The 57,671-nt window shown below is 49.6% G+C and carries 37 protein-coding genes and 1 tRNA gene (1 of these 38 running past the window's edge); 19 read left to right on the top strand and 19 right to left on the bottom strand.

Annotated features, from left to right (window positions below; all coding sequences use genetic code 11):
• Nucleotides 1-460, bottom strand: a 460-nt coding sequence (locus IM638_01100; GenBank protein ID MCA6361610.1) for a hypothetical protein, incomplete at its 3' end; no start/stop codon positions are given.
• Between the two features lie 163 nt (nucleotides 461-623).
• On the bottom strand, nucleotides 624-2,183 hold the full coding sequence (locus IM638_01105) for a hypothetical protein (GenBank protein MCA6361611.1): 1,560 nt from the start codon (nucleotides 2,181-2,183) through the stop codon (nucleotides 624-626).
• A 107-nt stretch (nucleotides 2,184-2,290) separates the two neighbouring features.
• On the opposite strand from IM638_01105, the gene IM638_01110 reads away from it, so the two are divergent.
• Complete coding sequence (locus tag IM638_01110) at nucleotides 2,291-3,883, top strand: glycosyltransferase family 39 protein (protein ID MCA6361612.1); 1,593 nt, start codon at nucleotides 2,291-2,293, stop codon at nucleotides 3,881-3,883.
• Between the two features lie 46 nt (nucleotides 3,884-3,929).
• On the opposite strand, the gene IM638_01115 is transcribed toward IM638_01110, so the two are convergent.
• Nucleotides 3,930-5,144, bottom strand: coding sequence for a trypsin-like serine protease (locus tag IM638_01115; GenBank protein MCA6361613.1), 1,215 nt, complete (start codon nucleotides 5,142-5,144; stop codon nucleotides 3,930-3,932).
• A 168-nt stretch (nucleotides 5,145-5,312) separates the two neighbouring features.
• Here IM638_01115 and IM638_01120 point away from each other — a divergent pair, with 168 nt between their 5' ends.
• The gene (locus tag IM638_01120; protein ID MCA6361614.1) at nucleotides 5,313-6,011 is read left to right on the top strand and encodes a metallophosphoesterase; all 699 of its coding nucleotides are present in this window, start codon (nucleotides 5,313-5,315) and stop codon (nucleotides 6,009-6,011) included.
• A 30-nt stretch (nucleotides 6,012-6,041) separates the two neighbouring features.
• Here IM638_01120 and IM638_01125 read toward each other — a convergent pair whose 3' ends face one another.
• A complete protein-coding gene (locus tag IM638_01125; protein ID MCA6361615.1) occupies nucleotides 6,042-6,404 on the bottom strand; it encodes a YraN family protein in 363 nt (120 codons plus the stop codon).
• Nucleotides 6,405-6,547: 143 nt separating this feature from the next.
• On the opposite strand from IM638_01125, the gene IM638_01130 reads away from it, so the two are divergent.
• Nucleotides 6,548-7,147 (top strand): DUF4412 domain-containing protein, encoded by a 600-nt coding sequence (locus IM638_01130; protein ID MCA6361616.1) that lies wholly within the window; start codon nucleotides 6,548-6,550, stop codon nucleotides 7,145-7,147.
• Between the two features lie 7 nt (nucleotides 7,148-7,154).
• On the opposite strand, the gene IM638_01135 is transcribed toward IM638_01130, so the two are convergent.
• Complete coding sequence (locus IM638_01135) at nucleotides 7,155-8,018, bottom strand: hypothetical protein (protein ID MCA6361617.1); 864 nt, start codon at nucleotides 8,016-8,018, stop codon at nucleotides 7,155-7,157.
• Between the two features lie 226 nt (nucleotides 8,019-8,244).
• Between IM638_01135 and IM638_01140 the strand changes: the two genes are divergently transcribed.
• The gene (locus IM638_01140) at nucleotides 8,245-19,911 is read left to right on the top strand and encodes a T9SS type A sorting domain-containing protein (protein MCA6361618.1); all 11,667 of its coding nucleotides are present in this window, start codon (nucleotides 8,245-8,247) and stop codon (nucleotides 19,909-19,911) included.
• 71 nt (nucleotides 19,912-19,982) lie between these two features.
• Here the strand turns inward: IM638_01140 and IM638_01145 are convergent, their stop codons facing one another.
• Nucleotides 19,983-20,603, bottom strand: coding sequence for an HAD family phosphatase (locus IM638_01145; GenBank protein MCA6361619.1), 621 nt, complete (start codon nucleotides 20,601-20,603; stop codon nucleotides 19,983-19,985).
• Nucleotides 20,604-20,683: 80 nt separating this feature from the next.
• Here IM638_01145 and IM638_01150 point away from each other — a divergent pair, with 80 nt between their 5' ends.
• Nucleotides 20,684-21,664, top strand: coding sequence for a redoxin domain-containing protein (locus IM638_01150; GenBank protein ID MCA6361620.1), 981 nt, complete (start codon nucleotides 20,684-20,686; stop codon nucleotides 21,662-21,664).
• Between the two features lie 14 nt (nucleotides 21,665-21,678).
• Nucleotides 21,679-23,004: a SpoIIE family protein phosphatase gene (locus IM638_01155; protein MCA6361621.1), complete on the top strand. Its 1,326-nt coding sequence runs from the start codon at nucleotides 21,679-21,681 to the stop codon at nucleotides 23,002-23,004.
• Here the strand turns inward: IM638_01155 and IM638_01160 are convergent.
• A complete protein-coding gene (locus tag IM638_01160) occupies nucleotides 23,001-24,269 on the bottom strand; it encodes a metallophosphoesterase (protein MCA6361622.1) in 1,269 nt (422 codons plus the stop codon). The two genes, IM638_01155 and IM638_01160, sit on opposite strands and share 4 nt — an antisense overlap.
• Nucleotides 24,270-24,424: 155 nt before the next feature.
• Between IM638_01160 and IM638_01165 the strand changes: the two genes are divergently transcribed.
• Nucleotides 24,425-24,497, top strand: a tRNA-Ile gene (locus tag IM638_01165).
• 72 nt (nucleotides 24,498-24,569) lie between these two features.
• Here IM638_01165 and IM638_01170 read toward each other — a convergent pair.
• Nucleotides 24,570-25,691, bottom strand: a complete 1,122-nt coding sequence (locus tag IM638_01170; GenBank protein ID MCA6361623.1) for a peptidylprolyl isomerase — start codon at nucleotides 25,689-25,691, stop codon at nucleotides 24,570-24,572.
• Nucleotides 25,692-25,784: 93 nt separating this feature from the next.
• Nucleotides 25,785-26,354 carry a phosphoribosylglycinamide formyltransferase gene (gene purN / locus IM638_01175; protein MCA6361624.1) on the bottom strand — a complete coding sequence of 190 codons (570 nt, stop codon included), beginning with the start codon at nucleotides 26,352-26,354 and terminating at the stop codon, nucleotides 25,785-25,787.
• Between the two features lie 71 nt (nucleotides 26,355-26,425).
• On the opposite strand from purN, the gene IM638_01180 reads away from it, so the two are divergent.
• Nucleotides 26,426-28,396 (top strand): glycosyltransferase family 39 protein, encoded by a 1,971-nt coding sequence (locus IM638_01180; protein ID MCA6361625.1) that lies wholly within the window; start codon nucleotides 26,426-26,428, stop codon nucleotides 28,394-28,396.
• A 46-nt stretch (nucleotides 28,397-28,442) separates the two neighbouring features.
• On the opposite strand, the gene IM638_01185 is transcribed toward IM638_01180, so the two are convergent.
• The gene (locus tag IM638_01185) at nucleotides 28,443-30,026 is read right to left on the bottom strand and encodes a T9SS type A sorting domain-containing protein (protein ID MCA6361626.1); all 1,584 of its coding nucleotides are present in this window, start codon (nucleotides 30,024-30,026) and stop codon (nucleotides 28,443-28,445) included.
• Nucleotides 30,027-30,253: 227 nt separating this feature from the next.
• On the opposite strand from IM638_01185, the gene IM638_01190 reads away from it, so the two are divergent.
• The 4 genes from IM638_01190 to IM638_01205 all read left to right on the top strand — a co-directional run bounded on the left by IM638_01190 (nucleotide 30,254) and on the right by IM638_01205 (nucleotide 35,755).
• Entirely contained in the window at nucleotides 30,254-31,264 is a 1,011-nt protein-coding gene (locus IM638_01190; GenBank protein ID MCA6361627.1) for an NAD(P)H-dependent glycerol-3-phosphate dehydrogenase, read from the top strand.
• Between the two features lie 5 nt (nucleotides 31,265-31,269).
• Nucleotides 31,270-32,682, top strand: coding sequence for a hypothetical protein (locus IM638_01195; GenBank protein MCA6361628.1), 1,413 nt, complete (start codon nucleotides 31,270-31,272; stop codon nucleotides 32,680-32,682).
• A 116-nt stretch (nucleotides 32,683-32,798) separates the two neighbouring features.
• Nucleotides 32,799-34,352 carry an aldehyde dehydrogenase family protein gene (locus IM638_01200; protein ID MCA6361629.1) on the top strand — a complete coding sequence of 518 codons (1,554 nt, stop codon included), beginning with the start codon at nucleotides 32,799-32,801 and terminating at the stop codon, nucleotides 34,350-34,352.
• Nucleotides 34,353-34,498: 146 nt separating this feature from the next.
• Nucleotides 34,499-35,755 (top strand): TlpA family protein disulfide reductase, encoded by a 1,257-nt coding sequence (locus tag IM638_01205; GenBank protein MCA6361630.1) that lies wholly within the window; start codon nucleotides 34,499-34,501, stop codon nucleotides 35,753-35,755.
• A gap of 14 nt (nucleotides 35,756-35,769) precedes the next feature.
• Here the strand turns inward: IM638_01205 and IM638_01210 are convergent, their stop codons facing one another.
• A complete protein-coding gene (locus IM638_01210) occupies nucleotides 35,770-37,947 on the bottom strand; it encodes a hypothetical protein (protein ID MCA6361631.1) in 2,178 nt (725 codons plus the stop codon).
• Nucleotides 37,948-38,132: 185 nt separating this feature from the next.
• Here IM638_01210 and IM638_01215 point away from each other — a divergent pair, with 185 nt between their 5' ends.
• Complete coding sequence (locus IM638_01215) at nucleotides 38,133-38,627, top strand: hypothetical protein (GenBank protein MCA6361632.1); 495 nt, start codon at nucleotides 38,133-38,135, stop codon at nucleotides 38,625-38,627.
• A 73-nt stretch (nucleotides 38,628-38,700) separates the two neighbouring features.
• Here the strand turns inward: IM638_01215 and IM638_01220 are convergent, their stop codons facing one another.
• Nucleotides 38,701-41,937: a T9SS type A sorting domain-containing protein gene (locus IM638_01220; GenBank protein ID MCA6361633.1), complete on the bottom strand. Its 3,237-nt coding sequence runs from the start codon at nucleotides 41,935-41,937 to the stop codon at nucleotides 38,701-38,703.
• 241 nt (nucleotides 41,938-42,178) lie between these two features.
• Between IM638_01220 and IM638_01225 the strand changes: the two genes are divergently transcribed.
• From IM638_01225 to IM638_01240, 4 genes are all read left to right on the top strand, one after another.
• Entirely contained in the window at nucleotides 42,179-44,272 is a 2,094-nt protein-coding gene (locus IM638_01225; GenBank protein MCA6361634.1) for a T9SS type A sorting domain-containing protein, read from the top strand.
• A gap of 8 nt (nucleotides 44,273-44,280) precedes the next feature.
• Nucleotides 44,281-45,522, top strand: coding sequence for a T9SS type A sorting domain-containing protein (locus IM638_01230; GenBank protein MCA6361635.1), 1,242 nt, complete (start codon nucleotides 44,281-44,283; stop codon nucleotides 45,520-45,522).
• Nucleotides 45,523-45,554: 32 nt separating this feature from the next.
• Nucleotides 45,555-46,052, top strand: coding sequence for a response regulator transcription factor (locus IM638_01235; protein MCA6361636.1), 498 nt, complete (start codon nucleotides 45,555-45,557; stop codon nucleotides 46,050-46,052).
• A 113-nt stretch (nucleotides 46,053-46,165) separates the two neighbouring features.
• A complete protein-coding gene (locus IM638_01240) occupies nucleotides 46,166-46,684 on the top strand; it encodes a DUF4199 domain-containing protein (protein MCA6361637.1) in 519 nt (172 codons plus the stop codon).
• A gap of 77 nt (nucleotides 46,685-46,761) precedes the next feature.
• Here the strand turns inward: IM638_01240 and IM638_01245 are convergent, their stop codons facing one another.
• The 6 genes from IM638_01245 to IM638_01270 form a co-directional block, all read right to left on the bottom strand.
• Nucleotides 46,762-47,460, bottom strand: coding sequence for a response regulator transcription factor (locus tag IM638_01245; protein ID MCA6361638.1), 699 nt, complete (start codon nucleotides 47,458-47,460; stop codon nucleotides 46,762-46,764).
• Nucleotides 47,450-48,499, bottom strand: coding sequence for a histidine kinase (locus tag IM638_01250; protein ID MCA6361639.1), 1,050 nt, complete (start codon nucleotides 48,497-48,499; stop codon nucleotides 47,450-47,452). The genes IM638_01245 and IM638_01250 overlap by 11 nt, the downstream gene beginning before the upstream one ends.
• A gap of 26 nt (nucleotides 48,500-48,525) precedes the next feature.
• Complete coding sequence (locus IM638_01255; protein MCA6361640.1) at nucleotides 48,526-49,125, bottom strand: hypothetical protein; 600 nt, start codon at nucleotides 49,123-49,125, stop codon at nucleotides 48,526-48,528.
• Nucleotides 49,126-49,148: 23 nt separating this feature from the next.
• A complete protein-coding gene (locus IM638_01260; protein ID MCA6361641.1) occupies nucleotides 49,149-50,084 on the bottom strand; it encodes a hypothetical protein in 936 nt (311 codons plus the stop codon).
• A gap of 12 nt (nucleotides 50,085-50,096) precedes the next feature.
• A complete protein-coding gene (locus tag IM638_01265) occupies nucleotides 50,097-50,594 on the bottom strand; it encodes a hypothetical protein (protein ID MCA6361642.1) in 498 nt (165 codons plus the stop codon).
• Between the two features lie 164 nt (nucleotides 50,595-50,758).
• Nucleotides 50,759-54,289 carry a gliding motility-associated C-terminal domain-containing protein gene (locus tag IM638_01270; protein ID MCA6361643.1) on the bottom strand — a complete coding sequence of 1,177 codons (3,531 nt, stop codon included), beginning with the start codon at nucleotides 54,287-54,289 and terminating at the stop codon, nucleotides 50,759-50,761.
• Nucleotides 54,290-54,942: 653 nt separating this feature from the next.
• Between IM638_01270 and IM638_01275 the strand changes: the two genes are divergently transcribed.
• The gene (locus IM638_01275; protein MCA6361644.1) at nucleotides 54,943-55,476 is read left to right on the top strand and encodes an RNA polymerase sigma factor; all 534 of its coding nucleotides are present in this window, start codon (nucleotides 54,943-54,945) and stop codon (nucleotides 55,474-55,476) included.
• Nucleotides 55,477-55,512: 36 nt separating this feature from the next.
• Complete coding sequence (locus IM638_01280; GenBank protein ID MCA6361645.1) at nucleotides 55,513-56,346, top strand: hypothetical protein; 834 nt, start codon at nucleotides 55,513-55,515, stop codon at nucleotides 56,344-56,346.
• A gap of 47 nt (nucleotides 56,347-56,393) precedes the next feature.
• On the opposite strand, the gene IM638_01285 is transcribed toward IM638_01280, so the two are convergent.
• Nucleotides 56,394-57,671, bottom strand: the 3' portion of a protein-coding gene (locus IM638_01285; protein ID MCA6361646.1) for a M28 family peptidase. It continues 75 nt past the right edge of the window; 1,278 of the gene's 1,353 nt are visible here — the last part of the coding sequence; its start codon lies off the right edge, out of view; the stop codon is at nucleotides 56,394-56,396.

Here is a 57,671-nt window from a genome sequence, read left to right on the forward strand (position 1 = left end):
AGCTGCGTTTTGGTTTGTCGCTGCCGTATGAAGATTTTCCGTAAGGCTTATCGTCGTTGAATTTGCGGCGCGGCTTTTCATCATCGCTGCCGTAGCTGCGTTTTGGTTTGTCGCTGCCGTATGAAGATTTTCCGTAAGGCTTATCGTCGTTGAATTTGCGGCGCGGTTTTTCCTCGTCGCTGCTGTAGCTGCGTTTTGGTTTGTCGCTGCCGTATGAAGATTTTCCGTAAGGCTTATCGTCGTTGAATTTGCGGCGCGGTTTTTCCTCGTCGTTGCCGTAGCTGCGACGTGGTTTATCATCACCACCAAAGCCGGAAGATGACTTGCGGAAAGGCTTGTCGGACTTGCCGAAGCGATCGCCGCCGGTTGATTTTGAGGATTTCCCGTAGGGCTTTTTACCCCCGGCAAATGATTTTCCGGAACCACCGGATGACGGCTTTCTGCCGAACGATTTTTTCATGAGATGTGAAATCTGGCTGCAAAGATACGCATTTAGGCCGGGAAATGGCGTGTATCGGGGGCGTTTGAGAGAGTGGATGTCAATCTGTTAATGATCGCGTAAGCATCAATTTGTCCGTTTTGCCTGATTCTGGATGGATGTAACAGGAGGATCCGCTTACTCTTCAATGCCCGCTGCTGCCAGTATTTCGGTCAATTATCAGCACCTCTTCTCGCGAAATATTCGAATACGCAAGCCATTTATCAAGTCCCTGATTATTGCAGCGGGTGAAAAATTCGTCGAAACTATCGGGGCAGTAGCTGGAATAGCCGTTAATTGTTTTCATACCCAGCGACTGTGCCGCAAGCATGGCATCGAGGTGCGTAATGTACGCGGCTTGCGATGTGTCTGTAACGGCCAGTATTTTTTTGCTACTGCTGTTTTGTTTCACAATTGTGTTGCGGAGTATTTCACGCCGTGCTGTGAGGTCTTTTTTCTGTGTGCGTGGAATGGATGTGGCGATGAACAGATTATCGGCAAAAACAAGCAGGAAGAGTGGCAGCACAAGAGCCGGGCGCAGGTTGCGCAGAAAATAGCCAAGCGCAACAACAAGCAGAAACAGCTCAACATGCATAAAACGCACGGGTACACGAATGCTGTTCATGCCCGGGAGTTTAAAGATGGCGGCGTAAAGCGAAATACCGTTGCCCCAATGGATATGCAGCAGTGCAATAAGAAAAATACAAAGCAGCAGTGCTTTTATTTCCGGTTTCACCTGCACACGTTTATAGCGCGTATATGCAAGATGAATGGGGGCTGCAAGCAGTGTAACGAAAAGAATAATGCCCGGAAAAAGATAGTGCAGCCAGTATTCGCCAAGTCCGCGTTGCATGGGCGCCGAAAGGAAATTCCAGGGCACACTGCTTTCGTGTGGCAGCAGGTACGAGCACAATGCAGGAAGATTGGGCGCAACTTCGCGGTACAGACGCAGCCCTACAGTTTTGCTCATTTCGTGGTAAGGCAGCAGCAGCAAGCCAATCAGTACCAGAAATGCAAGCGATGCGATGCCGGTAAACAGCAGCTGCTCTTTGCGGAAATAGAATTTCAGATGGTCAAATTTCTTTGCCATAAAAGCATACACAGCAATAAAAAGCAGACTGAAATAAAGCAGGTAAATTCCAGTGTACATGACAAGATACAATTGTGCGGCAATGGCAAAAAGATACAGCAGCAGATACTTGCGTGAGGGCGTACTGACCATGCGGAATGCGGCGTAAAAAGCAACCGGAACCATAAAGCGCACAATCATTTGCATGTAATTCAATTGTCCGATATTGAATATGCTGAAGGCAAATAACCACGCCAGCACTGCCGCCAGCAATACCGGTTGATTCCATTTCCGCAGCACGAGGTAGCAAATCCAGAAATTGAGCGTACAAACGGTAAGCCACCATAGCTGGTAAGCGGTTTCAATATCGAAGCCTGCAAAACGCCAAACCGAGTAAAGAGGCAAGGAGCCAAGCATATTGTCGGAAAGGGCAATTGAATTTTGAAACGGGTACATAAAGCCGGCGTTCCAGAACGATGTTTCCTTGCCACTGATCCATTGATGACCATGCTCGAGCAGGAAATTGATAAAGCGCGAATCGCCGAGATCGCCCGGAATGTACTCTAGTCCGAAGCCGAGTATGCGAAGGCAGAAATAAATCAGTCCGCTCAAAAACACCAGCGCAGGAAAACCCATTTCGTAAATGATCCGGAGTCGGTGAGATTGATTATTTTGCGCGTTCATTGATAAACCCAAAGAAACGAATATAAGTTGATCCGGCCAATCGGATCCTGGCTGAATCTATGTGGAAAAAACTGAAATCTGAAGTTCACGGCAGCGATGTGTTATTATTGTTGCTTTGGCTGCTGGCCCTGCTCCTTGTATCTCCGTTTGGTGAGTATCCGGTAAACGACGACTGGTCATATGCGAAAAACGTATATAACCTGACACAGCAAAACAAGTTTGTAGTTGACACATGGCCTGCCATGAATCTGGTTTCGCAAACCCTCTATGCTTCTGGCGTGGTGAGCGTATTCGGATTTTCTTTTGTTACGTTGCGTATGTCTGTGCTGGTGCTTGTTGTTATTGCTTCGTTAACACTTAAGCGCACAATTGAAGATGTATCGGGATGCAATAAGTGGTTTGCGCTGTTTGCGGTGGTCGTATTTTTCTTCAATCCGATGATGCTTGAGCTTTCATTCACCTACATGACCGACATGTTCTTTGTGTCGATGGTGATTTTTGCAATTCGTTTTCTGGTGCTTTATCTGCAACACCCAAAGCTGGTGTGGTATGTGTTGTTTGCGTTTTTTTGCGTGGTGGCCGTACTCAACCGGCAGCATGGTTTGTTTGTATCGTTGCTTTCGGCGAGTTTGTTTACAATAAATATGAAGTGGTGGAAAAAGCTGTTTCTCATTTTCCTTCCGCCTGTACTTGTATGGCTTGCCCATGATAAATACAGGCATTTTCTTACCGCCAATCATGTTCCGCATGGTATTAAGTATTCCGGCGATTTGCTCAATTACCTTAGCACAGCTCCCACAAGAAATCACTTCATTCATGCGGGCGATAGTTTAATTGTGCTTGGATTGCTTATGTTGCCGCTATTGCTGGTGTTGATTTTTTCAGGTGTACGGCCAAAGCTCAGGCATATATTATATAGTGTACCGGTTTTGCTTCTCATGGGTTATTTTATTTCGTGGGGATGGGATATTTATCCCTGCGGGAACATCAATCTTGTACTGGAGTGCGGCCCGCAAGTAGTAAAGACAGGGGAGATGCATCGTGCCGGAGGTTGGCTGGAAACCGTGCGCCTCATTCAGCTTGTGCTGGGCACTATTTCGGTGTTTCTGGCGGGGGTGTACGTCTTGTTCCGTAAAAGTGCATGTGCTTCGGCTGGTCGTTTTCTTCCGCTGGCATTGCTTGCCGTAGCGCTTACTTTTTACTTTTTTGTTGCTGTAAGTGATGCCTATTTTGACCGCTATTCTATTCCTTTAGCATTAATGCTGCTTCTGTTGCTCATTCCGCAGGAGCAATTCGTTTTTACTCGTAAGTCGGTTATCGTGGCGTTGCTTTCCGGCGTTTTTCTCTTCAGTATTTCGGTAATCGAAGTGCGTGACTATTTCGAATGGCAAAACACGAGATGGCGGGCATTAACGGCATTGCATGCTCAAGGAGTGACCGCCGCCGAAATTGATGGTGGATTTGAATACAACGGCTGGTATAAACCTATTGAGGGCTGGCCGGAAGGTGAAAAAAGCTGGTGGTGGGTAAAGGATGACGTATATATTGTAAGTTCACAGCGTTTCCCGAATTACGAGGTTAAAAAAACGTATGCCGTGCAACGCATATTACCCGTAAAGCACGATACGATTTTTGTATTACGGAGGAAATAATAGCACTTAAGTTTCTTAAAAATATAGTTAAGCTGGCATCGCTCCCTTAGTTCGCAATTATCAGCGAGCCTGTGGCAATTACTTTTTCACCCTGAGTAATCTGCATAAAATAAAGTCCATCCGCTAATCCGTCTCGTGTAAACAAAATCTCCTGTCCCGAAATATGCGGTATGTATTTTACTTTTTCCCCCTGCGCATTAAAGAGAAACAGGTTTGCATCACTGACTGCCGCTCCTAATCGTATTGTTGCAGAGGCGTTCAAGGGATTAGGATATACAATTACTTTGTTTTCTTCCGGCGGCGATTCCGGTAGCCCCGTTGCATAGTTATCAATTATATTTTTGAGTTGATAGAACACATGCTGACTGATCTTATAATGCCTGTAATGGGTACTGAAAATAAATACTCCAAACGAATAGTAATCTGTGTTGTCTGTGAAAAAAAGCGAACTGCCGCTCTGGCCCGGAATACCTTGTACCTGCGGCCCTGTTACACCTAAATTATCGGGTAGCAGATTGTTAATGTAGCCGTAGTTGTAATAAAGCGTATCGCCGTTATACACTTTTGTACTGTCGAACGGACTTACAACGCCGGGATAGCTTAATTTATGAAATACGCGTCCGTTAAAATAGCTTGTGTCGTTGTTGAATGCCATTCCGACCCAGCCGGTTTGCAGGCCGATTGGCTGTTTCAGTTGCAGCAGCGCAATATCATCCCATCCTGTATTTTCATAAAATGTTTTAAATAAATAGACCTTTTCAACAGCAGAAACAGGCATTGAGGGCTGAACGGTTCCGTTGTGAAAGGCCGGTGCAACCAGCATACTGTCGTAATCCCAGCTCTGACCGACAATGTTATAGGCACAATGCCCGGCGGTAAGTACAAAATCCTTGCTCACCATTATTCCAGAGCAACAGCCGGCCAGTACGCCGTTGTTGTAATAAAACAGACGTGTAGCGGTTCGTGCTGGATAATCGGTAGCATTGAAAAACAAATTGACGGGGGCTATATCGCTGAAATTGGTATTGGCAAACAGGTTTGCAACGGGCGGAGTTAAGCTTAACGGAACCTGATTGCCAAGTGTACCTGCAGACGAAGATGTGTTATCTGATGTGGTATTCGGATTGAATGCCACGGGAAGTATGGTGTCAATATTTTGTGTGTAGATGCTGTAAACGATAATTGTATCGGGCTGGGCCTGTACTTTGTTGAACAGCAGTGTAAAAAACGAAAGGGTGAGAAGTACGCAAACTGGTTTCACAGTGCAGCTGATTTTATGGGTGTGGAGTAAAAATTTCTGTGCTGACAGCCTCTAACGTGCATTATCGTTTTTTATTGTGCAGGCGCAGAATACTAATGATTAGGAGTTGGTTTTTTTCGCAGTAAGTTATGGTTGAAGTGTATGCAAAAGTGGTATAATTGCGTTGTTATGAAAACGTACGTTCTTGGAGACATTCACGGCGCATATCGTGCCATGAAACAAGTGCTTGAGCGGGCCGGATTTGATTATGAAAATGACCGGCTGATTCAAATAGGCGATGTGGTGGATGGCTGGCCCGATGCGGTGGCGTGTGTGGAGGAGCTGATGAAGGTGAAAAACCTGATTGCGATTCGCGGTAACCACGATTGCTGGCTTTACGACTGGCTGAAAACCGGGCGGTATGATACTTACTGGCCTGAGTTTGGAGGCGATGTAACGACGCGCGATTATTTACGCAAGGAGAAAGAAGACGATAAACGACACCTGCGCTTTTTCGAAAACCAGCGCGATTATTTTGTGGATGAGTGCAATCGTTTGTTTGTACACGCGGGCTACAATCCCTCAGAGCCATTGGCCGTTCAGCCTTCGTGGATGTTTTATGGCAGCCGCGATTATTTCTCGATGATGCTGAAATGTTACCGTAATGAAACAGGTGCGCCGGCTGATCTGAACGGATTCAGCGAAGTATTTATCGGCCACACGCAAACGCCGAAGTATGCGGGGCATACTGATCCGCTAAATTTATATCACCTCTGGAATGTTGATCAGGGGTGTAAAGCCGGGAATAAGCTTACACTTCTCAATGTGAACACCAAAGAATATTTCCAGTCGGATCTGGTTTTTACGCTTTACCCGGAAATTGCCTGATCCGGTTCAGGTTGTGTGTGTAAGTGTTTTTTATTTCACCAGAGGCTGAAATGCATCGGCAATATGCGTAATGCGGGCATCGGTTCCGGTGCCGAGGATACCCACCACGTCAAAACGCACTTCAAGATCAAGCCGGTGCTGGTCGAGATAAAGAGCGGCGGCACGGATGAGTTTCTTTTGTTTGGCGAGACTTACGAAGGTTTCGGGTTCGCCCCAGAAGGCTGAAGTTCGGGTTTTTACCTCCACAATTACCAGAAATTCCTTGTAACGGGCCACTACGTCAATTTCCAGATGAAGAAACTGCCAGTTGGTGCAGATAACCTCATAGCCCTGCTGCTGCAGGTAAATGGCGGCGAGCATTTCTCCCCTGTTTCCCGTTTCCTTCGTGCTCATTTCACGAAGTTAACTTCCGGAATACCCGTTTTGCAAATTATTTGTGTGATGTAAACAGATAAAATTCACTGCCGCGTTTTCGTAAATTCGTTACCTCAACACATCCACCTGCCATGATCCGGAATTCTCTTTTCATGCTATGCATGCTTACCGCCGCCTTTGCCGCCGGGCAAAGTTTCGAAGGGGTAATCGAATTCAAAAAACAATCGCTTACCGATACAGTCAACTACATGTATTCGGTAAAAGGCAGTATGGTGCGTATCGACGAGATCAATCCGCGCACACACCGCATTGACGGCAGTTTTTTGCTGAATCTGAAAGAAGGCAGTATGCTTTACCTCAACCACGAGCGTAAAACCTGGGGCCGTAGAGAAAAAACCGGAAAGCCAACCGTTCCGTCGGGCCTTAGTGTAAGCAGCACAAAGGAAACCAAAGCGCTTTTCGGCTACAGGTGCAATCAGCACATTGTAAAAAATCCGGCCGACAATTCATCCATTCACTATTATGTGTCGCCGGGGCGGTTTACTTTTTTTGTGCCGATGCTTGAACTGCTCAACCGCCGGGAAGATTTTTCGACGCATTATCTGGCGTTGCCTGTAAAAGACGGATCCTTTCCGTTTCTGGCGGTGAAATATGATGCGGCGGGGAAAGAGGTGGGGCGGCTGGAAGTGACGCGTATTGAAAAGAAAACAGTTTCGCTTTCGGTGTTTGATGTGCCGGCAGCGTATAAGGAATTTAAGTAAATGCCTGTTAACTGCGGCGAAATGCCGCCCAGCCGGTAACCAGCAGCGACACACCCAACAGGGCAGCTGCCACTGAAAATACGCGGCTGCCGAATTTTGAGCGGGTTATTTCAGGACTTTCGTCAAGTGCCGTAAGCAGCAACAGCGGCTTGTTCTTTTCTTTCAACGCAGCAGCCAGTGTGTTTGCCCGGTTACCGGTTTCAATTTCAAAATATTGCTGTGAGGCAGGGCTGTAATTTCGAAAACGGTTTTCCCAATCTGCCGGTGAGCTGCCGCTGCGGCGCGCTTTGCGGTCGGCCTCGTTGCTTTGCGTGAGTGAAAGCGCCACTGAAAAGCGGCTGTAGCCCGGCACGGTGGCGGGCATTACAAATACCGCTTCGTCGTAAACGTAGGTGCGTATCTTATCGTCGGTTTCGGTACTGCCGTTGAGCGTATTTACTTCACGCAGCAGTAAATCGGGGCGGGTTGAATAATTGCTCAGGTGCAGGCAAAGTGTTTTGCCCTCCGCTTTGCTGCCGGTGTACTGCTCAATATTCACAATTACGGCATTGAGACTGGCGGCATATTGCAGGTAATAGTTTACTCCAATTACAGCTATTGACAAGCCAAAGCAAATCTGTGCAGCCAGTAATGCTGTTTTAATTTCCGGCTTGGAAGGGAGTTGGCCTGCAATGAAACGCGTGAGCCGGTAATTGAGCCATAAAAACAACATAACTACACTCACACTCAGTATTATGGCCGAGAGGTAATAGTGCTGCTGTACAAAAGCCAGCGAGCAGGAATAATAGAAAAAAAGAATGCTGGCCAGCGACAGCAGCAGGGCGGTTAATCCGGTTACGAGCAGGCGGGTGAGATGCAGGGCGAAATTCATGGCAGTGTTGATCGTTGCAAATATTACTCAGATTGTATGACGTGGCAAGTGAATTAAGCCCGCGAAATTTTGAAAATCAGACAAAAATCTAATCCCCGGCTAATCATTTAGACCGACAAATTACTCAAATGGACCTGCCAATTAAACAGGTTGCACTACATTTGCGCGATTATTACTGTCCGGCAAAACGCCCCCTTCGCCGTACCCCGAATCAAAACTTTTTAGGATGAAAAAATTCTTACTCCTGCTCTTGTTATGTGTGGCCGGATTTGCAACCCGTGTGAATGCGCAAACCGTAACAGTAACCTCTCCCAACGGCAGCGAAATATGGCCGGCCTGCGCTCAGCGTACCATTTCGTGGACTGCTACCGGCACATCGGGGTTTTACAATGTGGATTATTCTACAAACAACGGCGTAACATGGGCTTCAATAGCCACCTTTCTCAACGCCACCAGCTTAAACTGGACCGTACCCAACGTACAGTCAACCACCTGCCTGATCCGTGTGTATGACAGTTACAACAACACGGTGGTTGACCAGAGCAACGCCGTATTTACCATTAATGCGGCCGTTCGTGTAACTGCACCCAACGGTGGCGAAAGCTGGCAGGTGGGTAACCCCGCCACGCAGCAGATTACCTGGGTGGCCAGCGGAACCAGCTCGTTTGTAACCATTGAGTATTCCATTGATGCCGGTAACTCGTGGACCGTAATCAGCAATTCGGTTTCGGCCACCAGCGGCAGCTATACGTGGACAATTCCCAATACACCCAGTTCGCAGTGTCTGGTGCGTGTGCGCGATAACAATACGCCCTGCATGGCCGATGTGAGTGACAACCTCTTTACCATCGTGGCCCCCACGCCTCAAATTACCGTAACCAGCCCAAACACGGCTGTTACGTGGTACGTGGGTTATTCAAACACCATTCAATGGACAAGCCAGTATGTCACCAACCCGTTTGTCGCCATTGATTATTCAACTGACGGAGGAACAACATGGACGGTAATTACCACCTCCACCAACAACAGCGGCTCCTACAACTGGACCGTGCCCAACACCCCCAGCAGCCAGGCCCGTGTGCGTGTGAAGGATGCAGCGAACCCCTCAACCTTCGATATCAGCAACGTAAACTTTACCATTGCCGTGCCGGTGCCCACCATCAATATAAGCACACCCAACGGCGGTGAAACATGGAGCACCTGTCTCAGCTACAACATTAACTGGACCAACACATTTGTTACCGGCAACTACAACATTGAATACTCGCTCAACAACGGCGGAAGCTGGTCAACCATAGTAAACAACGTATCCGGGTCTGGCTATATCTGGCAGGTGCCCAATACCATTGCCACCAGTTCGCAGTGCCTGATCCGCGTATCATCGGCCAGCAACCCTTCGGTATTTGATGTGAGCAATGCCACCTTTACCATTAATCAGGTGCAGTATGTGGCCATTACATCGCCCAACGGCGGAGAAAGCTGGCAGATTGGAAACCCCGCCACCCGCGCCATTACCTGGGCATGGTCTGGCACCACGAACACGTTCCGCATTGAATATTCGACAGATAACGGGGCTACATGGAATATAATTATGTCGTCGGTAACGGTATCAAGCAGTCCGGCAAGCTTTACATGGACACTGCCCAACACGCCTGCCGCATTGTGTCTGGTGCGGGTGAGTGATGCCAACAACCTCTGCCGTTCAGACGTGAGCGACAATCCGTTTTCGCTGCTTGCACCTACGCCGGTAATTACCGTTACCAATCCAAACACAGCTACCACGTTCTTTGTGGGAAGTTCATACAGCATTACCTGGACCAGCCAGTATGTAACTAACCCGTTTGTGGGAATTGATTATTCGACCGACAACGGAACTACCTGGAGTGTAGTCACCTCCTCCACCAACAACAATGGTTCGTTTACCTGGACCGTACCCAACACACCCAGCACACAATGTCTGGTACGTGTGAAAGATGCAGCCAACCCCACCACCATTTTTGATGTAAGCAATGTGAATTTCACCATTGCCGTGCCGGTATCGGTAATTACTGTAACCTCGCCAAACGGAGGTGAAACCTGGAACAGTTGCTCCAATTACAATATCTCGTGGACATCAAGCAACGTAACCGGCAACTTCCGTTTGGAATATTCGGCCGATGGTGGTTCAACGTGGACATTGATTACCACTGTGTCAGCAAGCCCTTTCAGCTGGCAGGTACCCAACAATATTCCAACCAGCACGCAATGCCTTATCCGCGTATCGTCTGTAAGCAATCCAGCCATTACAGACATCAGCAACGCAAGTTTCACAATCAACCAGATCCAGTTTATTGCCATTACATCGCCCAATGGCGGTGAGGTTTGGCAGGTGGGGAACCCCGCTACACGCACCATTTCGTGGGCCTACAGCGGAACCACTACACTTTTTACACTCGATTACTCGACTGACAACGGGGTAACATGGAACAGTATTACCACTGCCACGTTCTCCAGCAGCCCGGCCAACTATACCTGGACGATCCCCAACGCACCCAGTACACAGTGTCTGGTGCGGGTGCGCGATGCCAACAACACCTGCCGCGCCGATCAGAGCGATGCAATCTTCACCATTCAGCCGCCTACGCCTACTATTACGGTTACCTCGCCCAACACGGCCGTAACATGGTTTATCGGGCAGAATTACTCCATAAGCTGGAGCAGTCAGTTTGTAACAGATCCGTTTGTAGCCATCGATTATTCAATCGACAGCGGGGCAACGTGGATAAATATTATTTCGGCGGTGAATATTGGTGCAGGTTCTTATTCGTGGACTGTACCCAACACACCCAGCACGGCAGCTTATGTACGGGTAAGAAGCACTGCTAACCCGACTACTATTTTTGATGTTAGTAATATCGACTTCACGATTGCCACACCGGTTCCCTCAATTACACTTCTTTCACCAAACGGTGGCGAGTCGTGGAACAGTTGTGTCAATTACAGTATAAGCTGGACCAGTCAGTTTGTAACGGGTAATTTCCGTCTCGAATATTCGGACGATAACGGTTCTTCGTGGAACACGATTACTACAGTATCATCGGGCCCGTTTAGCTGGCAGGTACCTAACAATATTCCTACCAGCACGCAGTGTCTTATTCGTGTTGTATCGGTAAACAACCCTGCTGTGCTGGATGCCAGCAATGCAGTATTTACCATTAACCAGATTCCCTATATAGCACTCAACTCACCCAATGGCGGCGAAGTGTGGCAGGTGGGCAATCCCAACTCACAGGTTATTACCTGGGCTTACAGCGGAACAACTACGCTGTTTACAATTGACTATTCAACAGATAACGGTGTTACGTGGAGTACAATCATTACCACCAACTTCAATACAAGTCCGGCCAGCTACACCTGGACTATTCCAAACACACCAAGCACACAGTGTCTGGTGCGTGTGCGCGATGCCAACGCCACCTGCCGTGCCGATCAGAGCAACAACGTATTTACCATACAGGCTCCCACGCCAACCATTACGGTTACATCGCCCAATACGGCGGTAACTTGGTATGTGGGGCAAACCTATTCTATTTCATGGAGCAGCCAGTTTGTAACCGATCCGTTTGTGTCGGTTGAGTATTCGACAGACAATGGCTCTACATGGGCCACCATTGTATCAAGTGTAAATACTTCTACAGGCAGCTGGAGCTGGACTGTGCCCAACACGCCCAGCACCACTGCGCTTGTACGTGTGCGAAGCACAATCAATCCGACAACCATTTTTGATGTAAGCAACGTTACATTTACCATAGCGCCGCCAATATCTACCATTACACTCACCTCGCCAAACGGTGGCGAAAACTGGAATACTTGTGTGAACTATGGTATTTCATGGACAAGCCAGTTTGTAACAGGTAACTTCCGCATCGACTATTCTACCGATAACGGGTTGACATGGACAACCATAGTAACCGTAACAGGCAGCCCCTACACGTGGCAGCCACCCGGAACAATAGCTACCAGTTCGCAATGCCTTGTTCGTGTGGTATCGGTTAGCAATCCGGCTGTGCTTGATGTAAGCAATGCGGTGTTTACGATTAACCAGGTACCTTATGTGGCCATCACGTCGCCTAACGGTGGCGAAAACTGGCAGGTGGGTAACCCCAACACGCAAACCATTACCTGGGCCTACAGCGGCACTACTACGTTGTTTACCATTGACTATTCAACGGATAATGGTGTAACATGGTCAAGCATCATCACCACAACCTTCTCGTCGAGCCCGGCCAGCTACACCTGGACCATTCCTAACACACCCAGCACACAATGTCTGGTGCGTGTGCGCGATGCCAATGCCACCTGCCGCGGCGACCAGAGCAATGCGGTATTTACCATACAACCGCCTACGCCTACCATTACGGTTACATCGCCAAACACTGCGGTAACGTGGTTTATCGGCCAGTCTTATTCCATCAACTGGTCATCGCTTTATGTAACCGATCCGTTTGTGTCAATTGATTATTCAACTGACAACGGCTCAACCTGGACAACACTTTTATCAAGCATTAATACCTCTACAGGAAGCTGGAGCTGGACCATTCCGAATACTCCAAGCACAACAGCACTTGTACGTGTAAAAAGCACTCTCAATCCGGCAACCATTTTTGATATAAGCAATGTAAACTTTACCATTGCTACGCCTGTGCCGGCCATTACACTTACAAGCCCTAACGGAGGTGAATTATGGAACAGTTGTGTGGCGTATAGTATTTCGTGGAGCAGCCAGTTTGTAACGGGTAATTTCAGGCTTGAGTATTCTGCCGATAACGGTGCCACCTGGACAACCATAACCACGGTTACGGCAAGTCCGTTTAGCTGGACAGTGCCCAACAACATTCCCACCAGTTCGCAATGTCTTGTACGTGTGGTATCGGTAAACAACCCCACGGTGCTGGATGCCAGCAACAATGTATTTACCATAAATCAGGTACCCTACATAGCCATTACTTCGCCCAACGGCGGCGAAATATGGCAGGTGGGCAGTCCGGCCACACGCACTATTTCGTGGGCTTACAGCGGTACTACAACGTTGTTTAATATAGAATATTCAACAGACAACGGCGCTTCGTGGACAAGCATTACTACTGCCAATTTCTCGACGAGCCCGGCCAACTTCACCTGGACAGTGCCCAACACACCCAGCGCGCAATGTCTGGTGCGTGTGCGCGATGCCAACGCCACCTGCCGCAGCGATGTGAGTGATGCGGTATTTACCATTCAGGCACCGGCGCCGGTAATTACGGTTACTTCGCCAAATACGAGTGTGCTTTGGGGTGTGGGCGGTGTATATGCCATTAACTGGACAAGCCAGTTTGTAACCTCGCCGTTTGTAGCCATTGACTATTCAACCGATGGCGGGGCTACTTGGACAAACATTGTATCGGCCGTAAACACTACTGCCGGCACATACAACTGGACTGTGCCCAACACCCTGAGCAACCAGTGCCGTGTACGTGTGCGTGATAACACAAGCCCTGCAGTAAACGATATCAGCAACGTAAACTTCAGTATTGTACCTGCCATTACGGTTACCTCGCCAAACGGCGGTGAGAACTGGGGCGGATGTACGGTGTCGAGTGTAACGTGGACAGCCTACGGTACATCGGGCAGTTTCCGTATTGAGTATTCGCTTGATAACGGACAGAACTGGGTAACCGTAATTTCTTCGTTTGCTGCAAGCGGACCCAACTGCACCTATTCCTGGACCATTCCGCACGTAAACTCGGCAATTTGTCTGGTGCGTGTGAGTGATGCTGCTGTGCCTACCAAAATGGACATCAGCAACAACGTGTTTACCATGTTCCCGGCCATCATTGTTACCAACCCGTCGAACAACGTGGCGGTATTTGCCGGACAAACACTGAACATTGCATGGACATCAAACGGTGTTTCCAACTTCTACAATATTGATTACTCGATAAACGGCGGTTCAAGCTGGATTTCGATTGTGTTCAATACACTCATTACCACCAACACCTTTGCATGGACAGTGCCCGCCACACTTTCTACCAACTGTCTGGTACGCGTAACCGACAACCAGAATACCTGTAAGCAAGATATCAGCGACGGTACATTCGCCATTTCTTCGTCAACCGCCAACGTGGTAATTACAGCGCCCAACGGCGGCGAGAACTGGGTGGCGTGCAGCCAGCAAACCATACAGTGGAGTGCACAGGGCACATCAGGAGTATATAATATCGAGTATTCGGTAAACGGTGGCAGTTCGTGGCTGCCGGTAGCCACCAGCTTCTCCTCGCCCGGTCCCAACTGCTCGTTTACCTGGACAGTGCCCAACAACTTATCCAGCAACTGCCTGATACGCGTGACTGATGCGGCAAACAACACCCGCACCGACCAGAGCAACGCCATATTTACAATTTCGGCCTTTGCTGTTTCGGCCACGGCTTCGTCGGCATCGGTTTGTGCCGGTGCTTCCACCACGCTTACAGCCACGGGAGCGGCCAGCTATACCTGGCAGCCGGGCAACCTGAGCGGCAACACTATTTCGGTTACACCCGGCGGTACCACAACTTATACGGTAACGGGCACATCGGGCGCATGTTCGGCGGTGGCTACGGTAACGGTAACGGTGTTGCCTTTGCCCACGGTAACGGCTTCGGCTTCATCCACCACCATTTGCCAGTCGGGCTCGGTTACGCTTAATGCTACGGGCGCCACCAGCTACCTCTGGTCGCCGGGCGGAAGTCTGAACATTTCAAACATTCAGTCGCCCACGGCATCGCCCACAGCTACTACTACTTATACCGTAACCGGTACCAACAGCAATGGTTGCTCTAACACCGGCACAGTAACCGTAACAGTAATTGCCGCAGGATCAGTATCGCTTACGGCATCGCAAAACAACATTTGCCCGGGCACCAACGTAACGCTTACCGCATCGGGCGCAAGTACCTACAACTGGCAGCCGGGCAATACATCGGGAGCTACACTCAGCGTGGCGCCTACGGCTACTACCACCTACACGGTAACCGGCACATCGGGTTCGTGCTCAAGCTCATCAACCATTACCATCACAGTAACCACTCCGCCGGCGGTGAGCGTTTCTGCATCAGCAGCAAACATTTGCTCGGGCAACAGCACTACGCTAACGGCCAGCGGCGCAGCCACCTATGCGTGGACACCCGGCAACCTCACCGGCGCATCAGTGAGTGTGAGTCCTGCTGTAACAACTACCTACACCGTAATCGGTTCAAACGGAAGCTGCAACGATACTGATTTTGTAACCATCACTGTTGCTCCCTCGCCGGCTGTTTCGCTTAGCGGCAACACCACAGTTTGCGCGGGCAGCAGTACTACACTCACTGCTACGGGAGCTACCTCGTATCTCTGGCAGCCGGGCAACCTCAGTGGCAGCAGTGTAACGGTAACACCGTTGGCCACCACTACCTACACCATTACCGGCACTACCGGAAGCTGCACAGCTACGCAAACAATTACAGTAACAGTTAATCCGCTGCCCGCAGTGGCCGCATCGGCATCGCAAACCATTTGCACGGGTGCTACCACTACTGTTTCGGCCACAGGCGCAGTAACCTACAACTGGATGCCCGGCAACCTCAGCGGCGCATCAGTTGCTGTTACACCGGCATCAACTACTACCTATACGGTTACCGGTACCGGCAGCAATGGTTGCACCGCCACATCAACCACCACAATTACCGTTATCAATCCGCCCACCGTTACAGTGAGTGGTAATACTACACTTTGCGCCGGCAGCACCACTACGCTTACGGCCAACGGCGCGGTAACCTATACCTGGCAGCCGGGCAACTTAACCGGAGCCAGTGTAACAGTTACACCTTCATCAACCACTACCTACACCATAACCGGCACCACCGGAAGCTGCAGCGCCACGCAAACAGTAACCGTAACCGTGAATGCGGCGCCTGTAGTTGCGGCTACTGCTTCGCAAACGGTGGCCTGCACGGGTTCGCCGGTAACGTTAACCGCTACCGGCGCGGCTACCTACACGTGGCAGCCCGGCAACCTGAGCGGCAGCAGTGTAAGTGTATCACCGGTTTCGGCTACTACTTATACTGTAACCGGTACAGCGGCCAGCGGCTGTGCGGCTACGGCTACTGTGGCGCTCAGTGTACAAACTACGCCTACCGTTTCGGTAACGGGCAATAGTGTAATCTGCAGCGGTGGATCAACCACATTAACGGCTACCGGTGCGGCAAGTTATGTGTGGCAGCCGGGCAACTTCCCCGGAAGTTCGGTAACTGTATCGCCTGCATCGGCCACTACTTACACGGTAACCGGCAGTAACGGCATCTGTACATCCACACAAACCTTTGCCGTAACCATTGCGCCCACACCCACGGTAACAGCCACCGCGTCACAAAGTACGGTGTGCAGCGGCAGTCCTGTAACACTTACGGCTAACGGCGCTGCTTCATATACCTGGATGCCCGGCAACTTAACCGGCGCTTCGGTTAGTGTAACACCTGCAACCACTACAACATACACAGTAACTGGCGTAAACGGCAGCTGCTCGTCCACAGCTACGGTAGCTGTAACCGTGTCGCCTGCTTCGCCGGTAACGGTGAGCGGAGCAACCTCTGTTTGCGCCGGCAGCAGCACCACGCTCACCGCATCGGGTGCGGCAAGTTATGTGTGGATGCCGGGTAACCTTACCACTGCATCGGTTACACTTACACCTTCATCAACCACTACCTACACGGTTACCGGCACTTCGGTGAACGGATGTACAGCCACACAAACCGTGCTTGTAACCGTGCAGCCGATTCCGGTAGTTACGGCTACGGGGCCTGCGTCGGTGTGTGCGGGTTCGCCGGTTACGTTTACGGCTTCGGGTGCAACTTCATACACCTGGCAGCCCGGCAACTTCCCCGGAAATACATTAACTGTAACACCACTTTCAAACAGCACCTACACCGTTACCGGTGTGAGCGCCGGATGCAGCAACACAGCCACAGTGGCTGTAACAGTTGCACCCACGCCCACAGTTACAGCCACCGCTTCGTCGTCGTCAGTTTGTCCGGGCGGAACAGTAACACTTACTGCATCGGGTGCAAGTTCATACATCTGGATGCCGGGCAACCTCAGCGGAAGCAGTGTGGTGGTTACGCCTTCAGTTACTACCACATATACGGTAACGGGTGTTGACGGAAGCTGCCAAACTTCTGCAACGGTTAGCATAACGGTAAATCCGGTAGCGCCTGTAACAGTTAGCGGCTCATCAAGCGTGTGTGCCGGAAGCGCGGTTACACTCACAGCAACCGGTGCAGCAAGCTATACGTGGCAACCGGGTAATTTAACCGGCAGCAGCATTTCAACCATTCCTTCAACCAACACCACATACACTGTAACCGGACTCACCGCAGCGGGTTGTACTACCACAGGCACATTTGCGGTAACGGTATTGAGCGTTCCCGCAGTAACAGTAGCCGGACCGGCCTCTGTATGTTCGGGTAGTCCGGCCACACTTACGGCTTTGGGAGCAAGTTCATACACCTGGCAGCCGGGCAACTTTACCGGAAGCAGTGTAACAGTAGCACCGCTTGTTACTACCACCTACACAGTTGCAGGAACAAACGGCACATGCAGCGATACGTTATTGTATGTACTCACTGTTTCATCATCGCCGGTAGTTACGGCAGTGGCGGCACAATCGTCGGTATGTACGGGTGGTTCTACCACGCTTACAGCCAGCGGCGCCGCAGCTTATACCTGGATGCCGGGCAACCTGAGCGGAAGCAGCATTACGGTTACGCCTTCGGCCACCACTACTTACACGGTAACGGGTATAAATGGCAGCTGCAGCGCAACGGCTACAGTTACTGTTACCGTAAACTCATCGTTGCCGTTGTTTGCATCGGCTGCGCAGAGCAGTGTGTGCGCGGGAAGCAGCACCACGCTTACGGCCACAGGTGCCAGCTCATACACCTGGCAGCCGGGCAACCTGAGCGGCAGCAGCATTAATGTAACGCCGGCAGCAACAACTACTTATACCGTAACTGGCATAAGCGGTACCTGTTCGGGCACGCAAACGGTAACAGTAACAACCAATGCAGCGCCCAGCGTGGTGGTGCTTGGTGGCGGCAGTGTGTGTGCGGGCGGTTCGGCCACGCTTACGGCCAGCGGCGCGGCAAGTTATGTGTGGCAGCCGGGCAACCTGAGTGGCAGCAGCGTAACCGTTGCCCCCACGGTAAATACTACTTACACGGTAACAGGCACCGGCAGCAATGGTTGTACAAATACAGTTACTGTTTCGGTGAATGTGAATGCTGTGCCGGTAATTACAATTACGGGCGATGGTGTGATATGTGCTGGAAGCAGTTCGCAGCTTACTGCTTCGGGAGCAGCTAGCTATACGTGGATGCCCGGTAATTTGAGCGGGGCTTCAGTTTCTGTATCACCTGCAGTGAATACCACATACACGGTAACCGGTGTCGATTCGCTTGGCTGTTCGGCTACGGCGGTACAGTCTATTTTGGTAACACCATTGCCGGTAGTGCTGTTGAGCGGCAACACGCAGATCTGTTCGGGCGGAACTACGCAGCTGTTTGCTACAGGGGCTGCAAGTTATTTGTGGATGCCGGGCAACCTGAGTGACAGCAGCGTTACCGTGAATCCTGCAGCAACGACCACATACACGGTAACCGGCACTACGGGCAACTGTTCGTCCACCTCAACCATAACGGTAACGGTGAGTCCGTCGCCTGTAGTAACGGCTTCGGCGCTGCAAAGTGTTGTGTGTGCGGGCGGCTCAACTACGCTTAGTGCATCGGGGGCCTCGTCGTACATCTGGCAGCCGGGCAACCTGACGGGTGCTGTGGTGGCGGTATCGCCTCAGGCTACTACAACTTACACCGTAACCGGCATAAGCGGCAACTGCAGCAGTACGGCTACTGTGCTGGTGACAGTATTGCCTGCACCGGCGTTGTTTGTGCAGCCTCAACCGCTCAGCATTTGTCAGGGAACCACAGCCACACTGGTGGCAGGTGGTGCGGCAAATTACCTGTGGCAGCCGGGCAACGTAAGCAACGATTCGCTCGTTGTGGCACCCTCGGTAACCACTACATACACTGTAACTGCAACTGATGCAAACGGATGTACAGCCACTACTACAGCCACAGTAAACGTAGGCACTGCGCCGGTTGTAAGTGCATTTGCAAACAACACGGTTATTTGTGCCGGCGATGCGGTTACACTCAATGCCGTAGGTGCTGATGTGTACAGCTGGATTCCGGGCAACCTCGGCGGTTCGTCTGTTTCATCCACACCTGCATCAACCACAACCTATACGGTAACCGGCACCACCAGCAACGGCTGTTCATCAACCGACACCATTACCGTACAGGTGAACGCTTTGCCCGCGGTAAGTTTTGCCCTGAGTAGCGACACTGTGTGCAGCGGCGAGGCTCCGTTTGCCCTCGGCGGTGGTATTCCGGCCGGCGGCACATACAGCGGTCAGGGTGTGGTGGCCGGGCAGTTTGACCCCATGAATTCGGGCACCGGACTTATCCAGATCACCTATTCATATACTGATCCGGTAACCGGCTGTGCCAACACCGCTACTGATCTGATGTATGTGGATCCGTGTGCGGGTGTGAATGAAAGCACAGGTAATACCGTTTCGTTTACACTGTATCCGAACCCGGCCGATGACAGGGTAACGCTGGTGTACAGCATGTGGAGCGGGCCTGTATCGGTGATTATGTACAATTCACTCGGCCAGCAGGTGAGCAGTGTTCAGCTTACCGGCGTACAAACCGACATCAGTTTGCGCGATTTGCCGGTTGGTGTGTATCACCTCACACTGATTACATCCGAAGGAACCACCACACAGAAAGTAATTAAACAATAACATTGTTTTTTAACCTAACGAAAAGCGCCGGAACAACTCCGGCGCTTTTCGTTTTTTAGCAGGTAAAGAGTTTAATATACGCCCTGTTCGAGCAGCGTAAATACGGTTTGGCCGGGTTCAAGCCACACGGCTTTAATGCCGGTGCGGGCTGCACCGGTTACATGTTGTTTAGAATCATCGATAAATAATGTTTCTTCGGCTTTCAGCCCGTGGTCGTTCATTACTTTGCGGAAGAATTCTTCGTCGGGTTTTCGCATACCCATGCGGCAGGAGTAATACCATTGATCAAAGTAATTGCTGAAATCGGGGAACCCGAAGGTTTGCTGCAGGTAATCTGAGAATGCGCTAACATGAATTTCGTTGGTATTGCTGAGCAGGTAGAGTTTGTATTTTTTACGCAGGTTTTGCAGCAGTTCAAGACGTTCGGCAGGGAGGTTGAGCAGCATGGCATTCCATGCAGTGTCAATAGCATCATCGCTGGTATGCGGCGGCAGGTGTTTGCGGAGCTCGTTTCTGAATTGGGCCGGAGAAATATTGCCTTTGTCGAATTCGTCGAAAAACCCGGTTTGCCTGGCCTGAGTATAGAGTTCGTCGAAATTGTGCAGCCCCAATGCCCGGAAACTGCTTGCGGTAGCTTCAAAATCGAGGTTAAGCAGCACGCCGCCAAGGTCAAATATCAGATTACGAATCATAGGGCTGCTAAATTAATGCAAAACAAAATCAGTCGAAATTGGTTTCTTTGCATGGGAGAGATTATTCCTCAACACATTAAATGAACCGGCAGCCCTACTTTACGTGGATAAGTTTATTGCTTGCACCTGCTGCGTTAATGCTGGCGTTGGCGGGTGTGCCGGTTTATGTGTGTGCAATTCCGGCTTGTGCAGCGTATTTTATTACAGCCAAAGATTTTTCGCGTTTTACGGGCCCGTTGCAATCGTTTACCCTTATACTTTCGGCCATGGTGCTGGGTGTAGTGCTGGGCGAGAAGCGTATGCCGGGAATGGTATTGTTTAGTGCTTCCATGCTTTTTGCCGCGCTTGCCACTTACGGGCGCATGCTGTTTTTTAAGGTATTCAGGTATGTAAACAAGCTTTGGTTTGAGCCGTTGATGCTTGTGTTTTCACTGGCGTTATTTATGCCGGCAGCTTTGGAATCACAGCATGTTTATGTATGGATTTTTGCTGTTCCGGTGTGGTTGTTTGCACTGGTAATCATGCGGGGCATTCTTAAAGATGGTAAACAGCTGAAACCCGGACAGCCTAAAGCCTATCAGGTAGCGGTAAACAGTCAGGCGCCCGATTTTGAGTTGAGTGATGAAAACGGGAATAAAGTAAATCTTAGCGATTTTAAAGATAAAACGCATTTGCTGCTTGTGTTTGTGCGCGGCGACTGGTGTCCGGGATGTCACATTATGCTCAGGGCCTATCAGCGCGAGGCTGAGCGGCTGCGAAGAAAGAACATTCATGTTTTGTCGATAGGGCCTGACCCTACGGGAGTGAATAAAGAAATGGTGCAGCGCCTCGGGCTTAGCTTCCATGTGCTGGCCGATGAGGGGCAGCGCACAGCCATGAAATATGGTGTACAGCTTGAGGAATACGGAAATGAATTTGCGGAGAAATACGAAGAAGGCATTCCGTTGCCGGCCTCATTTCTTATTGATAAATCGGGTAAAGTATTGTATGTTTCACGTCCAGATAAAGTGGGGGAGTTTCTAAATCCGGAACTTATCTTTCCTATTATCGACAAACTATAACCGGTAACTATTGTATGTTGAGTTATCCTGAATTACTGGCACTGGTACTTGTTTTTTTTGTGGTTGTAGTGATTATACTTCTGCTGCGCATTGTAAGGCTACAGGCGAAGCAGGAGAAAAACGGCGAAGGGAATGATAATTTCAAAAGCATTGTAGAGCTGGCCAATGATTCAATACTGGTTATTGATATTGCCGACGGAAAAATTTTGCAATCGAATCCGGGTACTGAAAAACTGTTGGGTTATACGTGGAACGACCTGCACGACAAACGCTTCTTTGATCTTGTGGAGGCTCATAATGTGCAGCGAAGCTCAATGCTTGTAGCGGATGTGTGGGAGAAGAAAGGACTTATTTTCAGCGATCTTCCGCTCATTACCAAATCGGGCGAGGTGATTCCGGTTGAGTGCAGTGCGCGGGTAGCGCCGTTTGCAGGAAGGCCGGCTATTGTAATTTATGCGCGCGATATACGTGAACGTTTGCGTATGGAGCTTGAAATTCAGCATCAGGCCACCGAAATTGAGCAGAAGAACAGAGATATTACCGACAGTATTACTTACGCCCGCAAAATTCAGGAGTCGATTTTGCCTACAGATGAAGAGTTGGGCGAAGTACTGCCGGAACATTTCGTGTTCTATAAGCCCAAGGATATTGTGAGCGGCGATTTTTACTGGGCTACGCAGGTAATCACCACGCCTCCGGGTGGTGCCACACCGCATCAATTAAAAATTGTGGCTGCGGTTGATTGCACCGGGCATGGTGTGCCGGGCGCATTCATGAGTATTATCGGGCATACGCTGCTCAACCAAACACGCACGGCACCAGGCGTAAACAGTGTGGCTGAGGCGTTGGGCTACGTCAACAACGAGTTGCTGAATACACTCAAACAACGTTACCACGTGACTGCACTGCGCGATGGCATGGATATGTCGATGTGCGCTATTAATTTACAGGATAACTGGCTTGAGTTTGCCGGAGCCAATCATCCGTTGTATTTAATCCGCAACGGGCAGCTCACAATCATCAAAGGCGATAAGCAGCCCATTGGCCGCCACAGCGAGGAAGCCCGTCCGTTTACCTCACATCGCATAGCACTTGAGCCCGGCGACCGGTTTTACCTTTTTTCCGACGGCATTGCTGATCAGTTTGGCGGGCCCAAGGGCAAGAAATTCAAGTATAAAAGGCTGCAGGAAGTATTGCTTCAGCACGCACATCTGCCCATGGCAGCACAGGGCGAAGCAGTAGAAAAAGCCATTAGTGCGTGGATGAATACGCCGTTGCCCGGCGGTGGTTTACCGGAGCAAACGGATGATATGCTGGTGATCGGATTTCGGGTGGGTTAGGCTTTTTCCGGAGCCTTTCCGCGACGAAGCGTAAGCACAGCCACTTCGGGCCAAATGCCCACACGCCCGGGAAATGCGAGGAAGCCAAAACCACGGTTTACATACAGGTAGCGACGCGTTTCGTGATACAATCCGGCCCAGTGCGGGTAGCGGAATTGAACGGGACTGAATTTCACGCCGGGAATTTCAATACCAAACTGCATGCCGTGCGTATGTCCGGAAAGCGTGAGATGCACGGGCGTTTTGTGCTCACTCACTACATGGTCGAAATGCGAGGGATCGTGTGAAAGAAGGACTTTAAACGCATTTTCAGGCACCTGCTGTAAAGCCTTATCAAGATCGCCGCGCTGCCCGAAACCATGCCCCCAGTTTTCTACACCAAGCAGAAAAAGCTGCTGACCGTCTTTCTCAATTACAGTATGCTCATTGCGCATGAGTTTGAAGCCAATTTCGCCATGTATGGCATAAAGCCTTTGCATGTTGGCTTCTTTTGCCGTGGCGGACTCCCAGCCCACATAGTCGCCGTAATCATGATTGCCGAGGATGGAGAATTGTCCGTAAGGTGCGCGAAGTTTGCTGAAACTGTTTATCCATGGCTCCATTTCCGAGGACATGTTGTTTACAAGGTCGCCGGTAAACACGAATAAATCGCTTTTCTGAGCGTTGGCAAGTGCAATACCTTCTTCCACTGCCTTGCGGTCGCTTTCAGGGTCAAAGCTGCCCACGTGGATATCGGAAAGCTGGGTGATGGTAAATCCATCGAAAGCTTCGGGCAGATCAGGCAGCCAGATATCCTCGCGGCGCACGGTAAAGCGGAATTTACCACGGCTCATGCCATGCAGAATGCCCACAAAAGGAATAGCCGCTACACCAGCAGCAATAAGCCCGATGAACTTACGCCGGCTTTGTCCCACCTGCATGGGCGTTTCAGATACTGCATTGTTTATCAACGCATATCCGCCATGAAACAGGCGGTAAATATCTTCACCCAGCAGAAAAACACTGAAAATGAGTTTTGGTACAAAAAACAGCAGCCAGATACCCATAAACGTCATAAACGACCGCGGCATGGCTTGCCTCCCGCTGTCGCCAACCACAAAAAAGCCGAGTATAAACCAGGCAAACAGCCCGATATTTATAACCCAGTACGACCAATGAATTATTTTGCGTGTGCGTGCTTCGAGCCCGGCGGTGAGCGGGCGGATGCCTGTAAACACATACCAGTCAACCAGAAGCAGAATGGCCAGAAATATAAGAATGCCCATTATGGGCGGACCTGTTCGCATAAGAAGGAGTAAAATTACGTATTGGAACAGTCGTAAAGCCCCTCTGGTTTATTTTACCTGACGAAAGTTTTTCTTACCGAAGTGATTTCTGTTATTTTTGCAGCCCGCACTCTGGTAAACCACTTGTGTGCAACGGGCCATTAGCTCAGCGGTTAGAGCAGCGGACTCATAATCCGTTGGTCGTAGGTTCAAATCCTACATGGCCCACATACTGTGTAAAACTGAAACGGGAGCATTGTAAGGCAATGTTCCCGTTTTTTTTCATCTTCAGATTTGTACTTACTCAACCACCAACTTCCCCATACCCGTCAATCCCCGCTCATCACTCACCGCAAAAACATAAACACCTTTTTCAATCCCGCTCAAATCAACAGCGCATGTTTCAGTATTTACGTATTGGTGCATTATTTCGCGGCCTCGTATATCATAAACGGTAAGCACACTGCCGGGCTGTATGCCTTTAAATACAAATATCCCGTTACCCGGATTCGGGAACACCTGAACCGGGTTTAGTTGCGGCGACTCATCCAGTCCCACCGCCGAAACTGAAAAATCCCACACTACGGAATACGCACTGGTATCGCCGCCGTTGTTGCTGCGTACGCGCCAGTAGTATTTGTTTCCGGCGGTGAGTCCGGTAACGGTGTATTGGTTAATGCCCACATCAACCGAGCGGTAGGTGGTGGCGAAGGTTGAATCGGTTGATACTTCTACGTGGTAGATGATTCCGTCGCTTTGTGCGTCCCAGCGCAGCACACGGTTGGGCGAGGTGGAAAACGAATGGTTGGCGGGCAGATTGGGCACCGGAACCGTGGCCAGCGTATCGTTTGAGCCGGCGTAGGTGATGAACATTTCTATTTTCTGATACGGATTGTCGAGCGCATCGCGTGGCTCGGAAACAATAGTATCCACAATATCCATTCCCGAAACTACGCGCCCGTAAACTGAATATTGATTGTTAAGCCACGATGCGGCCGCCACACAAATAAAGAACTGTGAATTGGCGCTGTTAATGCCCGTGTCGCGTGCGGCAGAGAGGATGCCGCGCACATGGCGTGCGGCGGTAAATTCGGCATTCACGGTGGGCTGGCTCGGGTCGCCATAGCCCCAGGTAGAACGTGGCCCGCTGCGCGAATTCGGATCACCACCCTGTATCATAAAGCCGGGAATAACGCGGTGAAATGCGGTGCTGTCGTAAAATAGTGTACTTACCAGACTATCGAAATTGGCCGTGTGCAAGGGCGCAATAGCCGGGAATAATTCTACTGTAATCGTACCAAGATAGTTGCCCGAACGTTTGGTCACAATCTGGTACATGGGCTTGCCGGTAAATACGGTTTGTGCAAATATGGTGGTAGCCATACTGCCAAATAAAGCGGCGAGGAGCAGAATCTTTTTCATCTATCAAATATAAACAAAGCAAGGCAGCAAGCCGCTTCGAAGCGGTTAATGAATAACCTTCAGTTTATGATGAGTGAATAAAGACCTGCCAGCTTACAGTTGTGCTAGCACTTTTTCCACCACTTTCGGATAGTACTCGTGTTCGAGCTGAAGCACTCGGCTGGCAAGTGTTTCGGCGGTATCATCAGCAAACACGGGGCATGTAAATTGTGCAATGTGGCTGCCTTCGTCGAAATGTTCATTTACGAAATGAATGGTAATGCCGCTTTCCGTTTCGCCAGCTTCCACTACGGCACGATGCACATGCCTGCCGTACATGCCCTTGCCGCCAAATTTGGGCAGCAGCGCAGGATGAATGTTTATAATACGGCCTGCAAAATCTTTCACTAGCACTGGCGGCACTAACCAGAGGAAACCGGCCAGCACAATAAGATCAATGCCGCGTACTTTGAGTTCTTCCGAAACCGAGCGGTGATCGTAAAAAAGTTCACGATCCACAAGCAGAATCTCTACGCCGTTTTCGCGTGCGATATCAAGCACGCCGGCATTGGCATTGTTGCACACGAGCAGTGTAACCTGCGCATCAGGATGGAACTCGAAAAACTGCATCAGTGCACGGGCATTGGAGCCTGAGCCGGATGCAAACACGGCAATTCTTTTCACGGCTGCGAAATTACAGGTTTTGGCGCGTTTGACCGACAGAAATTGCGGAGTTCCTGTTATCTTTCGCTCCAATGATTCGCAGCACCGAACAGCCGCGCCATGAGCGCAGTTTTCTGCTGGCACTGGGCGTAATTACGCTTGGCGGCCTGCTGCTCAGGCTGCGCGGCCTTGGCAGCGAATCGTTCACAGCCGATGAAATGTATTCACTCATCTGCACGCGCGAGTCAGCCAGCCCCGCCGATCTTATTTCCAGCTGGGTAGCGCGCGACGGTCATCCGCCGCTTTCGTACCTCATCGAATATTTCTGGCAGCGGCTGTTTGGTACGGGCGTATTTGCTTTGCGTTTACCCTTTGCGCTTATGGGTGCGGCGGCGGTGTGGTGGACAGGTCGTACAGCTGCGCGGCTTTTCAGCTCGGGTACCGGACTTGCGGCTGCGGCGGCAATGGCTTTTTTGCAGCTTCCGCTCATGTACAGCCAGCTTACACGACCGTATGCGACAGGTGTGTTTTTTGCGGCTTTGCTGGTGTGGGCGTGGGTGCGTGTGCTTACCGATAAGAAGCCGCATATTGGCTGGTATGCCGTGTTTGTGCTGGCTGCGGCCGGCGCGGCGTATTCACATTTTTTCAGTTTGTTTTTTGCCGCGCTGGTGGGTGCAAGCGGATTGTTTTTCCGCGCTGGCCGCACATGGAAATATCTGCTTGCATGTGTGCTGGCGGCCTTGCTGTTTGTGCCGTATCTCGGCATATTTTTCGGGCAACTGAATACGGGTGGCATTGGTGCGGCATCAGGCGGCTGGCTGGCGGTTCCCACACCTTCGTTTTTTGGCGAACATATTTTTGTAGTGTTCAATCGTTCCTACGGGTTGCTGTGGCTGAGCCTTGCGCTCATTGCTGTTTCTGCCGTAATCTTTTTCCGTCGCCGGTCAAAATGGCAATTGTTCATGCTGTTGTGGTTTACTGCGCCGCTGCTTACGGGCTATTTTTATTCGGTAATGCGCAATCCGGTTTTACAGCATTCAGTGTTGCTTTTTTCATTGCCGGCATTGTTCATGCTGCTTTTCAGCTGGTTGCCGCCAGTGCACGAAAGGCTTGTGAACTGGAGTTTCCCGGCTGTGTTTGCAGTAACGTTTGCCGGTTACGTAACGGTGTGGAAACCGTTTCATCTTACCGATCATTTTGGCCGTTTGTGTGAGATAGCAGAAGTAACCCGCGAAACTGAAAAACAGTTTGGCGCAGCCAATGTAGCATGCGCATTTAATGTCGATTTCGACTATTTTCTCGGATACTATTGGGACCAAACCGGCAAACCACGCGAGGTGCTGAGCATGATGAACAATGGCGATAATGAATTACGCACCTTCAAACGGCAACTCGAAAAAACAACCGGCGATTATTTTGTGTACGGCTGGAGCACGCGTTACTCGCCCCCCGAAATGCTGCTCATCATTCAGGCCAGATATCCGCACCTGATTCGCTGTGAGCGCTGGTTTAACTCAGCCGTGTACGTATTCTCTCGAAACAACATGCACAAAGCCATTGAAGGTGAAACACCGTTCAGCACAAACACCAGCTTTACTTCTGCACAAAACGGATGGAATGCCGCCGATGAGAAATTCTTACACACTGATTCGGCTTCGCAAACGCGTTACCTGTTGCTCGACAGTACAAACCAGTTTTCGCCATCGTGGAAGGGGAACGTGCAGCAACTCATCCAAAATGCCGATCAGCGCATTGATGTGGCTGCAACCATTCAGCTAAGCGATACAAATGCTAACGCCATACTCGTGGTGCAGATTAACCGCAACGGAAAGCAGCTTTTCTGGAATGGCCGCGCATCGCGCACGCAGTATTTACCCGAGCAGGCAGGGCAGTGGCAAACAGTTTATTATGGCTGGTATCCGCCCGATGAACTGAAGCTGAATGATGAAGTGATTGTATATGTGTATTCAGAAAACGGATTACCGGTGAAAGTGGCAGATGTGAAAGTGACAGGAAGTAAAGGGCATCCGGGTATTTATGGGGTGAGGAATGGTTTTGAGTAGCGTTGTTAGTTGAATTAATCGCAAAAACAGACAGGTTAGTTCAGCATTATTTCATAACGGTTAATTTCTTTGTTTCGAGATGTTCGTCGCAATCAATAGTAATCAAGTATATACCTTTTGGTATCCCAACAAGACTGATAGTTGCTGTTTGTTGTCCGTAATATGTTTCGTTGATTAATTCGCGTCCTGACAAATCAATTATTTTGATAGTTAAATTAAAAAATGGCAGATGAGGTTTTATGGTTAACACATTTTCAGCAGGGTTTGGGAAGATGTTTATTTTTCCGCATTCGTTAGCTAAATGACCTGTACTCAAAATTGTAGATGTTGTATCCCTGTATTTTGAAGTTCGGTAGGCATAATTATTTTGACTCACAAATGAATTCCCCGTAACGTAAATATCGTAGTTGCTTATATCTAACTCTACGGCGTTCTTATAATAATTTTGCGATATTGTTTGACTCCATTGAATACTGCCTGAATTACTGAACTTATGAATTTTAGTTGGTTCGCAAACATAAAAGTGTGAACTGCTGCCAGTAATTAATGTATGTGGAAATGAGCTTCCTATTGGAGATGTATATTGATTTGTCCATAAAATATTCCCATACGGGTCAAACATTACTGTGAGAAGATCACTTATGCTGTTTGTGGATACCGCAGCGGTTCCTGTTAATATCACATTCCCAAGGTTATCAGTTGAAATGGCCTTTGGATGACAGTCTAATCCTTGGATTCCGAAACTTCTATTTATGACAATTGTTCCAGCAGTATCAATTTGCAGATAATGATATTCATATTCTCCCGACCGGAATCCTGATAAGCATGCATAGACCTGCTCGGTATTTTCATCAAAGAAAAAATTATTGACAATTGAAGTTAGGTGTTGTGATGAATTATATACGATTTGCCAAATTCGAACTCCTGTTGGGGAATAATGAAAAAAACAAGCAGGGCCTTCACTGCTTGATAAAATATATATACTTCCACCGACAAGAGTAACACAATGTTTTTTATCAATATACAATCCCAACGGATATGAGCCGACATTAACATTTCGGGTATCACTCCAGATTATTGTGCCGCCTGACAGGGAAACAGCAGCCAGATAAAAATCATTAACTCCTTGATTTCCTGACGAGCAGGCGATGTAAATAGTTTGGAGAGAGTTATCAACTTTCAGGAAACATTCTGTGAAACCAATACTAATTGTTTTACCAGGGTGTATTGATGACCATTGTTGAACTCCTGCCTGATTATATTTATAAAGAATAGTTATCCACGCTGAGCCCGCCCAAGCATATCCTGCAACATATACGTTATCAGCAGAATCTGTTTCAATTGCAATTAACTTTTCCATGCAACAGTTAAATGCAGTAGTTATTCGCTGCTGCCATAGTATGGTGCCAAGAGAATCATATTTACATACATAAAAACCATCTAGCAAGGCTGTTGTTGAGAAATATCCACATGAATATACAGCATTGTTGAATGCTTTTTTGATTGCATAACCCTGAAAGTTGTTTGTAGATTGCAATGGATTGTGAGCCCTTGACCACTCCTGTACAAGTTGTGCATTTAATGAACCTGATAGAAGAATAAATACAAAATAAGACAAGAGGGTTTTCATAGATTACTGCATTTATTGGGGTTTATATTATAGATGAATATACTCATTGAATGCTAATCTTATTCCAAGTTTACACATGTTTTTGCAAACTTAGAATGTTCTGAGCAGTTCTGAAATGTTTTGTATGTCTCTTGATATGGAACTGATTAGCTACTTCGTGTCGCAACCGTCGGGATTGGCATCTAGATATGAACAATATGCTTTTATAATTTCCTATCTTCGCCAGCATGAGTAAACGCATTGCAGTAATTGGAGGCGGAAGCTGGGCCACTGCCATTGTTAAAATGCTCTGCGACGAATCAGCAGGGGCTGTGGCGGGTGAAACGATTACGTGGTGGATTCGTAGTCAAGAAACCATTGACTATATTACCCGCTACCGTCATAACCCGCGCTACCTGAGTTCGGTAGAGTTGAAACTGACTCTGATTGAGTTGCAGCACAGCCTTAAAGCAGTAGTAGAGCAATGCGATGTACTCATTATGGCAGTGCCCGCCGCATTTCTGGCCGAAGCACTTAGCGGCTTCACAAGCGAAGATTTTAAAGGCAAAGTAGTTTTTTCGGCCATCAAAGGTATTGTACCCGGCCCCAATCTGATTGTTGGCGAATATTTCAACCAGCAGTTTGATGTGCCGTATTCGCACATCGGCGTAATAACCGGGCCCTGCCACGCCGAAGAAGTGGCGCTCGAAAAACTTTCCTACCTCACGGTGGCTTCGCAGTCGGCCGAATTTGCGCAGCTTGTGGCTGATCGTATCCGCTGCCGCTACATCCGCGCCAGTGTGAGTGATGACATTTACGGCACTGAATACGCCGCCGTGCTTAAAAACGTGTTTGCCATTGCCAGCGGCATTTGCCACGGACTGGGCTACGGCGATAACTTTCAGGCGGTGCTTATTTCCAACGCCATTCAGGAAATTTCGCGCTTTGTGGACGCTGTGCACCCGATTGACCGCGACATCAAAAGCACGGCTTACCTCGGCGATTTACTGGTTACGGCCTACTCACAGTTTAGCCGCAACCGTATGTTTGGTGCCATGGTAGGCAAAGGCTACTCGGTAAAAATGGCCCAGCTCGAAATGAACATGGTGGCCGAAGGTTACTACGCCGTAAAATGTGTACATGAAATAAACTCGCGCTACGGTGTACACATGCCCATTACCGAAGCCGTGTACCGCATACTGTACGAAAAAATGTCGCCAGCCATAGAAATCCGGCTGCTCTGCGACAAACTCAACTAAGCGCCATGATGCAGTTGCTTACCACCAACCCGCACAGGCGTTACCTGCTTTTTTCACATTTGTACTTTGTGCTGGCCGCCGTGCTGGCTATTGTCTTTTATCGCGAACGCATTCAAAGTGATTCGGCTTACTATCTCTTTCATGTAGCTGATACCGAAAACTTCCGCATCGAGCATCAGCGTTATATTCTTGCCTTTTCACAATTTCTCCCGCTTATTGGCATAAAACTCGGATTGGGGATGAAAGCAGTAATGATACTTTACTCGCTTAATCCCATACTCTGGTTTTATCTGTTGTTTCTGTACTGCGTATTTTTTCTGCGCGATAAAACGGCCGGCTCGTCCATCATTCTGGTAAGCGTACTGGGTGTGGTGCACATGTTTTTTTGTCCGATGTATGAAATCTGGTACGGCTCGGCGCTGCTGATACTGGTGCGTTCGCACCTTTATTACAACCGCATACAACGCGGGCACGAACTACTTTTTTTTCTCGGCATTACGATCACGGTTCTGTTCAGTCATCCGCTGCTGATTATTCCGCTGGTGTATCTGCTTTTGCTTGATGCGCTTGAAAAATGGTGGCTGCATTGGAAACAACTGCTCGCGGTAATGCTGGTATTTGCCATTTGGTATGCCATCAAAAAACTCATGCTCAGCGAATACGAAAGTGGTAAATTTTCGCTGCTCGATTTCAGCTGGAACAAGGCTTACCAGTCGCTCAGCGATGCCGGTTATCTCTGGCTGCGGCTGAAGTATATTTTTACTTATTACACCGTGCCGCTGTTTATGGTCATTATAACCTCCGCATTTTATCTGATGCGTGGCATGCGGTTGCGGCTTCTTTTGCTTAATGCGTTTTTCTGGGGGCATATTCTCATTATTAATATTACGCATTACCACCCTGATTTTCCGCAAACGCTGTATTACGAGCGCATGTACATGCCGCTGGTAACTATTGCACTGCTGCCGTTTATGTATGATGTGTTTACACAAATACTTCTGACCAACAGTTTGGGCGGCATACTGATTGCACTGGTAACAGGCTGGCGTTGCTGGATATTTGTGCAAACCGCACCGCATTATACCTTGTATCTGGCCAAAACCGATATGGCCATAAAGGCTGCGCAGCAGGCCGGAGGCAGCAAATTTGTGCTCAGCCCGCTGCTCTGGAAAGGCGCTTTCGAGCATGCCGAATGGTCGTTTCCGATGGAAACCATGCTGTATTCGTCGTTTGACGGGCCAGATAAGGTGGTGTCCATCGCTTTACCCGAAGATTTTATACATGAAGACAATGCCCGGAAAGTAACCGACGGCATTATCATGGTTCGCCGTTGGGATCTCAGGCCCGACAATGGTGTGAATCCGCGCTATTTCCGCATACAGAAAGGTCCTTACCGCCGGCTCGACCGATTAAATTAAGCAGGGGTGTTTTGAGGAGTCGCGTTTCGGGTCTTGTGTGGCAAAAATCACATTACAGCCCGGCAGAATTGCCTAACTTTGCACTCCTTCATTTGTGAAATTTCACATAAACAACCATGTCGAACGTACTTACAGACAATTACGGCATTGCAGAAGCGCTTGAACAGCTTGGCATCCGCGAAATGAACTACGGCGCCTCTACCGGCGTGCAGCACTGGATTACTTCCGGTCCCCGCATTGATTCATACTCTCCTGCCGACGGGCAGCTTATTGGCAGCGTAAATCAGGCCACAGCCGAGGATTACGAAAAGGTAATGCAGGCCGCCGAGGCTGCATTTCCCGTATGGCGCATGATGCCTGCGCCCAAGCGTGGTGAAATTGTTCGCCAGATGGGCGAGGAATTCCGCCGCCACAAAGAAGCCCTGGGCAAACTCGTTTCTTACGAAATGGGCAAAAGCCTGCAGGAGGGCCTTGGTGAGGTGCAGGAAATTATCGACATCTGCGATTTTGCCGTGGGTCTTTCGCGCCAGTTGTATGGCCTTACCATGCACAGCGAGCGTCCGCGTCACCGTATGTATGAGCAATGGCATCCGCTGGGCATTGTGGGTGTTATTTCGGCGTTCAACTTCCCGGTAGCGGTGTGGAGCTGGAACACCATGCTGGCATGGGTTTGCGGCGATGTATGTGTGTGGAAGCCTTCTTCCAAAACACCGCTTTGCGCTGTAGCCTGCCAGAACATTATTACCGGCGTATTGCGCCGCAACAATGTGCCCGAAGGGGTAAGCGGCGTGCTCATCGGCAATCCCGTTGGCGATCTGATGAACAACGACAAGCGCGTGCCGCTCATTTCATTTACCGGTTCAACCCGTATTGGACGCATTGTGGCTGCGGCAACCGCACAACGCTTTGCGCGCAGCATTCTGGAACTCGGTGGCAACAATGCGATCATCGTTTCACAGCATGCTGATCTGAACATGGTGCTTGTGGGCGCTGTGTTTGGTGCAGTGGGTACAGCCGGTCAGCGTTGCACCACCACCCGCCGCCTCATCATTCACGAAAGCATTTACGATAAAACACTGAGCGTGCTGAAAAATGCTTACGGCCAGCTCAAAATCGGCAATCCGCTTGATGCAGCCAACCACGTAGGCCCGCTCATCGACAAAAAAGCGGTGGAAGATTACCTTAACGCCATTGCCAAAGCCAAAACCGAAGGCGGCAAAGAAGTGGTTGAAGGCGGCGTACTCAGCGGCGAAGGTTACGAAAGCGGCTGCTATGTAAAACCCTGCATCATTGAGGCAAAGAACGAATTCCACATTGTACAGGAAGAAACCTTTGCCCCCATTCTGTATGTAATGAAGTACAGCACCATTGAGGAAGCCATTGCCATGCAAAACGGCGTTCCGCAGGGCCTTTCTTCATCCATTTTCACCACCAACATGCGCGAAATGGAAACCTTCCTCTCGCACGAAGGTTCAGACTGCGGCATTGCCAACGTAAACATCGGTACATCCGGTGCCGAAATCGGCGGTGCTTTCGGTGGTGAAAAAGAAACCGGCGGCGGCCGCGAATCAGGCTCTGATGCCTGGAAAGCCTACATGCGCCGTCAAACCAATACCATCAACTACAGCACCACGCTTCCGCTGGCGCAGGGTATTCAGTTTAATTTCTGAGTTAGCGAATCCAGTACTTTCTGCCACAACCAACTTATGTAGGTTGTGGCAGTTGTTTTATGTTAATAACATCACGCTCAAAACAGCAACCCAAATCATCAAAACCAAGTATATACAAAGTACCTCTGCGCTTTAACCGAGAATTTATGAAAGTGAAAAAAAGAAACGCGCTGACACTCCTGCTTGCCTGTAATTTGTGGGCACTTACCATTTTTGCACAGCAGCCTGAATTACTCAAGCCCGGTTTGTGGCGCGGGGTGCTGAAGCTGAATGACACAACTGATTTACCCTTTTCGTTTTCGGTAGTGCCGGGTGCGAAACCACAACTGATTATCACCAACGGCGAGGAGCGTATTTTCGCCGAGCAGCTTAGCATTACTGCCGATTCGGTAACCTGGCGTATGCCGGTGTTTGATTCCGGCTTCAGGTGCAGGCGCGACAGCGCCACGTCGTTTCACGGCATCTGGGTAAACCGCAACGGCAAAAATCCGGTGAATGTGCCTTTCCGTGCCGTACACGGGCAGGTGCGTTTCCCGATTGAGAAGCCGGGCTTTCGCGGAGCAACCATAGACGGGCGCTGGAGCACGATGTTTTCGCCGGGTACTGCCGACAGTACGGTTGCTGTGGGCGTTTTTACCACCACGCCTCGCGGTGTAATCGGCACTTTCCTCACCGAAACCGGCGATTACCGCTACCTGCAGGGCGATTTTGTGAAGGCCGACGTGTTTAAACTCTCGTGTTTCGACGGTGCACACGCATTCCTTTTCCGCGCGCAGATTTTGCCCGATGGCACCATCAGCGGCCGCTTCTGGTCGGGGAATACGTGGACAGAACCGTGGACTGCCTACCGGAACGACAGTGTACAGCTGCGAAATCCCGAGCAACTGACCTGGATAAAAGACAGCAGCAAAATCGGCTTCACTTTCCGCGATTTAAACGGCAATCCGGTTTCGCTCAGCGACCCGCGCTTTGAGGGGAAAGTAGTAGTGGTGCAGCTCATGGGATCGTGGTGCCCCAACTGCATGGACGAAACGCGCTGGCTGGCCGGCCTGCATAAAAAGTATGCAAATTCCGGCTTTGAAGTAGTAGCGCTTTGTTTCGAACGCACAGGCGATACAGCACGATCAAATGCCAACATACGCCGCATGAAAGCCAACCTCGCCGCCAATTACCTTTTCCTCAACACCGGGCTGAGCAGTAAAGCGCAGGCTTCAGCTGCGTTGCCGTTTCTTAATGGCGTAATGGCTTTCCCCACTACACTTTACATTGACCGCACCGGCAACGTGCGCAAAATACACACTGGTTTCAGCGGCCCCGGAACCGGAGCAGACTACGAAAGATTCACTGCTGAAATGAATATCTTCATTCAGCAGTTGCTGGCCGAAGGAGCAGCGAAAGAGTAGAGGGTAATAAACCGTCAGATATTCACCAGCGATGTTTCCTGATGTTTGGTGTCAAACAAATCGCAGCCAATTTTATACCCTAGTTCCCGGTAGGCTTCAAACTGCTTCTCATCAAAAAACTGATCGGCGGTTGACTGGTGCGGGAATTCGGGATGTACGCCTTTATAGCTGTACACATCGGTTGGCAGGTTTTTCACCATGGTCAGTTTGAGGTAATACAACGTGCCTTTTTTGCCCGAAGCGTAGTTGATGTCGGCCACAGCAAAACCGCGCTGCGCCAGTGCATATTTAGCTATGAATATTTTATTTGCACTGTCGGTTTCAGTTTCCGGAAGAAGATCGCTTAGCGGATATTCTTTTCTGAATTCAATCTCTGCGCCAAAATCAACACGCACTTTTTCTACGGCATTGGCCAGATCATCAAAGTTGAACAGCGGATCGGCGCCACCATCAGACACCACGATTACTGAAAGTTCGCGGCGGATGAGTTCGTAAATGCCCAGATTTTCGAAGTGACCACCGTCTGAAAGCTGAATGTTCCGGTTGGTTTCCTTCAGTCCCCAGCCAAAAAGCTGGCCGTTTAATCCGGGGACAAAAAAGTTGGGCGGCATTTTCCACGGTTTTTTGTTCGGATTGGTCATCCAGAAACCCAGTCTGATGTTGAGAATAATAAACATCACCGAAACAATGGTGTTTCGCGTGGCACCTTCGCCCGAAACACCGGCGTTGGGATTTACTGCCGCAGCCGATGTGGCCATAGCGGTAGCCAGTGAAACACGGCGACTGAAATGCCGGTGCGTTTTATCGGTTTTGCACCAGCCGGTGGCGCTGCTGCCGCAGAAAAGTGGCGAAAGCACAAAGTTGTCGCCCCCCCGGCTTCTGAATTTTACTGTCTCCGAGTTTGCCAGAATGAGGTTGGTATTGATGAGGTGATAGGGCTTTTTGTTTTTGCCCTGACACATATCCTCAAGCAGCGTTTTATCGGCCGAAATGGCGGGTTGCCATTTATTTTCCTTCACGGCATCAGGCTCCGGCATAAATGTTTCCATTAAACGGTTACGCCAGATGCGGCTGGGCGAAATGAGGTTGAGGTTTACAAACACACCAAAGAAGAACGAAAGAAGTAAAAGACTGCCGCTGAAAATAACGGGCCAGAAAAACCGCACTCCGCTGATGCTAACCGACTGCCCGAAGGCAATGCCTTTTTGACCGAGGAGGTAGGCAATAAAAGTAAGTCCGTAAATCAGCGAAAATGCCCCCAGATAGACCATTGTACCGGATATTGCACCTGAACTCTTATCGTGTTTCTGTGCTTTCCAGTATTGCCAGATACTTACAAGGATACCAAACGATGTAGAACCACCCGCAAGCATCAGGCCTCCGCCCGAATTATTCAAATCATCAATCTGAAGGTGAATAAACGGGATCAATCCAAATAACAGAAACAATAGAATAATCTTCCACAGCAAACCTGCCAGGCGTTGTGTGGTGATAAAATATTTGTATTTCGTTTCAGGACTTTTTTTGCTGCCAAACTTGGTGTAAAGGGAATAGTACATATTTAACAGAAGATATACACCGGTTAGGAGCATCGCAAGGGGTACAAAAATACCTTCGCCGCCAAACGATTCACGGGGAAGGCCAAGCAGTTCGCCAAAGTATCTGGTATCAAATGCCGATACGGCCACTAATATCCCCATGATCGATACAAACAAAAGCATGTAAACCAGCAGCGACATGAAAATGCTGCGTACAGCCACACTTGCTACGGAGAGCAATCCCAGTTTGTCGGGTGTAAGATAATTGCTGTGCAGGCGTATATAATCAAGTCGTTTATTCCGCTCAGGATTATCACGTTTATTTCCCTGAGCGTCTTTATGCCCCAGCGGAAAATTTTCGGGCGTGGTGCCTGCGTTGTCTTTTTCCTGATGCAAGGCCCATGTAAGTGCCGTGCCCAGATAACCACCACCGGACACGGTTGACATGTAGTGCATTTTTTCGAGTTTCCGGTGTTTTACCATTGCCTGCATAACACCCATACCGAAAGAAGCCGAGCGGATGCCTCCGCCCGAAAATGCAATGCCATAAAGTGGCTCGTCGGTGCTCGAAGTCAGGTATTGTTTTTCTTCATGCAGTACCTCATGAAAATCATCAAGGGATGCAGAGCCGGGCTTTTGTTCGCTGTATGTCACGGTGTAGTGGTTTCTGGCTAAAGTATAAATTGATTCAGCAATTCATACAAGCTGCAACGTTTTTCGTGTGTAAAACCGGGAATTATACCCGTTTTTTGAGCAATGAGTTTTTCAACAGAAATAGTTTACACGGTCATATGTTATTTAACATTTGTCTTTTACCTTGCAGATTAAAATCAACGCAAATGGAACCGGTACACATTCACCTCATTGTAACACACTTTCCCATTATCGCTTCATTCCTTGGCGCCGTGGTGCTGGTGTGGGGAATGCTTTACAAATCAAAACCCACGCAAACAATAGCACTGCTTATTCTGGTTGCCTCGGCTGTAGGTGCGGCGATTTCTAATTTTACCGGCGAGGCCGCCGAAGAAGTGGCTGAGCGCATTGCCGGTGTGTCACACAGTGTGATCCATGAACATGAAGAAGCGGCTGAGCTTGCTTTTGTGCTTCAGCTAGTAATGGGTGTGCTGGCGTTGGTTTCGCTTATTATGGCCTGGCGTAAATCGGCACTTACCCGTATTGCAACCATCGTAACCCTGCTGGTGGCGCTGGCTGCTTTTGTGTTTGTGGCCCGTGCCGGCTATTATGGCGGAATGATTCGTCACCCCGAAGCCACCGGGCAACTCCAGCCTGCAGCCGCCGGTGCGGAACATGACGAGCCTGAATCTGAACATTAACCACGTTTGTCTATAAAGCAAAACAGCCGGTAAATCGTAAGACTTACCGGCTGTTTATATAAATGCACAGTGTTTACTCTTTCACCACTTTCTGAATCAGCATACCCTCGCCGCGTGTAATGCGCAGCATATACATACCGGCAGGCAGCATGGAAGTGTCAATTGTTTCCCGCTCGCGGGTGGCTTGTGTGCGCATTACGCTGCGGCCAAGCGCATCAGTAAGTTCAAGCTGATCGCCTGCTGCAGCACCCTCAACCACAAACTGGTCGCGGAACGGATTGGGATAAATGCTTACGCCTGCCAGTGTGTTTTCGCCAATGCCTACACAGGCATTTACGGTGTAAAGCACATAGGCCGTGTCTGAACATCCGCTGGCATTGGTGTAGGAATAACCAATATTAAACGTACCCACACCCGACACCGAAGGCGAGAACTGTCCGCCCGACACGCCGGGGCCAAAGTAATTGCCGCCTGCAGGCAGGCCGCCGGTAATTGTGCGCGGACCATCGGTTACACACAACACAGCCGGTGAGTTAAAAATTACGTTGGGCGAAGGCGCCACAGTAAGTGTAATTTGTGTTTGCCCCGAACAGTTGAATACATCTGAGCCCGTTACCGTGTACGTAGTTGTAGAGGCTGGTGTAACTACCACGCTTTGTCCGCCAAGATTGCCCGGGTTCCAGATGTAGGTAAGTGCACCGGTGGCGCTAAGCACAACCTGTTCGCCCAAACACGCCACAGAGTCGCTGCTGGTGGCGGTGAGTACCGGCAACGGGTTTACCGTAAGTGTAAGCGTATCGTTATCCGAGCAGTTGTTGTTATCGGTTACCGTAAGCACGTAAGTTGTGGTGGCCGGTGGCGTTACCGTAATTGAACTGCTGATCTGGTTGCCGGGAAGCCAGGCATAGTTGTTTGCACCGCTTCCGTTAAGTGTAGCCGAACTTCCTGCACATACTACGGTTGATGATGTAGTAATTGCAGCCACCGGAGCCGGATTCACTACAAACTGTACCACGGCTGTACCTGTGCAGCCGGTATTCATATCGGTGTATGAATAGGTCACAGGAAATGTTCCGGGGCCGGTCAACGCCGGGTCGAAGGTGTTTGAAAAAATGCCGGGGCCTGTAATGACCACAGGTAAATTGGCAGGCGGACATACAATTGCAGTGTCGTTTGCGCACAGTGTTACGGTAGAAACACTTGGAGTAACCACAGGCAACGGTATGGCGGTTACATTCACCGTATCGCTCGACGGGCAACCGCCTGCGCTCACGCCATCTACTACATAGGCAATATTTTGTGTGGGCGTAACGGTAACTGTAGTGGAGGTTGAATTGAGCGGCGCCTGCCAGTTGTAGGAAGCCACACCGGTTGCAGTAAGTGTAAGCTGGTCGCCGGCGCACACGGTTGGTGCTGCAGGCGATACATGTACACGTGCAGTATCAACGGTAACGGTTATGGGTGTATTGTCCACACATCCGCCCGTGCCCCCCGCGCTCAGCGTGTAGGTAGTGGTAACGGCAGGAGAAACGTTAATTGCGTTGCCCGCCACGTTGCCGGGATTCCATGTATAGGAAAGCGCATTGCCAACCACACTCAGCAGTGTGGAGTTTCCTGCACATATATTGGTAATGCCTGCGGTATCCACGGCAAGCTGCACAATGCTGATGCTGTCTCTGCCAATGGTGCAGCCCGAACGGGCGGTAAGTGTAACGGTGCCAATTGCGTTTACGGCAGTTGACGCCGTATTGGCGCCGTTGCTCCAGAGTAAACTGTTATACGAGCCGGTTACCGAAAGCGTAGCCACTGCGCTTGTGCATTTGATGTAGCTTGAACCCTGATCAATGTTCACCGTGGCTGTGGGCTGGGCAATGGTAAAGTCGCTGTTGGAAAAGGTCACGTTGTTCAGGAAACGGAAATTGGCGATGTTAATCGGATCGTTGGCGGTGAAGATGCCTACCACTGATGCAATTTTATACTGGCCTGCAGCCGGTTCAAGTACTTCGCGTGCAAAGTGCGGATAAAAAGCGGCACCATTTAATGTGGGCTGGCAGGCCGTTACATCACGCACGGTGGTCCAGGTTTGTGCAGTTACATTATAACCGGCAATAAACAGGTTGGGTGTTTGATTGGGACTGCCTGCGGTATAAGCACTATTGTCGGCCCAGCCGAAGAAGATTTTTGTTCCATCAGCCGTGCGTGTAATTTGTGGCGCCATGTCCATGGTGGTATTGTTAGGCGCTACGCCCCAGGTGCCGCGTCCGGCCTGTACGTTGGCAATATCCACCGCATTCCAAAGTCCGCTGGTTTTGGTAATGTCATACATGTGGTGCCAGAGCCCGAAGAACACGGCGTAGGCATTGTTCCCGTTGCAGATGGTGGTGAGCAGGTGCGGTTCGCCGTTTGCATCAACCGTTAGCGCCGATTCGAATGCCGTGGTGGCAAAGTTGCCGACTGCAATATTACCGGTGATGCAGGGGTACTGGTTCAGGTCAACCTGCTCAGGTGCGCTCCAGGTGTTTCCGCCATCGGAGGTGCGCCAGAATACAGGATAGAACGAGTAGGGCGTGGGGCCCGGCGTAAGGTGCGTAAGCATTGATACCCAGCCGATCTGGCCGGAAGGATCAAACGCAATATGGTAATCGCCTACGTTGGGAAGGCCATTATACGCCACATTGAAGTTGGGGGTAAGCGTGGTGTTAACCGTCCACGAAATATCAGTGCCTGTCCACTGGCCTTTAAGGATGCGCAGGCCTGTGGCATTGGTGCCGTTCCACACCAGATCCACAGCCCAGAATACGCCGGGTGCGCCCGTTACATACGAGTGCGGAATAAGTGTTTGTGTAGTGGCTGCCTGGTTGTAGTTTTCGGTATTGCCTGTGCCGTTCAACTGGCGCACACCGTTTACATAGCCTGTCCAGGCCGAACCGGTAACTACAGGGGCATGGTATCCAATAAACGCATTGGAAGGCGTGGTATTGCCGGTAGGATTGTAGATTACCGCATTGGGATAACGTGCCGGAAGTGTAAGCAGCGGATTGACTACACCCTGATCGTTGGTCCAGGTATTTCCACCGTCGGTAGAAATATCATAGCGAAGATTTCCTGAACTTCCGCCAAATGAAGTAGCATTGTTGCGGTGAATAAATACAACAGTATTCAGGTTTTTGTTTGCTGCAACAGGTGTGGTACCGTTACGGATATTGGTAAACATGTTGGATGCGCTTCCGTTGGCCACGCCCGTGGCACATGGTTGTGCAGCCAGCATACTTCCCAAAAATAATGAGGAAAAGAGTAGGAGTTTTTTCATTTGCAGAGTATTAAGGTTAACAGCAATTTACAAGAAATAGCAACAGAAACTTGTATCAGGGCATATTAATTTCATGATTTTGTCCATGTAAATCCTTTATTTCTTTCTTGCTGCACCCCAAAGTCTGAAATTCTGGTTTTGATTGTTGTTAAAGGAAGTTGTTATTCACAAAAGATTATTTACCTTGTCGAGCCCTGTTGTAAACTCAAAGTCAACACACTACAAGGAAAAAATCCCAAACATGAAAAGAATTATACTGTTCAGCGTATTTGCGCTTGGTTCGGTAGCTGCTTCAGCACAGTGTACCACTACCAATGCCACATCCTGCCAATGCCAGAACGCGCAGCAAACCAATTGCGACCTTTTACCCGATATTACAATATCGTGGCAAGGCATCAGCAACGGTGGTTACACAGAGTATTCGCAGAACTCAACCGACATGACGTACAATCAGGGCCCCAATGCCGGTCGTTTGCGTGTAACGGGTTCTACGCCAAACATTGGCCATGGCCCGCTCACGGCACGTGGTGTGGACTCGCTGGGCTATCGCTGGTTCATTTGCGGAACAGATACATTTTCAATTTACGATCCGAACTCCACACAGCAGTTTACCTGCCCCAACGGGAATCCCTCTCCTCACCAGATCATTTTCCAGCGGATCTATCACAAAAACGGTAATACCATGACTTACCGTGAAGAATCGGCCGGAACAATGACCTATCATCCCACTCACGGCCACAACCACGTGGATGCCTGGGGCGTGTTCACACTTCGCATCGAAGATCCGAACGATCCGAATCCCACTCACTGGCCTATTGTAGGTCAGGGTCAGAAAATGGGTTTTTGCCTTATGGATTACGGCCAGTGTGGCTCAAGCTCATACATTGGGCACTGCCGCGATACCAATACCGTATATAACAACGGTAACATCCTCATCAACTCAAATTTCCCCAACTGGGGCCTCGGCGGCGGACAGTACAACTGTTCGCAGGTTGAGCAGGGAATTTCATCGGGCTGGACGGATGTGTACGGTAAGCACCTCGACGGGATGTGGATTAATATTCCTCCCGGCACGTGCAACGGCAATTACTGGATTGTGGTAGAAGTTGATCCGAACAACAACTTCGTTGAAGAAGATGAAACCAACAATTACACCGCAGTACCCGTAACGCTTACCCAGCAAAACAGCAGCAACCCGATCATTACTATTGCTGCAAACCGTAACCCGGTAATTTGTCCGGGCGAAAATATCACCCTCACTGCATCGGCCGGCACCGCGTTCCTCTGGAGCAATGGCGCCACCACACAAAGCATCACCGTAAACCAGCCGGGCAACTATACCTGTCAGGTTACCACGTTCTGCGGCAGCGGCACAGCTGTATTTAATGTCTATGCCTCGGCAGTTGTAAACCAGCCCGTAGCGGCCGGCGATACCGCCTGTGTGAACACAACCATTACACTTAACGCCAGCGGTCCCGGTACATTGAAATGGTATGATAACGGTGGTAATTTTGTGGGTACGGGCAGCAGCTTCATTACACCGCCCATCACCGCATCAACCACATTCTACGTTGAATCTGTAGTGTCGCAAACCGATACCACACATGCCACGCCCCACAACAAAAACATGGGTAGCGGAAGCAACGTAACCTCTGCTCAGTACGAAATCTTCAACGTATTTACAGCAGCCACACTGCTTGATGTAAAAATCTACGCCAACGCTGCCGGAAACGTTACTATTCAGCTTCAGGACTCAACCGGCGCCATGCTGCAGTCGCAGGTAGCTACACTGGTAGCCGGCGAACAGCGCGTTACGCTCAATTTCAACCTTACACCCGGCAACAATTATCGTTTGGCCGCTACCGGCACCAACCCCGGTCTTTTCCGCAACGATGGCGGTGTGAGCTACCCTTACGACCTGCCCGGCGTACTGCGCATTGTAAACTCATCGGCCGGTTTGGCACGCTACTATTACTTCTACGACTGGAAAGTAGCCACCACCAACGAAACCTGCGCCAGCGTACAAACCGCAGTGCCGGTAACTATGGATCTCTGCCTCGGTCTTGGCGAAGATCCCGGCTTCCGCCAGTCGCTCAGCGTAGCACCCAACCCGAACAACGGTGTGTTTAACCTCAGTTTCAATGCCTACAACCGCAGCGATGTAGCTGTGTTTGTAACCGACCTCACTGGACGTGCGGTTTACAACGAAACCATGCAGGGCACACAGGGCAAAGTAATGCGCGAAATCAATCTCAACGGCCTTGCCAAAGGAGTATATATGCTTAATGTAGTGTACGAAGGCAAGTCGTATGTAGAGAAAGTAGTGATTGATTAATTGCTCAGATGAAATCATTCAAATACAGTTTACTGCTCCTGCTGGCACTGGCCTGCAGGAGCAGTTTGCTTTTTGGTCAGGCTTCGTGGACGATATACAATACCATCAACTCAGGACTGCCCGATGATAATGTGCGCGCCATTGCAGTCGATCATCAGCAAGTAAAATGGATTGGCACTGATGCCGGGCTGGTAAAGTTTGATGGTACAAACTGGACCGTATTTAACAGCTCAAATTCGGCACTCCCCGACAACAGCGTGCGCACCATTGTGGTAGATGATACCAATGCCATCTGGATAGGCATGTTTCAGGGCGGGCTGGCTAAATTCGACGGGGTGTCGCAATGGCAAATCTGGAACACCGCCAACAGCGGCCTGCCCAACGATTTTGTGCGCGGCATTGCATTCGATACGTCGGGCTATCTCTGGCTGGCCACAAGTTCGGGGCTGGCGTATTACAACTGGAACAGCTGGCAGGTGTGGAATACGTCGAACTCTATTTTGTTTTCCGACAATATTTCAGGCATTGCCGTGGGGCCCACCAACCATAAATACCTCTGCACCATTAACGGTGGTTTTTATGATATTAACGATACAGGCTGGGTGATGTATTCGATTGCGCAGAACGGATTGCCTGATAATTCGGCCGTGCGCGTAGTGCTCGATACCAACCAGACTCGCTGGTATGCATCGCCTGCGGCCGGGCTTATGCTCAACTACAATTTCAATTACTGGACTTGGTACAATACACTTAATTCCGGCATAGGATCCAATGCGCTCACGGATGTCTGCATCGACTCGTTGCAGCGGAAATACTGCGCCACCATGCAGCGCGGCATTATACGGTTTACACCGCCCGCAGGCTGGACCATTTGGGATACGGCATCTACGCCTATACCTGATGAGTATGTGCAATGCGTGGCCAAAGAAAACAATGCGGTTACATGGGCCGGCACACGCATTGGCGGATTAGTGCGTATCGACGAAAACCCTACTTCAGTGCAAAGTATAAATGCACAAACGCAAGCCCTGCGCATTTATCCTAATCCGGCTTCGGCTGGCCGCATGGTAAGTTTGAGCGCACCGCTTGCTGCCGAAATTGACTTCTACAACAGTACCGGCCAGCTTGTAGCTTCACTCACCACACCCGACGGGCAGTTCCGGCTTCCCTCCGAACTCGGCGCAGGCATGTATATGACCGAAGTACGCTGCGAAAATCAAACATATCGTATGCAGCTTATTGTGTATTGAGCATTGCTCCACTGCATGGCCTGTATGCACACATGTTGTATTTTTCGCGCATCAAGCACTCCGCTATGAAGGCCATTCCGCAATACATCCGGCACATACTTCTTTACGGCGTTTCACTGGCGCTGCTGGTGATGCTGCTCAAATGGATGCAGTGGAAATTCCTCATCATCGACCACTCAACCGAAATATATGTGGGACTGATTGCCGTGTTTTTTACCCTGCTCGGCATCTGGGTGGCAAAACAGCTTACCCGCCCCAAAGTGCAAACCGTGGTGGTGGAAAAAGAAGTACTTGTTTCGGACCCGCCGCAGCGCAATGAGGAGGAACTGAAAAAACTCGGCCTGAGTGCGCGAGAAACGGAAGTGCTAGAACTTATCGCCAAAGGAAACAGCAATGCCGAAATTGCCGCACAGCTTTTTCTCTCGGTAAGCACCGTGAAAACACACGTCTCCAACCTGTTCGTGAAAATGGATGTGAAAAGCCGCACACAAGCTATCGAAAAAGCCAAACGTCTGAAAATCATTGTGTAGTTGTGCAGGCAGGATAAAAATAGTACCCGGCTCATACCCGTTTTGGTACTAAAGTATGAGTGGTTTCTGACTGTACAACTGCATTATTGCAGCAAATCAAACTCAAACCTGAAATGAAAAAAATTGCACTCGTTTACGGATTAATTGCCGGCGCCATTTTCTTTGCAAATATCGTTGTGCTCATCAGTCTCATGCACAACAATCCCAAGTATGAAGGAAGCCTTCTTGTGGGCTATACCATAATTGTACTCACATTTTCGCTCATTTTCTTTGGCGTAAAAAATTACCGCGATAAGTTGTCCAACGGAATCATAAGTTTTGGTAAGGCATTTAAACTTGGTCTTTTCATCATGCTTATTGCCTCTACTATTTACGTATTAACATGGGTAATTGGCAGTTCCATTTTCGTGCCCGATTTTATGGAACGATACTCAGAAAGCGTAATTGCCGAAGCCACCAAAACCGGGCAGGATGTAGCGGCCGTAACCAAGGAAATGGAAGAGTTTAAAGCGATGTACAAAAATCCGTTGTTTATGATGATGATGACTTACCTCGAAGTATTGCCAGCGGGTTTGCTTATTTCGTTGGTGAGTGCGTTGATGTTGAAACGTAAGACGAAACAGGCTGCATGAGGTATATACAATCTGTTTGTTAACGTGTAGTACGGCTAAGGTTATTCCCGATCGGGGTGAATAATGATGTTCTTCCCTCACTGCTTAAACTCGGCCGCAAATGCCCGCGAGGCATGAATTTCCATGCCGTTGAGCAACACAAAAGTTAAGCCGCGGCCGCTTCGCCTGATGGTTTGAATGTGATTGCGGTTTACGAGCTGGCTGCGGTTTATTTTGAGGAAATGATGTTCGGGAAGTTCGGACTGAAGGCGTTTGAGGGTGATGAACTTGAGCACCTTTTTATCGCGGAAGTAATAGCACACGAAATTCCCGTCGGATTCGAGCAAATACACTTCCGATAAATCCGTGAGGTAATGCTGTGTGCCCGACTGTAGCATGATTCGTGTTTTGCTGAGGTCTTTCGAGGCCGATTCCTGCTGTTTTTGAAGCAGCCGGGCTATACATTTTTCGAGCCTGTCCTGCTGTACGGGTTTCAACAGGTAATCCACGGCATCGGTCTCGAAAGCCTGCAGGGCAAACTGATCGTAAGCCGTGCAGAAAACCACATGGGGCAGGTAACTCAGTCGCTTGAGCAGCTCGAACCCGTTGTGCGGCGGTATTTCTATATCGAGAAAAATTACATCAGGCCTGTAAGCGGCAATCATTTTCTCCGCCTCATCAGTCTGCGTGGCAATACCTGCAATTTCGATTTCCGTATAGGCGCGCAGCAGATCGGCCATTTCTTCGCGGGCCGGACGTTCATCGTCAATTATTATTGCGCGAAGTTTATGAAGCATACAAAGGATGTTTTATAACCACCTGAACCATAGGCCCGGCAAGTTCCCGAATGGAAACAGAATCGGTTTCGGGTGTAACGTTATTTAAAAGCGCGTCTATGCTTTTCAGCCCGAAACCCGGTTCAATACCTTCGAGCTTCCCCGTGTTTTCAACTACAATGAGAATATGTTCTTTCTCCTGTGTAATGCGGATGCCGATTAATCCCGAGCCGGTAATTTTTGATATTCCGTGTTTGATGGCGTTTTCAACCGTATTCAACAGCACAAACGGAATGATGAAATTGCCGCCCACACCTTCATCGACAGAAATCGAATAATTTAAACGCTCATCGAATCTGATTTTTTCGATTTCAAGATATTGACTCACAATACTGATTTCATCGTCGAAGCGGCGTTTTATCGCACTGTCGGTTAAGTTGTAGCGAAGTATATTACTCAGTTTATCCAATGCCCCGGGTGAACTCTGGTGGTTGTTTTTTACCAGCCAGCGAATCGTATTCAATGTATTGAACATGAAATGCGGGTTGAGCTTGGATACCATATTTTCGTACTGCAACCGCTGAACCAATTTTTCCTGCTCCAGCAACTTGTTGCGTAGCTGGTGCTGGGCCTCAATGTATTTGTAAAAATGAAACAGGAGGAACCAGGGAATGACTTCCACCACATTCTCAATAACGATAACCAGATTAATGCCAATTAGCGAGCCGTTCGACTTCCCGGCCAACGTTTCGAGTTCCTGCTTCACCGAAGGATCAACCTGAATTACCACAACCTGATAAACTGCCAGACTCAGAAAACACCCGATTGTACATACCAGAATCGACTTTCGGATATTCGTATAGTCGTGCTTTCGCCAACGCAGTATTTCGCGATACGCCGATGAGATTGCCACACCCAGAATGCAGATCAGCAACACATAATCCCACGGAAAAAATTCATCCATTCCGGCCAGATAGCCCGGCACAATACGATACATACCGAATAAAATCCAGTACAGCGTATTGATCAGATAGAATTTGCGGTTACGTGCTATACTCATTCATGCAAATATATCGGCAAAGCCGGTTACAAATGCCAGCGAACTCCTATACCTGCCACCGAAAAACTGGCTCCGAGCGGAACATCGCTGCTAAACCAGTTGCGAATGACAATCACATTGCCGTTTACAAACACATCGAGCGGTAATTTGGTGAAGCGATAGCCCAACTCGGCCTGCGGCCGAATAATTTGCCGGGTATAGATAAACTTGCCGGGATAAGTCATTGCCACCCATTTTTCGCCATTGTATTTATAAACCAGGTCAGCGCGCCTTGCCTGTTGCATGCCCAGGCCAATTTCCCAGCCCCCATAAAAGCCTTTGAACAGGCGATAATTTCCGCCAATGGTTAAATTGAACTGAAAACTTTCATCGACCAGCGTGTTTTTGTGAAACCCGATTTCGATTCCCGCATAGGTGCGCCTGTTGTGTCTGACTTTGAAATTGTAGTCGGCCGAAGCATAGAAATAGGGATGAAGCACATTAAACACCTTATTCTCCACCCCAATTACTTTCACAAGATTGAAGTTTCGCGTTTCGGAAATTCCGGCTTCAAAGCTCCATTTCCCGGAAAATTGTTTTTCCGAATCCTGCGCATTTACCGCACTGGCAAAAGCAAGGAATGCCATACACAATATTTTTTTCATCACGTTCAGGGATTGAAGTAATAGTAAAACAGGTAATTCATCTCGTCTTCGCTGGTTACACCATAACTCACCGTGTTGCCGGTTTCATTACGGTAGGTAACAATGGTGCGCAGTCCCTGCCCGGCTTCGAGTATGAGCGGAGTGTTTATGAAATAACCCACTTCCGGGTGCTGATAATCGTAGCTCGTGAGAATGATTTCCCCATCGCGCGGGCCGCCCACAATCTGTACTTTAAATTCCTGCCCGCGTTTGTGGTAGTGCGGTGTCATGAGCACAATTTGCGTGCGTCTCGTAAACAGCTCTTCGGTGGTAATGGTGGTGGTGGCATTGGGCGGAAGGCTGAACGACTCGTTGCCCAGCACACCGTTTTCCACAATCTGCTGAACCTGATTTCGCGGCAGCGTGTACAGGTTGCAATACACTTCACCGAAACGGGTGTTGTCGGTGCGGTTGAAGTAATGCGAATTGCAAAGAATTTTCATGTCGGCCGGCATACGCAAACCATAGCCTGGCGGAAGTGCCAGGGTATATTCCGAACTCTGTGCTTCGTACAGAATGAAATCACGATTTACCGTCGATAACAAATTGAACGTGCCGTCGAAATTGTTCTGATCGTACATCACATCCGGTTCGGGCAGTGGAAAATTCCCGTCCGAATAAAGGGTACTGAGTACAAAATGATGTGTGCCCGAACGGCATTTGCTTGTAATCCGGTTCACGAAAATTTCTTCGCTGTTGTGCAGGTCGCGGCGAATGAAAATTTCGCGCTCGAAATTGGCCGGAATCGGAAACGGCTCGATATGCAGTTGATAACCGCTGTCGGCTGGCAATGGTGCCAGACCTGTCCAGGCCGGAATATCGTTCGGGTCGTAATCGACTGTTTTTTTGCAGGAGCCGGCAAGCAACAGTATTGTGCCGCCAAGCAACAATAAATTTTTCATGTGCATTGATGATTAATGTGCGTGTAGTAATCGGTAATCGGCCACCACACCTGTGCGCGGTGCTCCGGCAGCAATCCATTGCCGTATAAATTCGATTTCATTACCCGTGAGCGGGTTGGCTCCCAACGGCATTTCGTTTCCGAAATGAAATTGCGGAAAAGCATTCCAGTTTACCTTATGATACAGAAAACTGCTGTCGGGCACACCCGGTTTCACTAATGTTAAACCGCTGTCGAGGGCTTGCGTATTGCGCGGAACCACGTTCACCAGTCGTTCGTAAACATCGCCCCCTTCGAGCACTAATCCGTGCTGCTGGTTGGTGGCTTGTGCAGCACTGTGGCAGCCCGATGTGCTGCAGTTGTGCTTGAAAATATGCTGTTTCATATTTTCGAAACTCGCCAGATTGGGATCAACAGTTTCCGCGGGCTCTGCAGACTCGCGTTTGCAGCCATTCAACACACTAAGGGAAATAACTCCGGTAAACAAAATCAGATTCAGGACTACACGCATGGCAATGAATTTTGAATCAAAACTAATCAGGCCATACGGCAAGGCATGACACATCTTGATAAACCGGAAAAATACTTGACGAACGGAACACAAAATACAAACCGGCCCTGACAGCATCGTCAGGGCCGGTTCAAATTAACGGCGTGTTCCGTTTTTCTGGTTCTTTACTTCAGCAACGATACATGACCGGTAAGCTTCTGTACCCGCCCGGTGAAGTCTGTGGCAACAATTTTATATACATACACATCCTGCTGGGCTACTTCTGCTCCTTTATTTGCGGTACCATCCCAGCCAATTTCCATTTTGTCTGTGGCAAAAATATGGTTGCCCCAGCGGTCGTATATATCCATGTTGAAGGCAATTATTTCAAGTCCTACGGCCATAAACACATCGTTTTTGCCATCGCCGTTGGGTGTAAAGGCATTGGGCACAAAAAGTGTCTGCTCCGGATTTACCTCAATGGTTTGCCAGGCAGTATCGGTGCAGCCGCCATCGCCGGTTACTACCAGCATTACCTGATAGGTGCCGCGTCCGCTGTACGTGTGCGTGGGCGAAGGTGTGGTGGACGTGGTAGTGTCGCCGAAATTCCAGAACCAGCCCAGCGTGTTTGCCGATGAAAGATCGGTAAAGATTACAGTGGGTTCGAGTGTGGTAATTTCGGTTGATGATGCGATGAATGATGCGTTGGGTGAAGCGTAAACCGTAACCTGCACCACAGTAGAAGCATTGCCAGCACAACCAGCGGCTGATGTGGCCACCACATTTATGGTGTATGTGCCGCTCACCGGATAGTCGTGAAACACCGGCGAGCCTGTGCCCGTGTTGCCATCGCCAAAGTCCCAGGCATAGAAGCAACTGCTGTTACCGGCATTGTTGTCGAAAATTGTCAGCCGTGCTTCGTCGCAACCGCTTATGGTTTGCGGCTGCAGCAATACTACAGGCAGCGCATTCACCGTAACCTGCGTGCTTCCGGTAACCGATACATTGCACACATTGGTAGCTGTTACCACATACGTAGTAGTTGTTTGTGGTTGCACGGTGTAAGGCCCTGCCGTATTCCATCCGGCCACATTCCAGTTCCAGAGAATTGGTCCGGTGTTGCCGGTAACCGCACAGCTTACTACAGCTGTATTACCTGCACAAATACTGGTTGACGGGCTCATGCTCAGGTTGGCCGGAGTAAACTGGAATACATCAAGCACAATTGTATCGGCGGGGCTTGCGCATCCGCTAGCATCAACAGCCTGTACAATGTAGCTTGTGGCTTGTGCAGGATACACCGTGTACTGCGGACCGTTGCCCAGCGGCACATTCCAGTTGTAGGTGTAAGGCCCGTTGCCGCCATTGCCCATAGCCGAAATTACAGCAGGCTGTGCAGGACAAACCGTATCGTTGCCGAGTGTGGTTATTGTAACCGGCGTTGGCTCAAGAATGGTAACCGTGGTTACTGTGGCACAGCCGTTGGCATCGGTTATACTTACGGTTTGCGTGCCTGCTGCAAGGTTGTTTGCAAACGGCGAAGTTTGCACCGGCACCGTACTCCATGCGTAGCTGTAAGGCCCGGTTCCGCCGGCAGCTGTAATGGAGGCGCTGCCGTTGTTGCCGCCGTTGCAGGTTACATTGCTTGCACCGCTAATGGTGGCCGAAAGCGGTGCCGGCTGCGAAATATTGGCTACTGTTAATGCCTGGCAGCCATTGCCGTCGGTGATACTTACTACGTAAGTGCCTGCCCCCAGATTAATAGCCGCCGGACCCGATTGCGCGGGGACACTGTTCCACGTGTACACATACGTACCCGTGCCGCCCGACGCAAGTACCTGCGCCGCACCATTGCTGCCTCCGTTGCACGAAACCGGTGTGGTGCTCACAAGTCCGGTAATGGCTGCTGGCTGCGTGAGTATAATGCTGCCTTGTGTCGTGCAGCCGTTATCGTCGGTAATGCTTACCGCGTATGTACCTGCACCTAAGCCGGTGGCCTGTGCCGTTTGCTGTGCGGGGGTGGTGCTCCAGTTAAACGTATAAGGTGTGGTGCCGCCGCTGACAGCTGCAAGAGCTGCACCGTTTGTATTTCCGTTGCACAAAATCGGTGTGGTAATGCTGGTGTTTACACTCAGTGCTGCAGCAGGTTGTGTAATGGTTACCGTGCCCGTAGAAATGCAGCCATTGGCTGTGGTTACGGTTACACTGTAGGTGCCGGGTGCAAGGTTGTTAAGCGTGGCTGTGTTGCCGCCGTTGCTCCACACATAGGTGTAGGGTTGCTGGCCGCCGTTCATGTTGGCGTTGGCCGATCCGTTGTTGTTGCCAAAGCAGTCAATATCGGTGCTGCTCATTACCAGATTGCCTGGTGCAGCACCCTGTGTAACGGTTACGGTTTGCACCATCTGGCAGCCGCTGCCGTCGGTAACGGTGCAGCTGTAGGTGCCGGGCGTGAGACCGGTGGCTGTTGCATTGTTGCCGCCCGACGGGGCCCACGTATAACTGTAAGGCGATTGACCGCCCGAAGCAAGCACTGCTGCTGATCCGTTGGAGGCATTGCAGTTGGCCGGTGAACTGGTGGCGCTGGTGGCAAAGCCGGTAACCGTAATGCAATAGGCAAATGTTTGTGAGCCGGAATACGGGCAGTTATCATCGCTTACTGTAATGGTAAAGCAGTGCGGCACATTGCTGATATCGGCCGGGCCGGGTGTCCATGTAAATGTGCCTACGGGCAGCGGGCCGGCCGTTTGTGTAAAGGTGGCGTTGGCAATGCTGTTGTTCCAGCTCAGCGTAATGTTCTGATTCGGATCGGGATCAGAGGAGTTTACAAAGAAGGAAAGTGTGTTGCCGGCACATACACTGATGTTAAAGTTGCTGGTGTTGTTTATGCCCGATACGGCAGGCAGCGTGTTTGTACACATAATGGTGCGTAACTGAATATCGCGCACTACGCTGCCAATGAGAATGCCGTTTCGCCATTCTTCCACGCGCACAGCCATTACCGTTACCAGCAGCTGCGAAGGCGTCATGCAAATATCACCGTTGGTGGTGTTAAACGTCATGGCCGGGTTTGATGCTACCGGCTGCGTAGCGGAGTAAGGTGTAACGTAGGTTACAGTGGATGTGGCACTATTGGCGGGCGGTATGAGCGCATACACCAGTGAGTCGCCGTCGGGATCAGTTGCACCGTGGTTGAAGCAATAGCTTTGACCTACGCATACAAACGGGATCGGCCTGTTTGAGAAGGTTGGTGAATTGTTGCAGGGCGCGTTCAGATTATTGAGCAGCGACTGCACAAAAATGTTCTGCGATCCAGGATTCTGAATCGTGCTGATCGCATTGTTGCGGCAGCAAAAATTAAAACTGAACACCCAGTCGGTACACGCCATTGGTAATGTGACGGTGCCTTCGTAGATGAATTCTTGTACGCCCGGATTTTGACCGCCGTTGCAAACGGTCAGCATGTTTGGACAGATGGGCGTAACGTCCTGTCCGGTTCCTGCAATGGGGTTGAGGACGACAGAGAGGGATTGGTTGCAGGAGACTGAAGCAATGTCTATAGTGACATTATTGGGCGCCTGACTACCGCTGCAATCGCGGTAAAAGGCGAGGCGTAACAGGTATTGGTTGCCGCCAAGGCAGGTGTAGGTTAAATCGGCGCCCTGCGCATGGGTGGCTTTCAACTGATGGTTTGCCAATGGCAATAATGCCAGTATCATCAGGAAGCGCATCCAATTAACCCGGGTGTGTGTGTAGCTTATTCCCATAGCTTTTCTCCTTTCCGGTTAAATGATTTGTGTGAAGCAAAGAACTACCTGATCTAACGCCCCTGATGAGTACAGAGTTTCGCAGATTACACAAGCTTAATCATGGGAATAGGTGATGCGAATTTTTTTGAGGAAGCTAATTCGCTGAAAATCAAAATTTCAACCAGTAATCGTGGAAATGTTACGCATCAAAAAAGAAACAATATTTTTTTCGCTGCGTATTAAATGCTTTTGCTCTTCTTTGAAATATAAGAAATAATATGATGTTTTAGATATGCATCAATAAGCGTGCCATCCATAAAATAGGCATTTTAAGTATCTGATATTATTCCATTAGTTCAATACTTATTTTTCGGCAATTTGCATCTTTCTGTCGATAGTTTGTAAAGACAATGAGGTAGTTTACCCATTTTGTCGGTAGTTGGTTCATTTTCTTCGGGCAATGGAATATGAAATCTGATTATCAGGTATTGGTTGAGAATAATCTAAACGCCATATTAAATTAATATGCAGTATATCAATTGATTAGATCTGTATAGGGCTTTGCCCTGTTACCTTTCCCCGAATTATCCGACATTATATTCGTGAATCCATCACACAACGATATAAACAGGGATTTCCTGACCCGCTATGCGGGCATACATGAGCGTTTTGCGCGTTACTGCCGGAGCCATGCGTGGGGATTGCTTGATCCGGAGGATCTGGTGCAGGAAACCGTGCTTATTGCGTTGCAGCGTTACGAAAGCATAAAAGACCGCGAAAAGCTGCTGGGCTGGATGATTTGTGTGGCGAACAATTTAGTGCGTGATCTTATGCGCAGGCAAAAATTCTCGGCGGTGTACGACGAGAAAATGCTCCGCCGCATGGAAAGCCGCACCGGCAGCCCCGACACGGCAATGGATATGCACTACCTGCACAAAGCCATCAATCAGCTGGGTGCACAGGAGAAAGAAGCCCTGCTTATGTTCGAAGTATCGGGTTTCAGCATGCAGGAAATTGCAGATTTGCAAAACTGCCGTGTAGAAGCAGTGAAAACCCGTGTAAGCCGTGCCCGACAGCGGGTACGCAAACTGCTCGACGATGAAGGTGTACCGGAATTACGTCAGGAACATTCATTCAGACTCACTTCATTACTTTAATACAGAATACAATAAATTCATAACCACGACCATAAAATGACAGATCAACGCATCACCGATCTTTTTAGCCGGCTCAATGAGCTGCCTTCGGAGGTGCCACTGAGCGAAGTGGAGCACTGGGCCCGTCTCCATGCCGCAGGTCAGCTTATGCCGCAGGCTCCCAATGTGGGCGCACCGGGCAAATTACCGTGGTACTCATTTAAACCACCGCTTTACATGACATCCATTCTCATTGCCGGCGCTGCATCGGGCCTTGCAGCTTTAATAGCCGTAAACACCACATCCGATAATCCTGCCCCGCAGCAAAACCAGCCCGCTGCCGCACTAACAGATTCTGCACTGCTCATGCCGGCCGATACGCCGGTGGTGAAAGTAAATGTGAAACAAAATCCCGATGGCGATTCACTCCGCCGCGAGTATATCATTAACGCACCGGCAAATGCACGCATCACCGTATCGGCTGCCGATGCCGACGCAGTGACCAATGTGCAGATTACGCCCGACGGTGTTGAAGCAACCACTGATGCTGCTCAGGAAGATCCCGACGGATATTCTTATCAGTACGAAAGGGGTGAAGATGGTGGTGTGGATATTGAGGTAAACAACCGCGGCAATTACAACGACGTCTGCTACTGCAACACGCAAAACGACAGTTTACAGCACGAGTTTGTAAAACAACTTCTGGCCGACGGCATTATCAGCAGCGATAAGAATTATACGTTTATGATTGATATGCGCAAGTTTGTGGTAAACGGCAAACGCCAGTCGGCTGCTGTGCATCTGAAATACCTGCGTTTGTACGAACAGCTGAATGGCGACGAGCACATCTCCGGCAATTTCTCGTGGCAGGTGCAGGTATCTTCCCGTTAAGCGACTACAGCAAGTAACAGCAAGTTTACTTCGAAAATGCCCGGCGGTTAAGCGGCCTGCAGCACCGAAGTAAAATCAATGAGCAGCGAAAACAAATCGTCGAACTCGGTAAGCGGAAGTGTTTCGCGCCGGTCGCAGGTGTCGTGATAGGCTTTTATGCCCCCCAGTGTATAAATGTAAAAGCAGGGCACATCGCGCTCTGTAAAGTAATAATGATCGCTGATAGCGGCTTTCCCCCGCGGCTTGATGAGGGGAAGATAACTGCGCTGCGCATTAAGTTTCTGAAGTGTTTTAAAGTCTTCATCAAACAAGCTGGCATTTACCACGGTGATGCCTTCATCACCCGTGCCGATAATATCCATGTTGATGAGAAACTTAATGCTGTTGAGCGGGAAAAGCGGATTGCGGCAATACCAGCCTGAACCAAGCAGCCCCACTTCCTCGGCACCGAAAGCCATAAATACGATTGAACATTTGGGCTTGTTGGCCGGGTTGCTGTAATGACGCGCCAGGCACAAAAGCATGGCTACGCCGCTTGCATTGTCGTTGGCGCCGGGAAAATATACATGCTGCCCCATGCGGCCCAGATGGTCGTAGTGCGCAGTAAATACAATGAACGAATCAGGCTGCTCGCTGCCGCGTATGTAGCCGATTACGTTTTGCGATGTGTAGTTGCGGATATACTTAGCACCGATTGCCACATCAATTTCACTCACCGTTTTCCACGCGGCTTCAATTTCAATTACCGGCACAAGCGATTGTGTTTGCGAAAAGTCCCAGGGATTTAATTTGGTGCAGGCATCGCCCTCGTGTTCGTGCATGATATTTAGTTGCACGGGCAGCAAAATGCCTTTTACATTGCGCGGGAAGCGCACAAAGTTTACCAGCAAATCGCGCTTGGCTTTTTCGCGCACACCGGTTGTATCCACCAGCACAAATACTTTCTTAAGGTTTTGTGCCAGAAAGGCTTTTATCCCGGCATCGGTTTTCACCACATTCGAATCAAACCGCACCACCTGATAATGTCCTTTCACCGAAGGCGATGAACTGCGCACAATGAAATGCTCGCCCGGATCGCTCGTTTCGCGGCGGCCGTCTTTCCAGATAAAGGTCATTTCCACTTTACCAGGAAATGTATTAACCGGGAAAGAAAATGGCTGCTCAAAACTTCCGCTTTTGTTGAACGAAAGCAGTCCAAGTTTTTTAAACTCATTGCCAATCCACGTGGCTGCCACTTTATCGCCTTTGTTTACATAGCCGCGTCCGTGCATGGCCGGCGAGGCCAGCGTGTCGATAATGCTGCGGGCGTAGGGCAGTTGCGAAAC

It is taken from the genome of Bacteroidota bacterium (assembly GCA_020402865.1).
GTDB lineage: Bacteria > Bacteroidota > Bacteroidia > Palsa-965 > Palsa-965.

Excerpts from the sequence above, each read along its gene's own strand:
- IM638_01105 (MCA6361611.1), bottom strand. The coding sequence starts at position 2,183 with ATGGGTTTTCCTGCGCTGGTGTTTTTGAGCGGACTGATTTATTTCTGC.
- IM638_01110 (MCA6361612.1), top strand. The coding sequence starts at position 2,291 with ATGTGGAAAAAACTGAAATCTGAAGTTCACGGCAGCGATGTGTTATTA.
- IM638_01120 (MCA6361614.1), top strand. The coding sequence starts at position 5,313 with ATGAAAACGTACGTTCTTGGAGACATTCACGGCGCATATCGTGCCATG.
- IM638_01125 (MCA6361615.1), bottom strand. The coding sequence starts at position 6,404 with ATGAGCACGAAGGAAACGGGAAACAGGGGAGAAATGCTCGCCGCCATT.
- IM638_01130 (MCA6361616.1), top strand. The coding sequence starts at position 6,548 with ATGCTTACCGCCGCCTTTGCCGCCGGGCAAAGTTTCGAAGGGGTAATC.
- IM638_01135 (MCA6361617.1), bottom strand. The coding sequence starts at position 8,018 with ATGAATTTCGCCCTGCATCTCACCCGCCTGCTCGTAACCGGATTAACC.
- IM638_01140 (MCA6361618.1), top strand. The coding sequence starts at position 8,245 with ATGAAAAAATTCTTACTCCTGCTCTTGTTATGTGTGGCCGGATTTGCA.
- IM638_01145 (MCA6361619.1), bottom strand. The coding sequence starts at position 20,603 with ATGATTCGTAATCTGATATTTGACCTTGGCGGCGTGCTGCTTAACCTC.
- IM638_01150 (MCA6361620.1), top strand. The coding sequence starts at position 20,684 with ATGAACCGGCAGCCCTACTTTACGTGGATAAGTTTATTGCTTGCACCT.
- IM638_01155 (MCA6361621.1), top strand. The coding sequence starts at position 21,679 with ATGTTGAGTTATCCTGAATTACTGGCACTGGTACTTGTTTTTTTTGTG.
- IM638_01160 (MCA6361622.1), bottom strand. The coding sequence starts at position 24,269 with ATGGGCATTCTTATATTTCTGGCCATTCTGCTTCTGGTTGACTGGTAT.
- IM638_01170 (MCA6361623.1), bottom strand. The coding sequence starts at position 25,691 with ATGAAAAAGATTCTGCTCCTCGCCGCTTTATTTGGCAGTATGGCTACC.
- IM638_01180 (MCA6361625.1), top strand. The coding sequence starts at position 26,426 with ATGATTCGCAGCACCGAACAGCCGCGCCATGAGCGCAGTTTTCTGCTG.
- IM638_01185 (MCA6361626.1), bottom strand. The coding sequence starts at position 30,026 with ATGAAAACCCTCTTGTCTTATTTTGTATTTATTCTTCTATCAGGTTCA.
- IM638_01190 (MCA6361627.1), top strand. The coding sequence starts at position 30,254 with ATGAGTAAACGCATTGCAGTAATTGGAGGCGGAAGCTGGGCCACTGCC.
- IM638_01195 (MCA6361628.1), top strand. The coding sequence starts at position 31,270 with ATGATGCAGTTGCTTACCACCAACCCGCACAGGCGTTACCTGCTTTTT.
- IM638_01200 (MCA6361629.1), top strand. The coding sequence starts at position 32,799 with ATGTCGAACGTACTTACAGACAATTACGGCATTGCAGAAGCGCTTGAA.
- IM638_01205 (MCA6361630.1), top strand. The coding sequence starts at position 34,499 with ATGAAAGTGAAAAAAAGAAACGCGCTGACACTCCTGCTTGCCTGTAAT.
- IM638_01215 (MCA6361632.1), top strand. The coding sequence starts at position 38,133 with ATGGAACCGGTACACATTCACCTCATTGTAACACACTTTCCCATTATC.
- IM638_01220 (MCA6361633.1), bottom strand. The coding sequence starts at position 41,937 with ATGAAAAAACTCCTACTCTTTTCCTCATTATTTTTGGGAAGTATGCTG.
- IM638_01225 (MCA6361634.1), top strand. The coding sequence starts at position 42,179 with ATGAAAAGAATTATACTGTTCAGCGTATTTGCGCTTGGTTCGGTAGCT.
- IM638_01230 (MCA6361635.1), top strand. The coding sequence starts at position 44,281 with ATGAAATCATTCAAATACAGTTTACTGCTCCTGCTGGCACTGGCCTGC.
- IM638_01235 (MCA6361636.1), top strand. The coding sequence starts at position 45,555 with ATGTTGTATTTTTCGCGCATCAAGCACTCCGCTATGAAGGCCATTCCG.
- IM638_01240 (MCA6361637.1), top strand. The coding sequence starts at position 46,166 with ATGAAAAAAATTGCACTCGTTTACGGATTAATTGCCGGCGCCATTTTC.
- IM638_01245 (MCA6361638.1), bottom strand. The coding sequence starts at position 47,460 with ATGCTTCATAAACTTCGCGCAATAATAATTGACGATGAACGTCCGGCC.
- IM638_01250 (MCA6361639.1), bottom strand. The coding sequence starts at position 48,499 with ATGAGTATAGCACGTAACCGCAAATTCTATCTGATCAATACGCTGTAC.
- IM638_01255 (MCA6361640.1), bottom strand. The coding sequence starts at position 49,125 with ATGGCATTCCTTGCTTTTGCCAGTGCGGTAAATGCGCAGGATTCGGAA.
- IM638_01260 (MCA6361641.1), bottom strand. The coding sequence starts at position 50,084 with ATGAAAAATTTATTGTTGCTTGGCGGCACAATACTGTTGCTTGCCGGC.
- IM638_01265 (MCA6361642.1), bottom strand. The coding sequence starts at position 50,594 with ATGCGTGTAGTCCTGAATCTGATTTTGTTTACCGGAGTTATTTCCCTT.
- IM638_01270 (MCA6361643.1), bottom strand. The coding sequence starts at position 54,289 with ATGATACTGGCATTATTGCCATTGGCAAACCATCAGTTGAAAGCCACC.
- IM638_01280 (MCA6361645.1), top strand. The coding sequence starts at position 55,513 with ATGACAGATCAACGCATCACCGATCTTTTTAGCCGGCTCAATGAGCTG.